Source organism: Goodfellowiella coeruleoviolacea (assembly GCF_024171785.1).
In the GTDB taxonomy this organism is placed as follows: domain Bacteria; phylum Actinomycetota; class Actinomycetes; order Mycobacteriales; family Pseudonocardiaceae; genus Goodfellowiella; species Goodfellowiella coeruleoviolacea.
In genome coordinates this window covers 511,170-566,645 of sequence record NZ_JAMTCK010000004.1, presented here as the reverse complement: position 1 = coordinate 566,645, position 55,476 = coordinate 511,170, and the positions used below count along the sequence as shown (strand labels likewise).

The window sequence follows — 55,476 nt, the reverse complement described above, 5'->3', positions numbered from 1 at the left end:
CCGATGCCCTGCCGCAGCAGCGCGCCGAAGGCCACCGCCGACTTGATGGTGCCCTGGAACGCCGGCCCCGCCTCGGTCACCCCCAGGTGCAGCGGGTAGTCGCAGGACTCGGCCAGTAACTCGTAGGCCCGCACCATGACCACCGGGTCGTTGTGCTTGACCGAGATCTTGATGTCGTGGAAGTCGTGCTCGGCGAACAGCGAGGCCTCCCACAGCGCCGACTCCACCAGCGCCTCGGGCGTGGCCTTGCCGTACTTGGCCAGCAGCCGAGGGTCCAGCGAGCCCGCGTTGACCCCGATCCGGATCGGCGTGCCGTGGTCCTTGGCGGCCTGCGCGATCTCCTTGACCTTGTCGTCGAACTTCTTGATGTTGCCCGGGTTCACCCGCACCGCGGCACACCCGGCCTCGATCGCGGCGAACACGTACTTGGGCTGGAAGTGGATGTCGGCGATCACCGGGATCTGCGACTTGCGCGCGATCGCCGGCAGCGCGTCCGCGTCGTCCTGCGACGGGCAGGCCACCCGCACGATGTCACAGCCGGCCGCGGTCAACTCCGCGATCTGCTGCAGCGTGGCGTTGACATCCGCGGTGACCGTGGTGGTCATCGACTGCACCGAGATGGGGTGGTCGCTGCCCACGCCGACCGAGCCGACCATCAGCTGACGGGTCTTGCGCCGCTCGGCGAGCACCGGAGGCGGCAGCGCGGGCATCCCCAACAGCACACCGTCGGTCATGGCGAACCGCACCTTCCTCACAAGTCTTTCTGGCTGGTCAGCTGGGCTGTAGTCAGCTGGGCAGCCGAATGGGGTTGATGATGTCGGCGGTCACCGTCAGCAGCACCATGGCGCCGCCGAGGAAGACCATCACGTAGGTCAGCGGGAGCAGCTTGGTGTAGTCGACCGGTCCGCCGGCCGGCTTGCCGCGCAGCCGCCGCAGCCAGTCCCGGACCCGCTCGTAGACGTTCACCGCGATGTGCCCGCCGTCCATGGGCAGCAGTGGCAGCAGGTTGAACACACCCATGAAGAAGTTCAGGCTGGCCAGCAGCAGCAGGAACAGCCACCAGATGCCCTGCTCGGCGGCCTCGCCACCGATCCTGGTGGCGCCGACCACGCTCACCGGGCTGTTCGGGTCGCGTTCCTCGCCCATGATGGCACTGACCACGGCCGGCAGCTTCTCCGGCAGGCGCAGCAGGCCCTGCCAGGTGTTCTCGAACATCATGCCGGTGAACCGCACGCTGGCCGGCACGGCGGTGAGCCCGTTGTAGGTGAGCTGGGTGGGGAACTGCACACCCAGCGCGCCGGTCTCGGCCAGCACGATCTTGCCGTCGGCGGCCCTGGTGCGCCGCTCCACGGCGGCCACGTCCACGGTCAGGGTGCGCTGCTCGCCGTCACGCAGCACGGTCACCTCGGTCTGGCCGCGGTGCGTGCTCAGCTCGGCCTGCACGTCCACGTAGGTGGGGGTGGTCTTGCCGGCCACCGCCACGATCTGGTCGCCCTCCTGGATGCCGGCGGCCTTGGCCGGCGCCGGGTCGGTGCCCGGGGTGCAGGGGGCGTACTCGCCGGTGTTGACGTCCTGGGTGCGCGCCACGCAGTCGGCGGCCTGGGACACGATCGCCTTGTCGTTGGGCAGCCCGGTGGTCATCGCGGCCAGGTACAGCACCACGAAACCCAGGATGAACTGGGTGAACGCGCCGGCGGCCAGCACCACCACCCGCTTCCAGACGCGCTGGCGGTAGAACGCCCTGGGCGCGTCCTCGGCGGGCACCTCGTCCAGCCCGGTCATGCCGACGATCTCGCAGAACCCGCCCAGCGGGATGACCTTGAAGCCGTACTCGGTCTCACCCCGCCGGAACGAGAACAGCTTGGGGCCGAAGCCGATGAAGTACCTGGTGACCTTCATGCCGAACGCCTTGGCGGTCAGCAGGTGACCGAACTCGTGCAGTGCGACGGACACCCCGATGCCCAGCGCGAACAGCACGATCCCCAGGATGTACCAGAACAACCTCAGTCCCTTCCTGACCGGACCGCCGCGGCGAGCCGTTCCTGCGCGTGGGCGCGCGCCCACTGCTCGGCGGCCAGCACCTCGTCCACGGACGCGGGCTCGGCGCGCCACTGGTCCGCCTCGGCGAGAACCCCCTGCACGGTCTCCATGATGCTGGTGAAGCCCGTCTGACCGGCCAGGAAGCCCGCCACGGCCTCCTCGTTGGCCGCGTTGTAGACCGCGGGCAGGCACCCACCGCCGATGCCGGCCTGCCTGGCGAGTTGGACCGCGGGAAACGTCTCGTTGTCCAGCGGCTCGAACGTCCACGCGGTCGGCATCTCGAAGGTACACGGCTTGGCCGCGCCGGCGACGCGGTTGGGCCAGTCCAGCCCGAGCGCGATGGGCAGCCGCATGTCCGGCGGGCTGGCCTGGGCCAGGGTGGAGCCGTCGGTGAACGTGACCATGGAGTGCACGATCGACTGCGGGTGCACGACCACGTCGATGCGGTCGTAGGGCACGCCGAACAGCAGGTGCGCCTCGATCAGCTCCAGGCCCTTGTTGACCAGGGTGGCCGAGTTCACGGTCACCACCGGGCCCATCGCCCAGGTGGGGTGGGCCAGTGCCTGCTCCACGGTGACGTCGACCAGTTCCGCGGCGGAACGCCCCCGGAACGGGCCGCCCGAGGCGGTGAGCACCAGCCGGGCCACCTCGTCCTCCCGGCCGCCGCGCAGGCACTGCGCCAGCGCCGAGTGCTCGGAGTCGACCGGCACGATCTGGCCGGGCGCGGCCGCGGCCAGCACCAGCGGCCCGCCCGCGACCAGCGACTCCTTGTTGGCCAGGGCCAGGCTGGCGCCGGTGGCCAGGGCCTGCAGGGTGGGCGCCAGGCCCTGGGAGCCGGTGATGCCGTTGAGCACCACGTCCACCGGGGTGGCCGCGATGAGTTCGGTCACCGCGTCCGGCCCGGCGAAGATCCGGGGCAGCCGGAACTCACCGCGCGGATAGCCCCGCTTCTCCGCCTGCGCGTACAGCGCGAGCTGCAGGTCCTCCACGGCGGTCGCCCTGGTCAACGCCACCGCGTCGACCGCGAAGTCCAGCGCCTGAGCGGCCACGGTGGCGGGATCGGACCCGCCCGCGGCCAGTCCGGCGACCCGGAACCGGTCCCGGTTGGCCGCCACGACATCCAGTGCCTGCGTGCCGATCGAGCCGGTCGAGCCGAGAACGAGGATGGAGCGGCCGGCACCGCGCTCGGTGGTGCTCTGGGCCGGTGTGTTTGTGTTCCGCATCATCGCTCATTGTTCCCGACCGGCTACCGGTTCCGGTTGGTGGCCGTCGGCACACTCCCGCTGACCGGGGTCAGCCGCCGGATGTGCGACGATGAGCCGGAAACCGAACAGCACCACTACAACGAGGGCACTGGAGGGAACGTGGCGACCTCGGAGCTGGACAAGCGTCCCGCCCGGACCGTGGACCCGCATGACGAGCCATCGGCGGAGTGGGGCTGGCACGGCACGTTTCCCCGGGGCATCCAGATCGCCGGCTGGCTGTCGACGATCTTCTGCTTCCTGATGCTGATCGGCAACCACCACGGTCGGACCGAGGACATCTGGCTGATCGGCGTGGGGGTGGCCATGGCCATCGGCCTGATCTACCTCCGGGCACGGCGCCGTACCGCCTGGCGCCGCTGACGCGCGTCGCTCACCGACCCGGCCCGGTGCCCCGCCCCACGCGGTGGCCCCGGGCCGGTCGCGCATCAGCGCCCAGCCGGTCCGCCCCGCTGTCCGCCCCACCACCACTCGTCCAGCCGCCGGTGTCGTGCGACAGCGCCGCGGCATCGACGGCCACGGCCGCGGTCCGCGCCGTGGCCGCCGACCGGATCACCCGCCGCGCGAACGCCGTCGGGCACTCCCTGGACACACCCGCCCGGTCCGACCGACCCCGCACTCCTGCCCCGGGATGCCGATCGACCGTCCCCGGCCGGTGCCCAGCGGATCGTGCCCGGCGGATCGTGCTCAGCCCTCGGCCGCGAGCTGACCGCAGGCAGCGGCGATCTCCTGGCCCCGGGTGTCCCGCACGGTGCAGGCCACGCCCTGCTCGTTGACCCGGCGGACGAACTCGCGTTCCACCGGCTTGGGGCTGGCGTCCCACTTGCTGCCCGGTGTCGGGTTCAACGGGATCACGTTGACGTGCGCGAACTGGCCGAGGTGCCGGTGCAGCAGCTTGCCGAGCAGGTCGGCGCGCCACGGCTGGTCGTTGACGTCCCGGATGAGCGCGTACTCGATGGACACCCGGCGCCCGGTGCGGTCGGCGTACCCCCTGGCCGCCTGGAGCACCTCGGCCACCTTCCACCGGGTGTTGACCGGCACCAGGGTGTCCCGCAGCTCGTCGTCGGGAGTGTGCAGGGACACCGCGAGCCGGACCTGCAGCCCCTCCTCGGTGAGCTTGCGGATCGCCGGCACCAGGCCGACCGTGGACACGGTCACCGACCGCTGGGAGATGCCCAGGCCGTCGGGAGCCGGGTCGCAGATGCGGCGCACCGCGTCGACCACCCGCCGGTAGTTGGCCAGCGGCTCGCCCATGCCCATGAACACGATGTTGGACAGGCGTCCGGGCGCCGGCCGACCGTCCGGTCCGGGCAGCTCACCGTCGCGCATGGCGGCAGCCGCCGACCTGACCTGCTCGACGATCTCGGCGGTGGACAGGTTGCGCTGCAACCCGCCCTGGCCGGTGGCGCAGAACGGGCAGGCCATGCCGCAGCCCGCCTGGCTGGACACGCACAGCGTGGTGCGGTCCGGGTAGCGCATGAGCACGCTCTCCACCAGCGTGCCGTCGTGCGCCCGCCACAGGGTCTTGCGGGTGGTGCCGTCGTCACAGGTGATCTGCCGCACCGGGGTGAGCAGGTCGGGCAGCAGCTCCCCGGCCAGCCGGTCCCTGGTCTGGGCCGGGATGTCGGTCATGGCCTGCGGGTCCGCGGTCAGCCTGGCGAAGTAGTGGTGGGACAGCTGCCGGGCCCGGAACGGCTTCTCCCCCAGGGAGACCACGGCCTCCTTGCGCTGGGCGGCGGACAGGTCGGCGAGGTGTCGGGGCGGCAGGGCGCGCTTGGGCGCGTCGAACACGAGTGGCAGCGAAGTCATGGCACCGTCCAGTGTCTCACGAGCCCGCGACCGCCCGGCCCGGTCAAGGTGTGGCCCCGGCCGGGCCCGGCCCACGCCCGCCGGCCCCGGCTGCCAGCGCGGTCACCGCGCAGATCCCGGCGGCGAGCACGGCGCCCAGGTGGTGACCAGCGGCGGGCCCGCAGAGCGGGTGGCCGGATGGATGGTCGTGCCGACGACCGCAGCCGCGGCGCCTGACAGTTCCGACCCACCCGGGGTGGCCGCCGACACCGCGTTCACCGTTGCATCTCGATACTTCGTCGATATATCGTTGAGCTATCGGCTTGCGGATCCGATCGCGAGCCCGGTTCCCAGGAGGACAAACCCATGCACGAGATGCTCGACGGCCCGCACCGGCCCTTCTCCGGTTCGCGCCGGCACCACCCCCACCGCGGCGGCGGTCGGCACGGCGGCTTCGGCGGGTTCGGCGGCTTCGGTCCCGCCGGTTTCCCGTTCGGCCGCGGCGCGGACGCCGAGCTGCCCTCGGCCCGGTTCACCCCGCCGTTCCCCCCGGTACCACCGGAACCACCCGAGCCCGGTCACCCCGGTGCCTGGCCGGGCGGCCGGTTCCCCGGCTTTCCCGGTGGTCGTCCCGGCCGGGGGGAGCACGGGTTCGGCTTCCCCGGCTTTCCCGGCTTCGGTCCCTGGGGCGGTGGCCACGGCCGGGGTGGCGGCCGGGGCGGCGGTGGCCGCCAGCGACGGGGCAACGTGCGCGCGGCCGTGCTGGCGCTGCTGGCCGAGCGGCCCATGCACGGCTACGAGATGATCCAGCAGATCACCGAGCGCAGTAACGGCCTGTGGCGGCCGAGCCCTGGCTCGGTCTACCCGACCCTGCAACTGCTCGCGGACGAGGGGCTGGTCAGCGCCAGCGAGGAGGCCGGGGGCAAGAAGCTGTTCACGCTGACCGAGGCGGGCCAGGCCGAGGCGGCCAAGCAGCAGGACAACCCGCCCTGGCAGCAGGCCGCCGAGGCGGTTGGCGAGGTGGAGCCGTCCGAGCTGAGCCTGCGCAAGGCACTGGCCCAGCTGGCCGCCGCCGTCTACCAGATGTCCGGCCAGGGCACCGCCGAGCAGAAGGCCCGCGCGGTCGAGGCGGTCAACGAGGCGCGGCGGCGGATCTACGCGATCCTCGGCGAGTCCGACGAGGAGGGCCTCGAACCCGAGCCCGAGTCCTGACCCGTCCCGGCCCCGGCCGCCGGCCCCGGCCCGTGCGGGAGCTAGAGCAGAATCAAGCCGGTCGGTTTGCGGCGGACGTGCAGCCGGTAGCTCACCGGAAAGCTCAGACCGGTGATCTCGGCGATGGCCCGCTCGGCCACGGGTGCGGAGAACTCGATTCGCAACACGGCTTCCAGATCGGCCCGGCGTTCGAACCGCCACAGCGTGGTGACCCGGGTCAGGCTGAATCCGTTGTCCGCGAAAAAGCCCTCCACCTCGTCCGGGTCGTACTGCGGCAGGTCGGCCCGTAACCAGGGGCCGTAGGGCGGGGCGGCAGCGTCCAGATCAACGATCGCCAGGGTTCCGCCGGGCCGCAGCACGCGTTCTGCCTCGGCGAGCCCTGGCTCGCAGCCGGGCCCGAAGAAGTAGGCCGTGCGCGCGTGCACCAGGTCGGCGCTGGAGTCGGGCAGTGGCAGCCGCTGGGCCGGCCCGGCCAGGACCCGCACGTTGGCCAGGTCGCTGACGCGCTGCCGGGCGCGCCGCACCAGCGGGTGATGTGGCTCCACCCCGGTCACGTGGCGCGCGGTGGCGGCGAAGACGGGCAGGTGGAAGCCGTCGCCGCAGCCGACGTCCACCACGTCCCGCCCGGCCCAGTCACAGGCGGCCCGCAACGCCCGCCAGATCGCGCCGTCAACGTCCTGGGCGTGGTTCTCCACCTCGTAGGTGTCGGGCCAGTGCCAGATGTTGGGGCTGGGCACGACATCGACCGGGCGAACGGCTGACAGCGCGGCGCGAACTAGTCCCCTCACGTCCACGACTCTATGTCGGCGGCCGAGCGAAACGGGCAACGATTCTACCGGCGGCTGTCCGCACCGCTCCGAAATGCCCACGATCGTGTCTCGGGTTGTCCACAGGCGCCGCAGCTGTCCACAGCCGGCCGTCACCCCCTCGCCGCCCACCCCCACCGTCAGTAGGCTGGTCCAGGGGACGCCCCCCGGTGAGGGTGGGGGCTGGATGGGGTTGGCGTGGCTGGGGCGCGGGCCCCGGTTTGAGGTCTGCTGTCGCGGCCTGGGTGGCTGCTGCCCCGGCCTGGGGTCTGCTTGTCACGGCCTGGGTGGCTTGTGTCGCCACGGTGCCGGCCGGCTCCGGCACGGTGGCGACGGGCCGGCATCGGCACGGGTGGGCTGGCAGAGAGCAGGCGGCTGGGCGGGCCCGACGAGGGACGCGGCCGCACCGCACGACGCCGGGCGGCACACCAACGGACGAGGCGACACCGGGCTGGGCACGCCACGCACCGCGGTCGGCTCAGGCCGGCACCAGTGCGTGCAGCAGCAGCCAGGACACCACCGCCGAGGGCAGCAGCGAGTCCAGCCGGTCCATCAACCCGCCGTGCCCGGGCAACAGGTTGCCCATGTCCTTGATGCCCAGGTCCCGCTTGATCAGCGACTCGACCAGGTCACCCACGGTCGCCGAGACCACGACGGCCAGGCCGAACAACGCACCCTGCCACCACTGGCCGTCCAGCAGCAGGGTCACCGACAGCGTGCCGCCGAGCACGCCGGCCACCACCGAACCGGCAAAGCCCTCCCAGGACTTCTTCGGGCTGATCGACGGGGCCATGGGGTGTCGCCCGGCCAACACCCCGGCCACATAACCGCCCGTGTCCGAGCAGACCACACCGATCAGGAAGCACAGCACCCGGAACGCGCCGTCCTCGGGAGTGACCAGCATGACCGCGAACGACGCGAACAGCGGCACGTACGCGAGGGTGAACACCGACGCGGTGACGTCCCGCAGGTAACCGTCGACGCCACCGCGGAACCGCCAGATCAGACACACCAGGATGGTCACCACGAACGCGGTGACGAGTCCGGCACGCTCAAACGGCCACGACAGCCAGATCATCGCCTGACCGCCAACCAACACCGGCGGCAACGCGACCTGGATGCCGGCACCGCGCTTCAACGCGCCAGCCAGTTCCACGGTGGCCACGACCACGGCCACAGCCGCGACACCGACGAACACGTACCGCACGGCCAGCAGAGCGACCAGCACGATCGCGCCAAGACCGACACCCACGGCAATGGCGGCCCGGAGATCACGCCCGGCCCGTGACGAGGAGGCACCCGAGCCGTTCGAGGACGGACCGGGCGTGTCGTGCTCACCGCCGGCTGACACCTGGTTCTCCTTAACGCGCTTCCGAGCAGGGATCTGGCCCACTCCGCTGGCCGACCCCTGATCAGACAGGGCCATGTGCCCGCTGGTCGGCTGGTTGCCCTAAACCTCTAGCAGCTCGGATTCCTTGTGCTGCACCAGGTCCTCGACCTGCGCGACGTACTTGTCGGTGAGGTGCTGCAGCTCCTTCTCCGCGCGTGCCCCCTCGTCCTCGCCGGCCTCGCCGTCCTTGACGATGCGGTCCAGCTCGTCCTTGGCCTTGCGGCGGATGTTGCGGATGGAGACCTTGGCGTCCTCGCCCTTGCTCTTGGCGATCTTCACCATGTCCCTGCGGCGTTCCTCGGACAGCTGGGGAATCACCACGCGGATGATCGTGCCGTCGTTGCTCGGGTTCACGCCGAGATCCGAGTCGCGGATCGCCTTCTCGACCGCGCCGAGCTGGCTGAGGTCGTAGGGCTTGATCACGGCCATCCTGGCCTCGGGGATGTTGACGCTCGCCAGCTGGTTCAGCGGGGTTGGCGAACCGTAGTAGTCAACGAGGATGCGAGCGAACATCGACGGGGTAGCTCTGCCGGTGCGCACCGACGCGAGCTCCTCCTTGGCCACGGAGACCGCTTTTTCCATCTTCTCCTCGGCATCGAGGAGTGTTTCGTCGATCACGGCTTCTCCTAGGTGTCGCGGGCCGGGGCCACGGCCGGACGCTGTTGACGATGAGGAAGATCTCAGCAGGTCTAGTGCGTGGGCCGGCTGCCGGGGGTGCTGACCAACGTGCCGATCTTCTCACCATGCACGGCGCGGGCGATGTTCCCCTCGGTCAGCAGGTTGAACACCAGTATGGGCATGTTGTTGTCCATGCAGAGGCTGAACGCGGTCGCGTCGGCCACCTTCAGGCCACGCTCCAGCACCTCACGGTGGGTGATGTGCTCGAACATCCGGGCGTCCGGGTTGGTCCTGGGGTCGTCCGTGTACACGCCGTCCACCGCCTTGGCCATCAGGACGATGTCGCAGCCGATCTCCAGGGCTCGCTGGGCCGCGGCCGTGTCCGTGGAGAAGTACGGCATGCCCACGCCGGCGGCGAAGATGACCACGCGCCCCTTTTCCAGGTGACGTTCGGCGCGTCGCGGGATGTAGGGCTCGGCCACCTGCCCCATGGTGATGGCGGTCTGCACCCTGGTGGGCAGCCCCTCCTTCTCCAGGAAGTCCTGGAGCGCCAGGCAGTTCATGACCGTGCCGAGCATGGCCATGTAGTCCGCGCGGTCCCGGTCCATGCCGCGCTGCTGCAGTTCGGCGCCCCGGAAGAAGTTGCCGCCCCCGATCACCACGGCGACCTGCACACCGGAGCGGACCACCTCAGCGATCTGTCTGGCGATCGTGTAGACCACGTCCGGGTCGACGCCCACCGCGCCGCCGCCGAACATCTCACCGCCGAGCTTGAGCAGTACTCGCCGGTAGCCGCCCATGCGCGCCCTGTCGTCCGTCACCCGTCCTCCTTGCGTGGCTGTGCCCCGCCCTAGATGCCCTAGAGCGGGGCACAACTGTGGAACTTCGGCACTGTCGGCCAACCGGTCAGGCTTGCCCAACCTCGAACCGGGCGAACCGCTTCACGGTGACGCCGGCCTCGTCCAACACGGCCTTCACGGTCTTCTTGGACTCCTGCACGGACGGCTGCTCCAGCAGCACCACGTCCTTGAAGAAGCCGTTGACCCGACCCTCGACGATCTTGGGCAGGGCCTGCTCGGGCTTGCCCTCGGCGCGGGAGGTCTCCTCGGCGATGCGCCGCTCAGCAGCCACCACGTCCTCGGGAACCTCGTCGCGGGTGAGGTAACGCGGCTTGAGCGCCGCGATCTGCATGCCGGCGCCGCGCGCCGCGTCCTCGTTGTCGCCCTCGTACTCGACCAGCACACCCACGGCGGGGGGCAGGTCGGGGGACCGGCGGTGCAGGTAGGTGGCGACCTTGCCGTCGAACACGACCACGCGACGGACCTCGAGCTTCTCGCCGATCTTCGCGGAGAACTCCTGCACGACGTCCAGCACGGTCTTGCCGTCCAGCGGAGCCGCCTTCAGCGCCTCGGCGTCGGCCGGCTTGGCCTCCTTGGCCGCTGCCAGCACCTTGGCCGCCAGCGCCTGGAAGTCGGCGTTCTTGGCGACGAAGTCGGTCTCGCAGTTCAGCTCGACCATCACGCCGTCCTCGGCGAGGACGAGGCCCTCGGCGGTGGTGCGCTCGGCGCGCTTGCCCACGTCCTTGGCGCCCTTGATGCGCAGCAGCTCAACGGCCTTGTCGAAGTCGCCCTCGGCCTCTTCGAGCGCCTTCTTGCAGTCCATCATGCCGGCAGCGGTGACCTCGCGGAGCCGCTTCACGTCGGCCGCGGTGTAGTTCGCCATCGTGCGATTTCCGTTCCTTTATTTCCAGGTTCGCGCTAGTTGCGGTGAGGTGCTGACGGGTCAGGACTGGACCGGCTGCTCGGCCGGCTTGTCGCCCTCCGCGCCCGAGCTGGCCAGCAGCTCCTGCTCCCACTCGGTCAGCGGCTCGCCCGTGGCCACGCCGGGCTCCGGCTTCTCCTCGCCCTCCGGCGCGTTGCCCCGGCCGGAGCGGGCCATCAGGCCGGCCGCGGCCGCCTCGGCGACGACCTTGGTGAGCAGTGCCGCGGAACGGATCGCGTCGTCGTTGCCCGGGATCGGGTAGTCGACCTCGTCCGGGTCGCAGTTGGTGTCCAGGATCGCCACCACCGGGATGCCCAGCTTGCGGGCCTCACCAACGGCGATGTGCTCCTTCTTGGTGTCCACCACCCACACCGCGCTGGGCACCTTCTGCATGTCGCGGATACCGCCGAGGGTGCGCTCCAGCTTGTCCTTCTCGCGGGTGAGCATCAGGATCTCCTTCTTGGTGAGACCCTGGAAGCCACCGGTCTGCTCCATCGACTCCAGCTCCTTGAGCCGCTGGAGACGCTTGTGCACGGTGGAGAAGTTGGTCAGCATGCCGCCGAGCCAGCGCTGGTTGACGAAGGGCATGCCCACGCGCAGGGCCTCGTTGGCGATGGCCTCCTGCGCCTGCTTCTTGGTGCCCACGAACAGGATCGACCCACCGTGCGCCACGGTCTCCTTGACGAACTCGAAGGCGCGGTCGATGTAGGTCAGCGTCTGCTGCAGGTCGATGATGTAGATGCCGTTGCGCTCGGTGAAGATGTAGCGCTTCATCTTCGGGTTCCAGCGGCGGGTCTGGTGCCCGAAGTGCACGCCGCTGTCGAGCAACTGCTTCATGGTGACGACGGCCATGGCCGGGTTCGCACCTCTTCGTCGGGCGCGCCGGTCCGGCCGGCGCGCGGTTCGGTTGTCGCAGCGGACCGGGTGATCCGCCGCCCTGGTGCCGTGCCGCCGCTCGGACCCGTCATGGCTCAACCCACTGCCGGGACCGCCGAACGTCGTACCCATCAAAATTTGGATGCGCACTGGCACGCGAAGTCGTCCCGCACACACGGGACGCGTGTGAAGTGTACGCCGCACCCCCGCCAGTTTCCGAACGGGAGCCCCTCACCGCGCCGGGTTGTCCACAGCCCCCTCAGTTGTCCACAGCTTCGCAACCGCAGCTGGCCCTCGGTGATCGCCCGCGAGACGGTGGTCCCATGGTTTCCCGGTCGTGTCGCACTCCCCCGCACCGCTGGCTGGTCCGCCCGGTCGTGTTGGCCGCCGCCGTGCTCTTCCTGGTCGCCAACGGGGCACTGACCAGTGCCGACGCCGTCCCGCCCGCCAGGGCGGGGCGCTTTTCCTGGCCGCTGGCCGAGCCGCACCCGGTGTTGCGGGCCTTCCAGGCGCCGGCCACCCCGTACTCGGCTGGGCATCGGGGAGTTGACCTGGGTGGGCCAGCCGGCGGCGAGGTGCTGGCCGCCGGCCAGGCCGTGGTGGTCTTCGCCGGCCAGGTGGCCGGCCGTCCCCTGGTCTCCCTCGACCACGGCGGTGGGCTGCGCACCACCTACGAGCCGGTCAGCCCGCGCGTGGTCGCCGGTCAGCCGGTGGGTCGCGGGGAGGTGATCGGGCTGCTGCAGCCGGGCCACCCGGGCTGTGCCGGTCTGACACCCGGGGCGGGTGCCGATGCCGCCGGGGCGACGGGGCCGGTGGTGTGCCTGCACTGGGGTGCTCGCCGGGGGGCCGAGTACGTGGATCCGCTGGGGCTGCTCGGTTCGGGCCGGGTCCGCCTGCTGCCCTGGCGGCCCGAGGACACCGAACGCCTGCGGGCCGGGGGTTGACCAGGCGGTGGCCGCCCGCCACACCGTGCTCACCCGCCTGGGAGATGCCCGTCCGCGGGAGAGCACGCGAGGGCGGGCGTCGTGGCGCCGCGCGGTGGTGTGGCGCCGCGCGGTGGTGTGGCGCCGCGCGGTGCGATCCGGTGACCTGCGGGCCGGCGCCTGGGGCGGGTGCGGGCGAGAACGCGCGGGCCATACAGCTCGCTCTGGTGAGCGGAGGGGCCACCTGCCGGTGGACGACGGACGCCCGCTGGTAGGTGGGCAGGTGTTCACCCGGATCAGCGCGGACTGACGGTGACCTGCCTCGGCCTTGCCGAGACGGTGCCGTGCGCGGGTGCACGTGGCGCGGTGGGCGGGTGGCCCACCGGACTGCGCCCGCTCAGCCCTCGGCCTGCTCGACCAGTTTGCTGCGCAGGCGCAGGACCGCCCTGGTGTGCAGCTGGCACACCCGTGACTCGGTCACGCCCAGCACCCTCCCGATCTCGGCGAGCGTGAGGTTCTCGAAGTAGTAGAGGGTCACCACCACGCGGTCGCGCTCGCTCAGCTGGGCGATGGCCTCGGCGAGCTGGCGTCGGCTGTCCTGGTCGACCAGGGTCGCGATGGGGTCCTCGGCGTGGTCGTCGGGCAGTGTCTCGGCCAGCGATGTCCCGCCCCGGTTCACCCCGATCAGGTCGTCCAGGGCCATCACGCTGGTGAGTTGCAGCTGGGCGTACAGCTCACGCAGTTCACCGAGGCTGATCTTCATCTCGGTGGCGAGTTCCGCGTCGGTCGGGGTGCGCTGCAGACGCGCGTTCAACCGTTCCAGCGCGCGTTCCACGTCGCGGGCGCGACTGCGGACCGAGCGGGGCACCCAGTCCTGGGACCGCAGGTCGTCCAGGATCGCGCCGCGTATTCGCTGCATCGCGTACGTCTCGAACTTCAGGCCACGCTCTGGCTCGAACTTCTCGATCGCGTCCACCAGGCCGAAGATCCCCGACTGCACCAGGTCGGCGACGTCCACGTGCGCGGGCAGCCCGGTGCCCACCCGACCGGCCACGTACTTCACCAGCGGCGCGTAGTGCAGGACGAGCCGGTCCCTCAGGCTGTGGTCCCTGCTCTCGCCGTAGCTGCGCCACAGCGCGACGATGCCCGCCTCGACGTCGTCAGCGCTGCGCCGCTCACTTGCGCGACGGCCCTCGCCGCCGGGGGAAGGTGTCTCCGCGGAGGCCATGATCGCCGTACGGGAACCTCCCCCGGCATCGTCAGGAACGGGGGTGGGTTCGGTCATGGATCGCCTTCAGCCGCTCGACAGTGACGTGGGTGTAGAGCTGAGTTGTTGCGAGCGTAGCGTGACCAAGCAGTTCTTGGACCGTCCGTAGGTCAGCTCCCCCTTCCAGCAGGTGCGTCGCCGCGGAATGCCGCAGCCCGTGCGGTCCGGTGTCGACCGCGTCCGGGACTGCCCCAACAACCTCGTGCACGATCCGCCTGACTGTCCTCGGATCCACTCGTCCACCCCGTACCCCCAGGAACAACGCGGCTGGTGTACCTGCTCTGACCAGCGCAGGTCTGCCGTTGTCCAGCCACCGCCGCACCGCTCGCTCCGCCGGCGCCCCGAACGGAACAGCGCGTTCCCGGCTTCCTTTCCCAAGTACCCGAATCACCCGCCGGGAGTAGTCGATATCGTCAAGATCGAGGCCGCACAACTCCGACACTCGGACCCCTGTCGCATAGAGCAACTCCACCACGGCTTGGTCACGCAGCGCAACCGGATCGCCGTCGGCGGCTCCGGCCGCCGCCGCCAGCATCGCGGCCTCCGCCTGGTCTGCCCGGAGCACGGTCGGCAGGGTGCGGTGCGGTCTGGGCGCGGCGAGCCGAGGCCCGGGATCGGTAGCCAGATACCCCTGGCGGGTGGCCCACGCCGTGAAGGTTCTGGCCGCCGCGGCCCGCCGCGCCAGGGTGGTCCTGCTGGTGCCGGCGGCGTGCTGCGCGGCCAGCCAGGATCGCAGCGAGCCGAGGTCAAGGCCGGCCAGCGCGTCACCCGGCCCGGGTGCGCCAGCCCCGGCACCACCGGGCCCGACACCAGCGGCGGGCTCGGCAGGGGACGACACGGGATCAGGCCGCACGGCACCGATCGGTCCACGCTCGCCGTGCACACCGCTGGATGTCCACGACCTGTCCGACCTGGCGTTGGACCGTCCGACATTCTCCGGTTCAGCATCTTGGGTCGGCCTGGCAGCGGAACCGGGGTCGGCCAGTTCGGCGTCACCGGTCAGCGTGTCGTGAGCAGCGGCATTGTCTGCTCTGCCGGCAGCAGGTACGGCGGAGTCCGACCGGGCCGGACGCCCGGGCCGGGTGTCGGTCCGCGAATCGGCGTTCCGGCTGAGGTGCAGGTGAAGGTGACCGAGCAGCGCGACGGTGTCGGCGAGATAGGCACGGACGGTGTGCGGGGACAGGCCACGCTCCGCCTGAAGGTGGCGCTCGTACCTGGCCAGCACCTCCTTGGTCCGTTCCGGTAGTTGTTCGCGCAACCGGGATAGCTCGACGCGGTGCGGCTGGCGGGGACCTCGTGCGGGCACGGATCAAGACGCTGCGCCGCCGCGATGGGGAGGTCAAGCATCGCCACGCCCCTTTCGGAGCGCGACCGGCCACCAGCCGGACTCGCGCCGCTCGACCAGACCGATCAGTTCGAGTTCGGGCAGCAGCGCCCGCACCCGGCTCAGCGGCACGCCCGACTCGACCGCGGCCGCGTCCGGGCTGCTCCCCTGTTTGCGGTCCAGTGCCTCGTACACCCGCGCGGCCTCGGGGCCCAGCTCATCCGTGCGACTGCTCGGCCGGGTCTCGGGGCGCACCAGGTCGGCGCCGATCCGCCCCACGGTCTCGATGATCTCGTCCACGCTGGCCACCGGCACGGCTTCCGCCGCGCGGAGCAACTCGTGGCAGCCCACCGAGCAGGCCGAGGTGACCGGGCCGGGCACCGCCATCAGCACCCGGCCCAGCGCGCGGGTGATGGCCGCGGTGTTCTTGGCGCCACTGCGCTGACCGGCCTCGACAACGACCGTGCCGCCGCCGAGCGCGGCGATGAGCCGGTTGCGCACCAGGAACCGGTACCTGGCCGGCCGAAGGCCCGGTGGGTACTCGGTGACCACCGCGCCCTGACCGGTGATCCGGTCCAGCAGGGCGGTGTGGCCGGCGGGATAAGCCAGGTCGATGCCACAGGCGAGCACCGCGACGGTGGGACCGGACGCGGCGACCGCGCCCCGGTGGGCGGCCCCGTCGATGCCGTAGGCCGCACCGGACACCACGGTGACGCCCCGGCTGGCCAGGCCGTAGCCGAACTCGGCGGCGACGTGCTCGCCGTAGCCGCTGGCCGCCCGCGAGCCGACCACGGCCACCGCCCGCTCGGTCAGCGCGCCCAGGTCGCGGCCGCGCACCCAGAGCGCCAGCGGAGCCACCCCGCAGGCCATCCGGCGGCTCGCGGCCGTCTGCAGGGCCAGGAAGGGCCAGTCCGGCCACTCCTCGTCCTCGGGGATCACCAGTCTGGCCCCCACGGCCGCCGCCCGGGCCAGATCCTCGTCAACCTGGTCCAGGTGCCGCCTGGCCGCGGTCTCGCCCGCCACCGCACTGGGTGCCTGCCCGGTCCGGACGAGGTCAGCCGCCCGCACCGGGCCCGCCTCGGCCACCAGCCCCGCCAGCGCGAGCGCGGGCGGCTCGGCCACGCGCAGCAGGTAGGCACGGGCTCGACGGGCCTGCTCAGCGCCGCTCATCGGAGGCCTCCCGGCACGACACGCCCCGACCGCACGGGCTGGGGCCCTGGCAGACTGCTGGGATGGCGGACGTGCACGGATCGTGGGACCCGCTCAGCCCACCGGCGGTCGCCACGTTGTTCGCGGAGTTTCCGCCGCGCTGGTGGCTGGCCGGCGGGTACGCGATCGAACTGGCCGTTGGCCGACGGATCCGTGCGCACGCCGACATCGACGCGCTGGTGCTGCGACCCGACCTGCTCTCGGTGCCCGCCGTGCTGCCCGGCTGGCAACTGTGGGCGGCTGACCCGCCAGGTTCCCTGCGCCGCTGGACCGGCCGCGACCCGCTGCCCGCGCACGTCCACGACGTGTGGTGTCGGCCCGCCCCATCCGGACCGTGGCGGCTGCAGATCATGGTGGACGAGACCGAGGGCGACCACTGGGTGTCGCGCCGGGACCGGCGGGTCCGCCGGCCCCTGTCCACGCTGGGCCGCCGAACACCCGACGGGCTGCCCTACCTGGCCCCGGGCGTGCAACTGTTCTACAAGGCCACCAACCCACGCCCCAAGGACGAGCAGGACTTCCGGGCGGTCGTTCCCCATCTCGACCGGGTGGAGCGCGCGTGGCTGCTGGCCGCCCTCGACCTGACCTTCCCGGCGCACCCGTGGCGGCATCGGCTGGCCGACCGCCGGTGACCCCACGCTGTCGAGGCGCAGCCAGCGGGCGGGGCGACCCGAGCCCGCGCTCGACCCGTGCCGGCGGGGCAACCGCCCGGCGGGCGTGGCCGCGGACGGACGCCGGCCCGTCGCGGTGGCCCGCGGCCGCAGACTGACGTCGGACATCACGCGGACCTCCGTTCCCGGAACTCCAGCGCGGCGGCCACGTGGTCGGCGTCGGGCCGCTCCTGGTCGGCCAGGTCGGACAGGGTCCAGGCGACGCGCAGGCACCGGTCGGCACCCCGGCCGGTCACCGCTCCGCTGTCCAGCCCGCGGTCCAGCAGTGCCGTCACCGGCCTGGGCAGGGCGAACTCCTTGCGCAGTGCCGGCCCGGGCACCTCGGCGTTGGTGCGCCAGCCGTGGTCGGCCCACCGCAGCGCCGCCCGTTCCCTGGCCCGCAGCACCCGCTGGCGCACCTGCGCACTGGGCTCGGCACTGCCCGCCTCGGCGGTGGTCATGGCGGTGACCGGGCGCATCCGCACCCGCAGGTCGACCCGGTCCAGCAGCGGACCGGACAGCCGGCTGAAGTACCGGCGCCTGGTGTTGGGCGGACAGCAGCAGTCCACCTCCCGGGGCGGCGCGCACGGGCAGGGGTTGGTGGCCAGCACGAGCTGGAACCGGGCCGGGTAGCAGGTGACACCGTCCCGCCTGGCCAACCGCACCTCGCCCTCCTCCAGCGCCGTGCGCAGCGCCTCCAGCCGCCGTGGGCCGAACTCGCACGCCTCGTCCAGGAACAGCACCCCGCGGTGGGCGCGGCTCACCGCGCCCGGTCTGGCCAGTCCAGCGCCGCCGCCCAGCAGGGCGGCACCCGAGATGGAGTGGTGCGGCGCGACAAAGGGCGGCGTGGTGATCAGCGGGGTCCGCGCGGAGAGCAGGCCGGCCACCGAGTGGATGGCGGTGACCTCCAGAGACTCCTGGGGCGAGAGCGCGGGAAGCAGACCGATCATGCGTTGCGCCAGCATGGTCTTGCCGGTGCCGGGCGGACCGACCAGCAGCAGGTGGTGTCCGCCGGCGGCGGCGACCTCCAGCGCCCAGCGCGCCTCGGGTTGGCCGAGCACGTCCGCGAGGTCACCCTGCGGCGGAGCTTCGGGCGGAAGGGGGTCGAAAGCCGGCTCGGTCAACCGCCCTGGCTCACCCCGCAGCCAGCCGACCAGCTCCCGCAGGTGGGCCACGCCGAACACGGTGATGCCATCGACCAGGGCGGCCTCGGCGAGCGTCGCCACCGGCACCACCGCCTGGCGCAGGCCGGCCTTGCGGGCGGCCAGCAGACCGGGCAGCACACCCCGCACCGGACGCACCCGGCCGTCCAGCGCCAACTCCCCGATCAGCGCGGTGCAGCCGAGCAGGCCACGCGGCGCCAGGCCGGCCGCGGCCAGCACCGCGGCGGCCAGGGCGAGGTCGTAGCCGGAACCGCCCTTGGGCAGGGTGGCCGGGGACAGCCCCAGGGTGACGCGCTGCTGGGGCCACTGCTCGCCGCTGTTGCGCACGGCGGCCCGCACCCGGTCCTTCGCCTCGTGCAGTGCGGCGTCAGGCAGCCCGAGCAGCTGCACGCCGGGCATGCCGGACCCGACGTCCGCCTCGATCTCCACGGTCAGCCCGTCCACCCCGAACAACGCCACCGACCACGCTGACGCGAGCGCCATCAGGACACACCTCGCCGGTGCCGCAACCGGATCGGGCCGCTCGGCGGCCAGTGCACGGCGATCACGTCGAACCGGATCTCGCACCACCCCACCCGGAAGGTGGTCAACCACCTGCCCGCCAGCCGACGCAGCCGGCGCAGCTTCGCCCGGTCGACGGCCTGGGCCGGGTCGCCCTGCCAGTCCGAGGACCGGGTCTTCACCTCGCACACGACCAGCCGGACACCGTCCGTGGCGACCAGGTCCAACTCGCCCTCGCGGCACCGCCAGTTGCGTGAGAGCACGACCAGGCCCTGGCTTTCCAGGTACTGGGCAGCCAGCGCCTCACCACGCCGGCCAAGCGCCGCCGACGCGGCACTGCCCCGCGCGCGACGCTCCGACGACTGTCCGACCGCCGGATGCGGCGGCAGGACAGGAACAGCCACACTCACAGCTCTCGCCTCCCCCGTGAACTCCCCCGTGGAATTCGTGTGCCTCACACGGTGCCGGGAGTTGACCGGTCACGGAACGACGTTGTCGCTGGTTGTGGACAGCTGCGGGGGTTGTGGACAACTAGGACCACGAACGGGTGAAATTGCCGGATGGTCCACGAAACGGTGGTATAGCGCCGCCAGACGGGCGGACCAGTGCGCCACCCGGTGGTCGAAGTCAGCCACGCGCAGGCCCGGCAAGGACAGCGGGGAGGACACGGACAGGCGCCACGCCAGCGGGCCAGGGCAGGGCAGCACGCCCTGCCAGCAGACCTACCCGGCGGCCCCGGCCGTCACGGGTGGTGGTCCCGTCCGGCTCCGGTCAGTCAGGCACCCGAACCGGACCACAGCAACAGTCAGCGGCACCACGCCGCCGGCACCCCGTCGGCGGCACCGCACTCGCGCGCGGGCGCGACAGCACGGGGCGGCGGCGCCCGCCGCCCCGCCGGAAGCTGCGCCGGTCAGCCGTTGAAGGAGTCGCTGTCCGGCAACCGGAGGTCTGGCTTGTCCAGCTCCTCCACGTTGACGTCCTTGAACGTGATGACCCGGACGTTCTTGACGAACCGCGCCGGCCGGTACATGTCCCACACCCAGGCGTCGGACATCCGCACCTCGAAGTAGACCTCACCGTCGGCGTTGCGCGCCTGCACGTCCACCGCGTTGGCCAGGTAGAACCGCCGCTCGGTCTCCACCACGAAGGAGAACTGGCCGACGATGTCGCGGTACTCCCTGTAGAGCTGCAGCTCCATCTCGGTCTCGTACTTTTCGAGATCCTCTGCGCTCATTGGATCCGCGCCCCTCCCGATCGTGCGCCCGACGCCGTTGATTGTGAAGGCTCACCATTGTGAACCACGTTGAGCGCCGCCGTACTCCGCGCCACCCGGCGTGGCGGACGCATTCCGTGCGCCCGCGCCGCCGCGGCCACGTTCGCATACGACCAGCGGTGCTCGTCACTGGGGCCGTGTTCGGCCAACGCGGCGCTGTGGTCGGCCGTGCAGTAGCCCTTGTGCACGTCGAACCCGTACACCGGCAGCTCCTGGTGCAGTTCGGCCATGATCCGGTCCCTGGTGACCTTGGCCAGCACCGACGCCGCCGCCACGCAGGCAGCCGCCTTGTCGCCCTTGACCACCGGCAGGCTCGGCGCGGTCAGCCCGGGCACGCGGAAGCCGTCCACCAGGACGTATCCCGGGTGGGTGGTCAACCGGGCCACGGCTCGGCGCATGCCCTCGATGTTGGCCACGTGCACCCCGATCAGGTCGATCTCGCTGGCCGGCACCACGACCACGGCGTAGTCCAGTGCCCTGGCCACCACCGCGTCGAACATCCGGTCCCGGGCCGCGGGGGTGAGCAGCTTGGAGTCGGTGAGCCCGTCCAGCCGGCTGGCGTCCCCGGGCCGCAGCACGCACGAGGCGATCACCAGTGGGCCGGCGCAGGCTCCCCGGCCGGCCTCGTCCACCCCGGCGACCGGGCCGAGGCCGCGGCGGTCGAGCGCGGACTGCAGTGCCCAGTTGCCGGCCGTGCGCCTGATCACCGCCCTGGGCGGGCGCGGCAGGGTGCTGGGTTGTGTGCTCATGGTGCTACCGCCGCCTGTCCGGTCGAACCACCAGCCCGCGCAGTCGCCGGCCGACCAGCACGGCGGGCCAGGCCGCGACCGCACCGACGCCCAGCGGCAGGCCGGTCTGCCACGCGGGCGCGCTCAGTGCCACCGCCTGCGGGTCGTGGTCGCTCACGCCCTGCCAGCGCGACGGCGGCAGCACGATGAACCGGGCCTTGCCGATCACGTTGTCCACCGGGACCAGACCGTTGACTCCGCCGCCGCCCTGGTAACGCGAGTCCTTGGAGTCATTGCGATTGTCACCCATCACGAACAGGTAGTTCTCCGGAACCCTGATGGGCTCGAAGGAGTCCTGGGTGGTTCCTCTCCCAGGCTCCCAGTAGATGTAGGTCTCGTCCAGCGGCTTTCCGTCGACCAGCACGCGGTTGGCGGCGTCGCAGCACTGCACGGTCTGCCCGCTCACGGCGATCACCCGCTTGACGAAGTCGTCCTCGCTCGGGTCGGCCAGCCCGATCAGCGAGCCGGCTTCCTGCAGCCAGCGCACCACCACGTTGTCCGACCGGTTGGTGCTGAACTCGCCGCGGTCCCAGGTGTCGGGCCGGCTGAAGACCACCACGTCGCCCGGGCCCGGGTCGGTGAAGTTGTAGGTGAGCTTGTCCACCAGCACCCGGTCACCGGTGCAGGTGTCACAGCCGTGCAGGGTCTGCTCCATCGACTGCGAGGGGATGGAGTACACCCTGGCCAGGAAGGTCTGGATCAGCACGGCCAGCACGACCGCGGTCACCACCAGGATCGGCAGCTCACGCCAGAACGAGCCCTTCTTGCGGGCTTTGTCCGACTTGCCCGGCCCGCCGGTCGCGGCGGCTTCGTCGTCTGGGTTCAGACGCTGGGGATCGCCGTCCTCGGGATCCCATGACGGTGCGACATCGGCCACCTGATCAGCCTACCGATGCGGGATCAGAGCACGGTGACGCAGCCGGCGTCAGCTGTCCCGGCCGAGTGCCCGCCGGCGGAACTGGGCCCGCCACGGCGCCAGCAGTCGCCGGCCCAGCCACAGGGTGGGCCAGGCCGCCACCGCGCCAGCACCCAGCGGCAGGCCGGCCTGCCACGCGGGCGCGCCGAGGGCCACTGCCTGGGGGTTGTGGTCGCTGATGCCCTGCCAGCGCGACGGCGGCAGCACGATGAACCGGGCCTTGCCGATCACGTTGTCCACCGGCACGGTGCCGTTCTCGCCACCGCCGCCCTGCACCCGGGAGTCGGCCGAGTCCATCCGGTTGTCGCCCATCACCCACAGCCGGCCCTCGGGCACGGTGAACGGCCCGAACGGGCGCATGTCCTCGGGGCCGGTGCCCGGCTCCCAGTAGATGTAGGGCTCGTCCAGCGGCTTGCCGTCCACCACCACGCGGTGCTGCTCGTCGCAGCACTGCACGGTCTGCCCGCCCACGGCGATGATGCGCTTGACGAAGTCGCGCTCGTCCGGCGGTGCCAGCCCGACCAGGGACGCCACTTCCTGGATGCCCCGCACGACCGGGTTGTCCGACCGGTTGCTGTAGAACTCGTTCTGTCCCCAGCTGTCCGGCCCGCGGAAGACGACCACGTCGCCCGGGCCGGGGTCGGTGAAGTCGTAGGTGAGCTTGTCCACCAGCACCCGGTCGTTGGTGCAGCCCGGGCACCCGTGCAGGGTCTGCTCCATCGACTGGGACGGGATCACGTAGACGCGCGCGAGGAAGGTCTGGATCAAGAACGCCAGGACCAGCGCGGTCAACACCAGGATGGGCAGCTCGCGCCAGAACGAGCCCTTCTTCTTGGGCTTCGCGCTCCTCGCCTGCTCACCGGCGCCGGCGCGAGCGTCATCCAGCCCTCCCGAATCCGGTGTGGATTCGGGAGGCTGGGCTGCTCGGTCCGGGCGCTCCGGCTCGTCATCCTGACCTGCGGTAGGTCGTACGGGGTCGGCCACGGGGGAAGGCTACGGCACCCGGGCGCGATCGGCTCAGGAAGCCGACGGCGTTTCGCGCTTCTCCTTGATCTTGGCGGCCTTGCCGCGCAGCTCACGCAGGTAGTAGAGCTTGGCCCGACGCACGTCGCCGCGCGTGGCCACCTCGATCTTGGCGATGTTCGGGGTGTGCACCGGGAAGGTGCGCTCCACGCCCACGCCGAACGACACCTTGCGCACGGTGAAGGTCTCGCGGATGCCGCCACCCTGGCGACGGATCACCACGCCCTGGAACACCTGGACTCGCTCGCGAGAGCCCTCGATGACGCGGACGTGGACCTTCAGGGTGTCGCCCGGACGAAAGTCCGGGATGTCGGAACGCAGCGACTGGGCGTCCAGAGCGTCCAGGGTGTTCATCGGATGGTCCGTCCTCGTCACTATCGGGTGTTCTTGCTGTGGCCCCTTCGGGCGCGTTCCACCACCACTGACATGGTGACAGGCGGCGGTCGCGACCAAACCTGGGGATGGTTTGCGGTGTACGCCGGAGACCTACCCGGCTGTATCAACCTGTCCAGTGTGCCAGACCGATTTCCGATACCAAAAATCGGGGGCTATCCGTGCTCGGCGCGCAACCGGTCGAGCACGGCCCGGTCATGCCGGTCCAACGCCTGGTCAGGCAGGGTCGCCAGGAGGTCGGGCCGGCGGTGGAAGGTGCGTTCCAGTGCCCGGTCCCGACGCCAGCGGGCGATGGCGGCGTGGTTGCCGGAGCGCAGCACCTCGGGCACGGCCAGCTCGCGCCAGACCTCGGGCCTGGTGTAGCTGGGCCCCTCCAGCAGCCCGTCGGAGAAGGAGTCCTGCTCGGCCGAGGCGGGGTTGCCCAGCACCCCGGGCAGCAGCCTGGCCACCGCCTCCACCATCACCATGACCGCGACCTCGCCGCCGACCAGCACGTAGTCGCCGATGGACACCTCGTCCACCGGCATCCGCCTGGCCGCGTCGTCGATGACCCGCTGGTCGATGCCCTCGTACCGGCCGCAGGCGAACACCAGCCGCGACTCGGTCGCGTACTGCCTGGCGGTCTCCTGGGTGAACGGCCGGCCGGCCGGGCTGGGCACCACCAGTCTAGGCGGCACCTCGCCGGCGCAGACCTCGTCCAGGGCCTCCCCCCAGACCTGGGGCTTCATCACCATGCCCGGGCCGCCCCCGTACGGGCTGTCGTCCACCGACCGGTGCACGTCGTGCGTCCAGTCGCGCAGGTCGTGCACGGTGAGGTCGAGCAGGCCGCGCTCGATGGCCTTGCCGAGCAGCGCGGCGCGCAGCGGCGCCAGGTACTCGGGGAAGATGGTCAGGACGTCGATGCGCACTAGTCCAGCAGGCCCTCCGGCGGGGTCAGCACGACCCGGCCCTCCGTGATGTTGACCTCGGGCACGATGTCCCGAACGAACGGCACCAGCACCTCGCGCTCGGCCGGCTCGGCCTGGGCCGCGCCCGGGTCGGCCGGCTCGGGCCGCTCCACCACCAGCAGGTCGCTGCCGGCGACGTGCAGCACCTCGCGCACGGTGCCGACCGGGGTGCCGTCCGCCAGCACCGCGGTCAGCCCCTCCAGGTCGTGGTCGTAGAACTCGTCCGGGTCCTCGGGCGGCGGCAGGCTGTCCGCGTCCACCACCAGCAGGGTGCCCCGGAGGGTCTCGGCGACGTCCCTGGTCAGCACCTCGTCGAAGCGCACCAGCAGCCGCCCGGCGTGGGGCCGGGCGGCTGCGACGGTGAGGGCGCGGACGGTGCCGTCGCGCAGGCGCGCGGACAGCACCGATCCCACGGCGAACCGTTCCTCGGGCGAGTCCGTGCGCACGTCCACGGCGAGTTCACCGGTGACGCCGTGCGCCTTGGCCACCCGGCCGACAACCACGTCCATGTCGCTCAGACGCTCAACGATCGGTGTCGACCACGTCCACCCGCACACCGCGACCACCGATACCGGTCATCACGGTGCGCAGGGCGGTGGCGGTCCGACCGCCCCGGCCGATCACCTTGCCGAGGTCGTCCGGGTGCACGTGCACTTCGAGCGTGCGCCCCCGGCGCGTGGTCACCAGGCTGACCCGCACGTCGTCCGGGTGGTCGACAATGCCGCGGACGAGGTGCTCCAGTGCGTCCGCGAGCACACTCACGCTTGGCCGTCCTCAGCCTTCTCGGCCTTGGCCTCGGCCTTGTCGCCGCCCTCGTCCTTGGCCTCGGCCTTCTTGCCACCCTTCTTCTTGGGGGTGGTGGCCTCGGCCATCGGCTCCTCGTTCGCCGCCGCCAGCGCGGCCTCGAACAGGGCCTTCTTGTCCGGCTTGGGCTCGGCGTGCCGCACGGTGCCCTCGGTGCCCGGCAGGCCCTTGAACTTCTGCCAGTCGCCGGTCACCTCGAACAGGTGCTGGACCGCGTCGGTGGGCTGGGCGCCGACCCCGAGCCAGTACTGGGCGCGGTCGGAGTCGACCTCGATCAGGCTCGGCTCGGTCATCGGGTTGTACTTGCCGATGGTCTCGATGGCCTTGCCGCTACGGCGGGTGCGGGAGTCGGCGACGACGATGCGGTAGAACGGCTGACGAATCTTGCCAAGCCGCTGCAGCTTGATCTTGACGGCCACGGGTGGGAATGCTCCTCAGGCTCTCGTTGCTCAGAGTCGAGCGCACGAAACCCGAGTGGGGACGGGTCACGGCGCCCAAAGGTCATTGCTGCCACGGCACGGTGAGAGGGTCCGGCCAAGGCGGACAGCCACCCATTTTGCCAGATGCCGGGAACCAGCACGAACCGCCCGGGGCGAAACCACCCGTGCCGGGGGCCTGACCAGGGTGTTCACCCGATCGGGAGGCTCCTCACATGGGCATGGCGCCCAGCGCGGTGAGCAGGATGCCGAGCGCGCCCATCAGGTTGTTCAGCTGGTGCACGACGATGCTGGCGAGCAGCCGGCCGGACAGCAGCCTGGCCAGCCCGATCGGGATCGCGATCACCAGCAGCAGCGGGGTGCGGTCCGGTTCGAGGTGGGCGGCGGCGAAGATCGCGGTGCTCAGCACGAACGCCGTCCACCTGCTCCAGCGCAGCCGCTCCATCGCGCCCCACAGCAGCCCCCGGTAGATGATCTCCTCGCACAGCGGCGCGACCAGCCACAGGTGCAGGAAGATCAGCACGGCCAGCAGCGGGGACAGCTCCAGCCCGTCCAGCAGCGAGCCGACCGCGGAGTTGGCGTTGTCCCCGCCGACCCACCTCGACCAGAGGTTCGACGCGATCACGGTGACCACCAGGCCGATCGCGCCGATGCCGATGCCCAGCCGGACGTCGGTCCAGTTCCACGCCAGCTTCAGGTCCTTGAGCGGGCCGTTGCCGCGCACCACCGTGGCCAGCAGCGCCACCAGCGTGGCCAGCAGGGTGGGCGCGGCCACGCTGACCAGCACGCCGACCGGGGGCAGCCGGCCCGTCGCGGTCCGGTCGAAGGGCATCACCACCAGTACCGACGAGATCAGGAACACCAGCTCGACCAGCAGGAACGCCCCGAATCCCCAGCGGTGTGCCGGGGTGTCACCGGTGGCGGGCACGCCCGAGGGACGCGCCGGCGGCGGTGGCGGGGCCGAGGCGACGCCGTCGGTGCTCTGCCTGGCAGCCCCCAGGCTGGGTGTCTCCCCGGCGGGCTCCGGTGCGTGGCTGGGGTTCACGGGTGCCTCCGTTGCGCCGATCGTGCGTGGCCTTCGGTGCCACGGGCTGGGGTCGTGGGTCCGGATGGGACACCACCATCGCGGGATCGTCGTCATCTGTGGCCGGGCCCGCCCGGTGCGACAGCCGCGGGGCCGAGACTAGCCGGCGGTCCGCGGCCAGGACCCATCCACGTGGAATCGTCCGGTGGCGGGTCGGCCAGCCGCTCCCAGCACCCGGCTGTCCCGCCGCCGCCCCGCCGGTCCGGTCCCGGCTGGCCCGGTGCCCGACGGCGCCGACTCGCTGGTCGCTTACCCTCCTGGAGGTATCGCCAACCCCGAGCCGGTCCCCCGGAACGCCGGCCGCCGGAACGGGTGGCGGCCGCTCATCCGCCGGACAGGTACACATCCAGTGCCGGCACCAGGTTGTTGGCCGCGTGCGCGACGATGCTCGCGCCGATCCGCCCGGTGACCATCCTGGCCCACCCGATGGCGATGCCCTGTGCGAACAGACTCAGCGTGCGCCATGACTCCTCATGCAGGAACGCGAAGATCAGGGACGTGAGCGCGAGGACGACCGAGCGCGGTATCCGGTAGTGCTCCAGCGCCCCCCACAGCGCGCCGCGCACCAGCAGCTCCTCGGTCAGCGGCGCACCCAGCAGCAGGAACAGCGCGGCGGCGGCGAGCCAGACGGTCTGCTCGTCGGCCAGTGCGCTCAGGCTGTCCAGCGGGGTGCTCTCCCTGGTCGAACCGCCGTGGACCTGGAACAGCACCACGCCCAGTGCCCACGCGGCCAGCAGGGAGAACCCACCGCTGGCCAGGCCGACCCGGATGTCCCGCCAGTTCGGCAGCACGCCGAAGTCGCGGCGCGGCCCCCGGCCCCGCCACCAGGACAGCACCGCGGGTCCCAGGCCGAGCAGCACGTTGGGCAGGAAGGCCAGCAGCAGCAGCGGGCCGAGCGCGGGCGGCTCGGCCGCGTCGAAGCCGCTGAGCCGGCCGGACAGCACCGCGGTGAGCACCAGGGTGAGCAGGTGGTAGCCGCCGAGTCCGACGAAGAAGCCGAGAAAACCCCAGTGCGCGGCCTGGGCCGACCCAGTGACCAGGCCCGGTGACGGGCTGGGCTGGGCCGGCTCGCCCGGTCGCGGCTCGTGGTCCACCCGCACTCCTCTTCCCTCTGCTGCGACGCTAGCGCCCCCCGGGCGCGTTGGCCACGACGAGTGCACGCCGCATCACTGCGGGTTCCCGCGCGCGGGCCCGCCCGGGCCGGTCGCGGCCAGGGCGGTGCGGCGGTTGAGCGGCCGGGGCGCGCTACGACCTGGGGATGATCCGGCCGCGCAGCATGATCAACTCGGGTGCGTTGAGGATAGCGAGGTCGGTGCGCGGGTCCGCCGCGTACACCACCACGTCGGCGGGGGCGCCGTCGCGCAGCCCCGGGTAGCCGAGCCAGTCGCGGGCGGCCCAGGAGGCGGCGCCGATGGCCTGCTCGGTGCTCATGCCCACCCGGTGCAGCGCGGCCACCTCGTCGGGCAGCCGGCCGTGGGCGACGCCACCGCCCGCGTCGGTGCCCGCGTAGACCGGCACGCCGGCCTCGATGGCCGCGCCGATCCGGGCCGGCGCCTGCTCGTAGAGCGCGCGCATGTGCGCGGCGTACGTGGGATACCTGGTGGCCGCGGCCACGAAGGACGGGAAGTTCTCGATGTTGATCAGGGTGGGCACCAGCGCGGTGCCGGCCGCGGCCATGGCGTTGATGGTGTCGTCGGTCAGGCCGGTGCCGTGCTCGATGCAGTCGATGCCCGCGGCGAGCAGCCCGGGGATGGCGTCCTCGCCGAACACGTGCGCGGTGACCCTGGCGTTGTTCTCGTGGGCCACGGCGATGGCCTTGGCCAGCACCTCGTCCGGCCACAGCGGCGCCAGGTCGCCGACGGACCGGTCGATCCAGTCGCCGACGAGCTTGACCCAGCCGTCGCCGTTGGCGGCCTGTTCGGCCACGGCCTGCGGCAGCAGCTCCGGGTCGTCCAGCTCGACGCCCAGGTGCGGCAGGTACCGCTTGGGGCGGGTCAGGTGCTGGCCGGCCCGGATGATCCGGGGCAGGTCCAGGCGCTCCTGCAGGGGCCGGTTGTCGATGGGCACGCCGCAGTCGCGGATCAGCAGCGTGCCCGCGTCGCGGTCGGTCCGCGCCTGCACGGCCGCCTCGTCGAGGTCGACCGGGCCGTTCGGGCCGATGCCGAGGTGGCAGTGCGCGTCGACCAGGCCGGGGACCAGGAAGCCCCCGTCGACCACGGTCTGCGCGCCGGGCACCGGCTCGGTGCGGATCCGCCCGTTGACCACCCACAGGTCGCGCGGGGCCTGCTCGGGCAGGACGACCCCACGCAGGTGCATTCCGGTCATGGCTGGCGGGTCACTTCTTCTTGCCGAACTTCAGCTTGGACGGGTCGAACCCGGGGGGCAGCTGGTCCAGCCCGGCCAGGCCGGGCGGGAGTTCGTTCAGGCCGGGCGGCATGCCGGACAGGTCGGGCAGGCCACCGGGCATGCCGGCGGGCAGCCCGGGGAAGCCGCCGCGCACCTTGGGCGGGGTGGGGCCGCGCCCCTTGCTGCCCTTCTTGCCCTTCTTGCCCTTGCGGCTCTTGCTGCCCCCGCGGCCCGCGCCTGGCAGCCCGAACCGGCCGGCCATCTGCGACATCATCTTGCGGGCCTCGAAGAACCGGTTGACCAGGTCGTTGACCTCACTGACCTGCACGCCGGAGCCCTTGGCGATGCGCAGCCGCCGGGAGGCGTTGATCATCTTGGGGTCGGCCCGCTCGGCCGGGGTCATGCCTCGGATGATCGCCTGCAGCCGGTCCAGGTGCTTCTCGTCGACCTGGGCCATGGCCTCCTTCATCTGGCCGGCGCCCGGCAGCATGCCCAGCAGGTTGGCGATCGGGCCCATCTTGCGGATGGCCAGCATCTGTTCGAGGAAGTCCTCCAGGGTGAGCTGGCCCGAGCCGATCTTCTGCGCGGCCTGCTCGGCCTGCTCGGCGTCGAAGGCCTGCTCGGCCTGCTCGATCAGGGTGAGCACGTCGCCCATGCCCAGGATCCGGCTGGCCATCCGGTCGGGGTGGAAGACGTCGAAGTCCTCCAGCTTCTCCCCGTTGGAGGCGAACATGATCGGTTGGCCGGTGACCTGGCGCACGCTCAGCGCGGCACCACCGCGGGCGTCACCGTCGAGCTTGGTCAGCACCACGCCGGTGAAGCCGACGCCGTCGCGGAACGCCTCGGCCGTGGTGACCGCGTCCTGGCCGATCATCGCGTCGACCACGAACAGCACCTCGTCGGGCTGCACGGCCTGCCGGATGTCCGCGGCCTGGCGCATCATCTCCTCGTCGATGCCCAGCCGGCCGGCGGTGTCCACCACGACCACGTCGTGCTGGGCGCGCCTGGCCTCGTCGATGCCGCGCCTGGCCACGTCGACCGGGTCGCCGACGCCGTTGCCCGGCTCGGGCGCGAACACCGCGACGCCGGCCCGCTGGCCGACCACCTGCAGCTGGGTCACCGCGTTGGGGCGCTGCAGGTCGCAGGCGACCAGCAGGGGCGCGTGCCCCTGGCCGCGCAGCCACTTGGCCAGCTTGCCGGCCAGCGTGGTCTTACCGGCACCCTGCAGACCGGCCAGCATGATCACGGTGGGCGGGTTCTTGGCCAGGTTCAGCCGCCTGGTCTCGCCGCCGAGGATGCCGATCAGCTCCTCGTTGACGATCTTCACGACCTGTTGGGCCGGGTTGAGCGCCTGGGAGACCTCGGCGCCCTTGGCTCGCTGCTTGACGCCCGCGATGAAGGCCCTGACCACGGGCAGGGCGACGTCGGCCTCCAGCAACGCGATCCGGATCTCGCGGCAGGTCGCGTCGATGTCGGCGTCGGAGAGCCGGCCCTTGCCCCGCAGGTTCTGCAGAACCGAGGTGAGCCGGTCGGAAAGGGTGTCGAACACGGTGCCGCCAGACCTCGCATGTCGTTGGTGGAACAACGGCCGCGCGGGTGGACTGCGCGGCCACACCTGACGAGGGTAGCCGGACATTCAGCGGAAGGTGACCGACAGCCTGACACCGGCGGCCGTGGCCGCGCGGTCGAGCAGGCGGAACCCGGTCCAGCCGCGGGGTGGCCGGCCGGCAAGGCACCGCTCGCGCACGGCCCGCGCCCGCCGGACGTGCCGGAGGAACGCGCCGGGGCGGATCAGCCGGCCCCGGTCGCGCTGCCCGGCCAGCGCCTCGGCCGGACTGGCGTGCAGCCACAGCAGGTGCCGGGACCGGCCGGTGAGCAGGCCCACCGCGACCAGCGCGCCCCTGGTGGTGGACCGGGTGGACGGCTCGTGCACCACCAGCAGGCCGGGCGCGGTCAGGGCGTGGCCCAGGATGCGCGCCCGGTGGGCCAGGTGCACCAGCGGCCGGTACCAGCGGTAGGGCACCCACGCCGGCAGGGCCGCGCGCAGCACGGTGCGCACCTGGTCGGAGTCGAGGACGGTGGCCGGGGCGCCGGCCACGTGCAGCCGGGCGAGCAGGGTGCTCTTGCCCGCGCCAGGTAACCCGGCCAGCACCACGAGCGAGCGCGGCTGGACCGGGATGGTGAGCGGCTCGGGCTGCCCGCCGCGCGTCTCCTGGCCAACCCGCCTGGCCGGCTGGCCGTCGGGGCTGGTCGCGCCGGCGTCGGGGCCGGTCACCGGGCTGGCGGAGCCGGTCACCGGGGTGGCGGGGCCGGTGTCGCGGCCGGCCGCGTCGGCGGCGCCGGTGTCGTGGCCGGCCGGGCCAGTGCTGGGCGGCGAATACCTGGGCGGGTCCATATCCCCACCACCGTACGTGATCTTCCGGGCGTTTCGGGCGGTCGCACTGGGAAAACCCGGGGTGAGCGCGGTCCTGGCCGGCTGGCCGATGCGCCGCCTGAGGCGGCCCAACCCCTCACTGGGCCGCCCCGGACAGCTCGCGCGGTAACAAGGCCCCCGTCACCTCGGCCCCACACCGCCCGGCCCCCAGTGCCCCGGCGGCCCCCTGGCCGTGGTCCCACTGCCTTGTTACGGGTGCAAGCCTGCCGGGTGACGAGGTGAACGTGGAGCGTGAACACCCCCCATGTGACGTGCGTAGTGCTACCCATGCCCGGGTGCGCCAGTGCGGGCCCGGCACTCACCCACCTGGACGCAGTGCCCGGCTTGTCACCCACATGGCCCTGCGTGAACGTGCAACTCGCGGGGTTTGCAAAGTCAGCTCGCGCTGTCGGAGGTGTCAACTCGCGGGGTTTGCAAAGTCGACTCGCGGGAGGGGACGGGTGACCGGCCGGGCTGGGGGAGGGGCCAGCCCGGCCGGAACACTCACGTGGCCGCGAGCACGACCGCCTGTTCGATCCGACCACGCAGGTCGGCGTCCAGGCCGCCGCTTCCCGGCCGGGCGGCGACGGCACCGGCCGCCGGTGCGGGAGCCGCGCTCCCGTCGCCCGGCACGGTGTCGTTGTCGCCGCCTCCATCCTTACCTGTCGAGCCCTCCGTGGCCAGACAGAACGAGTCGATCGCGGTGGCACCGAGGGTGGCCACCCTGGCCCAGCGGATCGACACCCCGCACCCCTCCAGGGCCGCGGCGGCCCGGTGCAGCAGGCCGATCCGGTCGGCGGCGCGCAGTTCCAGCACGACCGCGCCGGTGGCCTCGTCGTCGAACCAGCGGACCCGGACCGGCGGGGGCTCCACCGCGGACCGCGCGTAGTCGCGCTCCTTCTCGGCCAGCTTCTCGGCCAGCGGCAGGCTGCCCTCCAGGGCCCGCACCAGCTGTTCCCGCAGCAGCGCCAGGTCGGGCAGGGACCCGAAGCGCGGCGACACCTGGAACACGTCCACCGCCGCGCCCGCGACCGTGCGCAGGGTGGCCGAGTGCACCTCCAGGGAGTTCAGCGCGAGCACCCCGGCCGCCCTGGACAGCAGACCGGGCCGGTCCGGGGCCAGCACGGTGATGGTGGCCAGGTGCCCGTCCGCGCTCATCAGCACGTCCGGCCGGCCGGTCCGCACGGCCGCGGCGGCCAGCGCGCGCGACTCGGCGTCCAGCGGCTCGGGCTCGGGCAGCGTGTCGCCGGCCAGCACGGCGCGGCAGCGCCGCACCAGGTCGGCGACGAGCGCGGCCTTCCAGTCCGTCCACACCCCGGGCCCGGTGGCCAGCGCGTCCGCCTCGGTGAGCGCGTGCAGCAGCTCCAGCAGCACGGCGTCGCCGCCGATGGTGTCCACCACCCGGCGCACCGTGGCCTCGTCGGCCACGTCCCGGCGGGTCGCGGTGTGGATGAGCAGCAGGTGGTGGCGGACCAGCGCGGTCACCGCGGCCACGTCCGAGGGCCACAGCCCGATCCTGGTGGCCACCTGGGTGGCCAGGGCCGCGCCGACCTCGGAGTGGTCGGCCTGGCGGCCCTTGCCCAGGTCGTGCAGGAGCGCGCCGAGCAGCAGCAGGTCCGGCCGGGACACGGTGGTGGTGAGCCGGGCGGCGTGCGCGGTGGTCTGCACCAGGTGGCGGTCCACGGTCCAGGTGTGCGCGGCGTTGCGCGGCGGCAGGTCCCGCACCGCGCCCCACTCCGGGAACAGCCGCCCCCACAGCCCGGTGCGGTCCAGTGCCTCGACCACGTCCACCAGCCCGGTTCCCGTGCCGAGCAGGGCGAACAGCTCGTCACGGGCCTCGCGCGGCCACGGCCCGCGCAGTTCGGGCGCGAAGTCGGCCAGCCGGGACAGGGTGCCGGCGGCGATGGGGTGCCGGCCGCGGGCCGCGGCGGTGGCCACCCGCAGCAGCAGCGCCGGGTCCTTGGTGGGTGAGGCGTCCCTGGCCAGTGCCACCTCGGTGCCGTGCAGCACCACGCCCTCGTCCAGGGGTCGGCGGACCGGTCCCCGGCGCAGCGCGCCGAACACGCCGAGGCCGCGCCTGGCGGTGGCCGCCCGCGCCGCGCGCAGGGCCACGTCCAGCGCGTAGCTGATCGTGCGGGCTGCCGAGGACACCGCCCTGGCCAGCGAGAACCTGTCGATCAGCCCGAGAGCGGCGGCGACCTCGTCGCCGTCCTGGGCGCGCAGCACGTCCCGGGGGCGGCGGGTGGACCGGCGCAGCTCGGTGCGCACGTCGAGCAGCAGCCGCCTGGCCTCCAGCACCTCGGTGGTGGGCCGGTCGGCGAGTTGGGCGGCGGCCAGCGCGTCGAGCAGGTGGGCGTCGCGCAGGCCACCCCGGCCGTGTTTGAGGTCGGGCTCGGCGCGGTGGGCGATCTCACCGCTGCGCGCCCAGCGACGCTGGCTGGACTCCAGCAGTTCGTCCAGCCGGGTGCGGGCGCGGGCGCGCCACTCCTGCCTGGCCCGGTCGGCCAGCCGCTGGCTCACCTCGGCGTCGCCGGCCAGGTGCCTGGCGTCGAGCAGGCCCATGGCGGTGCGCAGATCACCAGCGGCCACCCGCAGCGCCTGCCCGACCGTGCGGACCGAGTGGTCCAGGCCGATGCCCGAGTTCCACAGCGGGTACCACAGCTTGTCCGCGATCGTCTCGATGTCGTCGCCGCCGGCACCGCCGCCCCGCGGGTTGCCGTCGTGGACCAGGGCGAGGTCCAGGTCGGCGAAAGGCACCAGTTCCCGCCGGCCGAGGCCGCCGACCGCGATCAGGGCGATGCCCGATCCGGTGACACCGGCCTCGGCCGCGTGCGCGGTCAGCCAGAACTCGTGCAGGTCGACCAGGGCGTCCCGCAGCGCGCCCGCCGCCAGCCTCGGGCGGCCCGGTGCGAGCAGGCTGTCGCGTGCCCGCACCAGGTCGTTCGCGTCCCTGGCGTCCCCGGCGTTCCTGGCGTCCCCGGTGTCGAAAGCGCTCGGCCCGGTCACGGCGTTGCCCGCCTCCCCGCCCCGTCGGCTCGTCCGCCCACGGCTCGTCCGCCCACGGCTCGTCCGCCCACGGCTCGCCCGGCCACAGCTTGCCCGCTCACAGCTTGCGCGGTCACGTCTTCCCTGGTCACAGGGCGTCTGTGCCGCGTTCCCCGGTGCGCACCCGGACCACGGTGTCCACCGGTGTGACCCAGACCTTGCCGTCGCCGATCTTGCCGGTGCGGGCCGCCTCGACCAGCGCCTCGACCACCTTCTCGGTGGCGCTGTCGTCGATGAGCACCTCCACGCGCAGCTTGGGCACGAAGTCCACGGCGTACTCGGCGCCCCGGTAGACCTCGGTGTGGCCCTTCTGGCGGCCGTAGCCCTGCACCTCGCTGACGGTCATGCCGTGCACGCCGAGCTGCTCAAGGCCGGCCTTGACGTCATCCAGGGTGAACGGCTTGATGATCGCGGTGACCAGCTTCACTGGTTGCTCCCCTCGAGGACGGGGGCCTTGCCCCCGGTGTGGACGGTGCCCGAGCCGCGCAGGCCGCCGCCGAACCCGCCGAAGTCGTAGCCGCGCTCGGCGTGCTCGGCCTCGTCGATGCCGCCGGTCTCGGCCTCGGCGGAGGCCCGGAAGCCGACGGTCTTCTGCACGATCCAGCCCAGCGCCAGGCTGAGCACGAAGGAGTACACCAGCACCGACAGCGCGCCCACCACCTGTCGCCACAGCTGGTCCACGCCACCGCCGTAGAACAGGCCGTTCACCCCGGCCGGCGCGGCGTCGCTGGCGAAGAAGCCGATCAGCACGGTGCCGGCCAGGCCGCCGACCAGGTGCACGCCGACCACGTCGAGCGAGTCGTCGTAGCCCAGCTTGTACTTCAGGCTGATCGCCAGGGCGCACAGCGCGCCGGTGATCGCGCCGATCAGGATCGCGCCGACCGGGGTGACCGACGAGCAGGCCGGGGTGATCGCGACCAGGCCGGCGACCACGCCGGAGGCCGCGCCCAGGGTGGTGGCGTGGCCGTCGCGGACGCGCTCGACCAGCAGCCAGGCCAGCATGGCCGCGCTGGTGGCGACCAGGGTGTTGACGAAGGTGACCCCGGCGGTGGTGCCGGCGGTCAGCGCCGAGCCGGCGTTGAACCCGAACCAGCCGAACCACAGCAGCCCGGCGCCCAGCGTCACCAGCGGCAGGTTGTGCGGCTTCATCGGCTCCTTGGGCCAGCCGATCCGCTTGCCCAGCACCAGGACCAGGGCCAGGCCGGCGGCGCCGGCGTTGATGTGCACCGCGGTGCCGCCGGCGAAGTCGATGGCCTTGAGCTGGTTGGCGATCCAGCCGCCGACCGTGCTGCCGTCACCGGCGTCGAAGGCGAACACCCAGTGGGCGACCGGGAAGTACACGACGGTCGCCCACAGTCCGGCGAACAGCAGCCACGGCCCGAACCGGGCGCGGTCGGCGATCGCGCCGGAGATCAGCGCGACGGTGATGATGGCGAACATCGCCTGGAACGCCACGAACACCGTGCTGGGGATGGTTCCGGCCAGCGAGTCCGCGCCGAGCAGGCCGTTGAGGCCGAGGAACTCGAACGGCGCGCCGAGCAGGCCGCCACCCACGTCGTTGCCGAAGGCCATGGAGTACCCGTAGAGCACCCACAGCACACCGACCAGGCCCAGTGCCCCCATGCTCATCATCAGCATGTTGAGCACGCTCTTGCTGCGGACCATGCCCCCGTAGAAGAAGGCCAGCCCCGGTGTCATCAGAAGCACCAGGGCGGCGCTGGTCAGCATCCACGCCGTGTCCCCTGCGTTCACGTCGACCTCCAGTGCGCTTCGGTTGCCCGGGAGCATCGGCAGGCCCTGTTTCACGAGGTCTCGTCTCAGGTTTCCGTGGCGTGAACTGTCCAGCCGGCGGCGTTACGGGCGTGTTTCCCCCGCCACCCGATCGCGCTAACAACGCAGTCCATCACCGTGCGTGACCGCTGGCCTGGAATCCCGCTGCGCAGAGAAGCGCGGTGGGGACGCGGGCGAACCGGGGCGGCGCCGACCACCTCGGCCGCGTTCCCCACCGCGCGCCGGCCGGTTCAGGCCGGCAACTCCAGCACGGCCTTGCCGTGCAGCCGGCGCTCCAGCAGCGCCCGGGTGGCCTCGACGGCCTGGTCCCAGCTGCCGCGCCAGGTGATCTGCGGGTCCAGCCGTCCCCCGGCGACCTCGCGCGCGAGCCAGCCGAGGTCCCGGTCCAGCCCCACCGTGTCATCCAGCAGGTAGTAGGTGGTCAGCGACTTGTCGTGCCGGCCGTCCGTGGCGAGCAGCGCCCCGAACTCGAACACCTCGGGCTCACCGGTGGTGTGGCCGATGTTGACCAGGGTGCCGCCGCCCTCCAGCACGGCGAACGCCTTGACCAGCACCGGGCCGCCGACCATGTCCAGCACGCCGAACACCCGCTCGGTCAGCTCCTCCGGGTCGCGCACGACCTCGTGCGCGCCGAGCGCGCGCAGGCCGTCGGCGTGGTCGGGGTTGGTGGCCGTGGCGACGACGTGCGCGCCGCCGCGCGCGGCGAGCTGCACGGCGTACCGGCCGGCCCCGCCGGTGGCGCCGGTGACCAGCACCCGCCGGCCGATGACCGGGCCGAGTCGCCGCAGGGCGCGCAGCGCGGTCCCGGCGGCCACCGGGAGCGTGCTGATCGCACCGAGGTCGGCGGTGGCCGGCACCGCGCTGAGCATGGTGGTGTCCACGGCCCGCAGCTCCGCCCAGGCCCCGCCGTCGGCGAGGGTGACCACGGGCGTGCCCACCGCCGGCCCGGAGCCGTCGGCGGCGGCCTGGACCACCACGCCAGCCGCGTCCCAGCCCAGCACGGTGCCGTCGGGCGCGTTCTCCAGCCCGAACTTCACCTCGCCGTAGTTCAGCGAGATCGCCCGCACCCGCACCAGGGCCTGGTTGGGCGCGGGGGTCGGGTCGGCGGCCTCGCCGAGGACGAGGTTCCCGGGTGCCGCGTGGTCGACGACCAAGGCTCGCACAGCTGTTCCTCCACAGATCGGTTCGCCGGCCGGTGGGTTCTTCGGCCGGTGGTTCTCCAGCCGGCGGTTCTCCCGCCGGTGGTGCTCCGGCCGGCCGTGACCGGACAGCCGGATGCTGCCACTCAGTGGCACAAGTTATCAAGTGGCACTTGCCCCTCGGGAGCGTAAGCGTCTGAGGCGCGTCCCGGCGTTACACTCGCCGCATGTCCACCTCCGCGGGTTCCCCGGCCGACACCGTCAACCGGGGCGATCTGGCACCGGTCCCGGGCGTGCCGCGGGGCGGCGACCTCCCGCTGCGGGAGCGCAAGAAGCTGCGCACCCGGCGCGCGCTGGCCGACGCGGCGCTGCGCCTGTTCACCGAGCGGGGATTCGAGGCGACCACGCTGGACCAGGTGGTGGGCGCGGTGGAGGTGTCCAAGCGCACGTTCTTCCGCAACTTCAGCTGCAAGGAAGAAGCCGTGCTGACCGGGGAGACGGAACTCTGGGGCGAGTTCGTCACCGCGCTGGCCGACCGCGACCTGTGCGGCATGCTGCTCACCGCGGTAGGCGACACCCTGCTGGACACGGTGCGCTCGATCGTCGAGATCAGCGGGGACGACCAGTGGTGGGACCGCTACCTGCGGGAGCGCCGGCTGCTCGCGGACACGCCCACCCTGCGCGCCTACGGGATGGTGTTCTGCGCGAACGTCCAGCGCGAGATCGTCAGTCAGGTGGGCGCGCGGCTGGGCCTGGGGCCAGCCGGCGACCTGCGGCTGCGCCTGCTGGTCGACCAGGTGGTCGTGGCCTGGCGGTGCGCCACCGAGGACTGGATCACCGCGGGCGGCGCGGACGGCGCCGAGGGCGTGCACGCCCGGTTGGCGCAGGCACTGGCGGCACTACCGACCAGCCTCGCGCTGACGGCCGCGGAGTGTACCGCCGGAGTGCCCTGACCAGCCCAAATACCCCCATTCGTGGTACGGGTTGTGCACAGGCTCCGCAGTTGTCCACAGCCGCTCGCGCCGCCCTGGTTTTCCGGGCTGCCGCCGATAGGCTGGTGCAGGGCTCGCCCCCCGAGGTGGGTGGGGGGTGTACACCCGGGGCCGGTCGAGCGCACAGCGGAGCATGCCGGGTAGCGGAGCGTGGCGGGTAGCGGAGCGTGCCGGGTCAGGGCGGGAGCGGGTTGGCTCGGCGCGCCGCACCTGGCCTGCCGGACCTGTCGAGTCCACTGTGGATAGTCCGGCTCGACGCGGTCCGGCTCGTGCTGGTGTCCGCGGTTGGCGGAGCCGGTGGTTGGCGGAGTCGGTGGTTGGCGAAGTCTGTGGCTGGCGGCGTCGGTGGCCGGTGGTCCGGCCGAGCGTCCCCGGAGGGCGAACCGGGTCGGCTCAGCCCGGGTTCCGCCCCGGTGGGTTCCGGTCCAGCGCCCGGCCGAGCAGCGGGGCCAGTTCGGCGGGCAGGTCGGCCCGGTCCCCCAGGGGGCGGGCGGCGACCAGGTCGGCCGCGCGCCCGGCCGGGACGCCGCACCCGGCGGCCAGCACCGCCGTGGCCTGGGCCGCCGGCAGGTGGTTGAACCAGCGGCGCACCAGTTCGGCCTGGCCGGCCCGGGTGAGGTCGCCGAACAGCCGCAGCCTGGCCATGCCGCCGTCGGGGTGGATGTCCAGTCGCACCTGGGTCACCGGCCGGTCGCCGGCCAACCGGAACCGGTGCCGGGTGTCGGGTTGCAGCCGGGTGCGGGGCAGCAGGTCGAACCACTCCTCCTCCGCCGCCGCGTCCGCGCCGACCGGCGCGGCGCACCCGCGAAGTGCCGCCCAGCCGGGGGCGTTGCCGATGAAGTGGCTGGTGTCCAGCTCCGCCAGCCGCGGCACGCCCGGCGCGGCCAGGCGCACGCTCACCCAGTCGTTGCCGCCGTCGCGGCGGCGCGCGGTCTCCCAGCCCTCCCCCATCACCCGGGCCGGTCCGGGGGCCAGCAGGTTGGTCGGGGAGGAGTAGAACATGTCGCTGCACGCGGTGACCCGGCCGCCGGTCTCCAGCGCGGCCAGGTCCACCGGACCGGGCAGCAGCAGGTCGCGGGGGTCGGCGATGGGCTCGCCGAACACCCGCAGCCTGGCCACCCCACCATCGGGGTAGATGGTCAACCGCAGGTGCGTGTAGCGGCGGTCGCTGGTGGCCGGGTAGTGGTTGCGGTGGTCGCCCACGGTCGGTGACTTCGGCACCACCGGCTCCCAGTCCGCCTCGGCCAGCTCCTCCGGGCTCGGGTAGCCCTCCACCCCGCAGCCCGCCACGGACACGAACGGCGGGTGGTTGCCGGTGAAGAACGCGGTGTCCACCACCACGCCGCGCACCCGGCCGGGCAGGCCGAGCCGGACCACCGCGTGGTCCTGGCCGGGACCGCGGCGCCGGCGGGTCTCCCAGCCGTCGTAGACCTGCCCCCGGTGGCCGAAGGTGTGCGGCCGGTGCTCGGGCTCGGCCGGCACGATCAGGTTCTCCCGGTCGGCGAACAGCTCGTCACTGGCCCACACCGCGCTGCCGCCCACGGCGCGGGAGGCCAGGTCGGGCAGCCCGGTCCACGCGGGCGGGTCGGCGTGCTCGGTGCTGCCGGTCATCGCTCCTCCTCCACCTGGTGCCCTCGGCTGAGCAGACGGCCGCGCGGGACGTCACCGGTCACCTCGCGGCCGCGCAGCCACGTCTGGCGCACCACGCCGGTCAGCGTCCGGCCGTGGTACGGGGTCACCGGGTGGCGGTGGTGCAGCCGGGCCGCGTCCACCACGAACGCCGCGTCCGGGGCGAACACGCAGAAGTCCGCGTCGTGGCCGACCGCGATGCGGCCCTTGCCGGTCACGCCCGCGATCGCGGCCGGCCGGTCGGCCAGCCAGCGGACCACGTCGGTCAGGGCGAAACCGCGCCGCCGCGCCTGCGTCCACACCGAGGGCAGCCCCAGTTGCAGGCTGGCCACCCCGCCCCAGGCGAGGTCGAAGTCACCGACGTCCAGCCGCTTGAGTTCGGCCGGGCACGGGGAGTGGTCGCTGGCCACGTAGTCGATCACGCCGTCGGCCAGGCCCCGCCACAGCCGCTCCCGGTTGGCCGCCTCCCGGATCGGCGGGCAGCACTTGAACTGGGTCGCCCCGTCCGGGATCTCCTCGGCGGCGAAGCTCAGGTAGTGCGGGCAGGTCTCCACGCTCACCCGCACCCCGTCGCGGCGGGCCGCCGCGAGCATCGGCAGGGCGTCGGCGCTGGACAGGTGCAGGATGTGCACGCGGGCCCCGGTCCGGGCCGCGGCGGCGAGCACCGCGGCGATGGCGGTGTGCTCGGCCAGTGCTGGGCGGGAGGCCAGGAAGCGCGCGTAGCTGGCGGCCTGGCCGCCGGTGGCGGGGCCGGGCGCGGCCCGCGCGACGAGGTGCGCGTCCTCGGCGTGCACGATGGCCAACGCGTCCAGGTCGGCCAGCACCCGCAGGCCCGCGACCAGGTCGGCCGGGGAGACCGGCGGGAACTCGGCCACCCCGGAGTGCAGCAGGAAGCACTTGAACCCGAACACGCCGGCCGCGTGCAGGGCCGGCAGCTCACCGCGGTTGCCCGGCACCAGCCCGCCCCACAGGCCCACGTCCACGTGCACCCGGCCGGTGGCGGCGGCGCGCTTGGCGGCCAGGCCGGCCCGGTCGACCGTGGGCGGCACGCTGTTCAGCGGCATGTCGATGACGGTGGTGACGCCGCCGGCCGCGGCCGCGCGCGTGGCCGAGGGAAAGCCCTCCCACTCGGCCCGGCCGGGGTCGTTGACGTGCACGTGCGCGTCGACCAGGCCGGGCAGCAGCACCTCGTCGTCGGCCAGCTCGACCACCCGGTCGGCCGGCCAGGCCGTGGCCTCGACTCCGGTCAGCGGCTCGACAGCGGCGACGCGGCCGTGGCGGACCCCGACCCGGCACGGTGTCTCGCCCTCGGGGGTGATCACCCGACGGGCCCGGAACACCAGGTCGAACGCGGCCACGGGAACTCCTCCCGGTGTCCGCTGAGTTCACCTGTTCCGCGAATGCCAGCGAAACACCGTTCAGTTGTCGTGCTGTGACGCTAGCGAATCACCCGGGGACGCGAAACACGTGTCACAGCCAGTCCCGCGCCAGCCGGCCGGCCAGCCGCTCCAGCAGCGCGTCGGCCTCGGCCATGCACCGCGCCGGGTCGGGTTCGAGGTCGGTGAGCGCGTAGGCCGCGCGGATGTCGGCCGCGGCCAGGGCGTCGGCGTCCAGCAGGCACCGCCCGGCAACCGCCACCACGGGCACGCCGGCCGCCCTGGCGGCCTCGGCCACCCCGGCCGGTGCCTTGCCGCGCAGGGTCTGCTCGTCCAGGGAGCCCTCGCCGGTGACCACGAGCCGCGCCTCGCGCAGCGCCTCGGCGAACCCGGCCAGCTCCAGCAGCATGTCGATGCCGGGTCGGCGGCGGGCGCCGAGCACGGCCAGCGCGGCGAACCCGATACCGCCGGCCGCGCCCGCGCCCGGCGCCCCGGCCAGGTCCCGGCCGGTGGTGGCGGCCACGGCCGAGGCCCACCGGCTCAGCCCGGCCGCCAGGATGGCGACCTCGGCCGGGCCGGCGCCCTTCTGCGGCGCGTAGACCTCGGCGGCGCCGTGCTCGCCCAGCAGCGGGTTGTCCACGTCGCTGGCCAGCACCAGGTCCACCTCGGCCAGCCTGGGGTCCAGTCCGCTCAGGTCCACCTCGGCGAGGTCGCGCAGGGCGGCCCCGCCCGGGGCCAGCTCGGCTCCGGTGGCGTCGGTCAGCCGGCCGCCCAGCGCGCGCACCAGGCCGGCGCCCCCGTCGGTGCAGGCGCTGCCGCCCACCCCGAGCACTAGCCGGCGGCAGCCGGCGTCCAGCGCGGCGCGCAGCAGCTCACCCGTGCCGGTGCTGGTGGCGCTGAGCGGGGCGAGCCGGCCGCCGGGCAGCGCGCTCAGCCCGGACGCGGCGGCCACCTCCACCACCGCGGTGTCACCCGACACGGCGAAGCCGGCGGCGATCGGCTCCCCGGTGGGGCCGGTGACCGTGCGGGTGATCCGCTGGTAGCCGGCGGCCACGGCCGCGTCGACCGTGCCGTCGCCGCCGTCGGCCACCGGCAGGCACCGCACCGGCACCTCGGGACGGACCGCGGCCAGCCCCCTGGCCAGCGCGGACGCCGCCTGCGCCGCGGTGAGCGAGCCCTTGAACTTGTCCGGGGCCAGCAGCACGTGCGCGGGCATCGCACCTCCACGGTCGGGGGACCCCTGATGGCCGCCCGACCGCACGGGAAACCCGGGGCTCACCTGGTGTCAACGTCAGCGGCAGCCTACTTCGCCCCCCGATCGGACCAGTGCTGTTGGCCCGGTGCGGGCGTCTTCCGCGCTGCCCGGTGGTGCCCGGGCCACACTTGTTGACAGTGTCCGGGACCACTCGTAACGTCCGAGAAATTGGAATTTCTGTTCCGATGGGGAGAGAGGTCGGTGATGTTCCCGGTCGCCGTCCCGGTCCGGCCGCGAACGTCATCCGACGGACAGGACACGGCATGCCGGAGCGCCCGCCCACCACTGGCCTGGCCTGGTTCAACTCCGCTCCGCCGGCGGAACTGTCCCCGCTGCTCACCGCGTGCCTGGCCGTGCCGAGCTGGGTGACCGCGCTGCTGGCCGGCCGCCCGTACTCCACTGTGGACGCACTGCTGGCCGCGGCGGACCGGGCCGCGCGGTCGCTGACCGCGGCGGAGATCCGCGCCGCCCTGGCCGGCCATCCCCGGCTGGGCGAGCCGCCCGCCTCGGCTGGGGCCTCGGCGCGCTGGGCCCGGGCCGAGCAGGCCGGGGTGCCCGGGCGCGACCCCGACCTGGCCGAACGGCTGCGGCTGGCGAACCTGCGCTACGAGGAGCGGTTCGGCCACGTCTACCTGGTGTCCGCCAGCGGGCGCGGCGGTGAGGAGCTGCTGGCCGACCTGTGGCGGCGGCTCGACAACGACCCGCGCACCGAGCTGCGCGTGGTCAACCGGGAGCTGCGCGCGATCGCGGCACTGCGGCTGCGGCGCGTGTTGGCCGAGGACGCCGGGCCGGGGCGGGTGACCGGGTGAGCGAGCCGGCCAGCGCGGTGACCACCCACGTGCTCGACGCGGCCCGGGGCCGGCCAGCCGCCGGTGTGCCCGTGGTGTTGCAGGCCCGGACCGGCACCGGCTGGCGGGTGCTGGCCGAGGCGCGCACCGACGCGGACGGGCGGGTTCGCCAGCTCGGTCCGGCCCGGCTGGCCGCCGGGGTGTACCGGCTGGTGTTCGACACCGACGCCTACTTCACGGCCACCGCCACCACCGGCTTCTACCCGGAGGTCAGCGTGACCTTCCGGATCGGTGACCCGGGAGGTCACCACCACGTGCCGGTGCTGCTCAGCCCGTTCGCCTTCTCCACCTACCGAGGGAGCTGACCGATCCGTGCTGACCTCTCCCGATCCCGTCCCCACCGAACTCACCGCGCCTGGCGCCATCCGGCTGGGCGCCAACCAGTACGGCAAGGCCGAGGTCCGGCTGGTGACGGTCAGCCGGGAGCCCGACGCCCACCACCTGCGCGACCTCACGATCAGCACGGCACTGCGCGGCGATTTGGCCGACACCCACCTGACCGGTGACAACACCAAGGTGCTGACCACGGACACGCAGAAGAACACGGTGTACGCGCTGGCCGGGCAGCAGCCGGTGGGCGAGATCGAGGAGTTCGCGCTGCGGCTGGGCCGGCACTTCGTGGCCACCCAGGCAGCCATCGACCAGGCCCGCGTCCTCGTCGACGAGCACCACTGGCGGCGCGTGGCCGTGGCCGGCCAGCCGCACCCGCACGCGTTCGCGCGGGGTGGTGGGGAAACGCGGACCACGGCGGTGACCGTGGCCGCCGGCCAGGCGTGGGTGGTGTCCGGGCTGCGGGACCTGGTGCTGCTCAAGACGGCCGGCTCGGAGTTCCACGGCTTCCCCAGGGACCGGTACACCACGCTGCCCGAGACCACCGACCGCGTGCTGGCCACCTCGGTGACCGCGCGCTGGCGCTACCAGCACCTGGACGTGGCCTGGCGGGCGGCGTTCGAGGAGGTCCGCGCCTGCCTGGTGGGTGTGTTCGCCGACCAGCACAGCCGGTCGCTGCAGCAGACCCTGTACGCGATGGGCGAGGCCGTGCTGGCCGCCCGGCCCGACGTGGGGGAGATCCGGCTGTCCCTGCCCAACCGCCACCACGTCCCGGTGGACCTGACCCCGTTCGGGCTGACCAACGACAACGAGGTGTTCGTCGCGACGGACCGGCCCTACGGCCTGATCGAGGGCGAGGTGCGGCGCGAGGGCGCCAGCGACCCCGGGCTGGCCTGGCACACCCTGCCGGCGTTCTGACCGGACGCCCCGGTTCCGCCCCCGGTTCCGCCCCCCTTTCCGGCACCCAGGTTTCCGGCACCCGGCAGCCGGGCACGGTCGGCGGGCACGGTCAGTCGGGGCCACCCGTCGGGGCCCACCCGCCGGGCCGCTCAGTCGGGCCGGTCAGTCGGGCCGCTCAGTCTGGCCAGGCCACGTCGAGCAGGTAGGGCAGTTCGGTCCAGGCCACGCCCAGTCGTGCCGGCCCCGGCCCGTCCGGCAGGGTGAGGGTGTCGTGCGGGGCGAAGCGCGACCACCGGTGGAGGCGTTTGACCAGCCAGCGCAGCAGGGCCGGGCCGTGTTCGTGGTAGCGCTGGTAGTCCAGCAGCCGCAGGTGGCCCCTGGCGATGACGAAGCCGTCCACCACCATGATCACCTGGGTGCCTGGACTCTGCTCCGGGGTGGCACGCACCTCCACGATCCGGCCGACCCGCCGGCCCTCGGGGTCGACCACCGGCCGGTCCAGCACCTCACTCGCGCGCACGGCCGGCTCCCGGGACGCGGCTGATCACGCGTTCGCGCAGCCACCGCTCGCTGGGGCTGCGCACCGCGTCGGCCACCTCGGCGGGCACGCGCACGGCCGGGCCGATGGCGGTGACCCTGCTCAGCGGGATGCCCCGGGGCTGGTCGCTGCCGTGCAGGCGGCGGGTCAGCCAGCCGACCAACCGGCCCACCCGGCCACCGAGGCGACCGGCCAGCGCCCGGCCACCGAGCAGCAGCTCGGTGACCTCCCACCGGCCATCGGCCCGGCGGACCAGCTCCAGGTCGTCGACCTTGCCCACGCCCCGACCGTCGTCGTCCTCGATCTGCCGGTCGAGCAGCTCGCTGACCAGGTCTACCGTGCGCTGGCCCTGCCACCACATCACGCACCCGCTCCCGTCGCGATCATCAGCGGAATGGCGGCGGCCGCGGCCAGGACCACGACCACCAGGGTGAGCAGGCCGAGCGTGTTGCTGATCCGGCCGTTGACGTGCTCACCGAGGTAGTCGGTGTCGTTAGCGACGATCAGCACCGGCAGGTAGGTCAGCGGCAACGCCACCGCCGAGAACACCAGGGAGTACTCGGTGAGCGCCACCGGGTCGACGCCGGTCTGCACCACCAGTGCGCCCGCCAGCAGGCTCAGCGCCACCGCGAGGTGGAACCGCGCCGCACCGGCCGGCCGGACCCGCTTGCCCCACTCCCAGCCGAAGAACTGCGCCACCGCGTACCCGGCGGACAGCCCGGTCTCCAGGGCCGCGCCGACCGTGGTCGCCGCGAACCCGAACAACCCGATCACCAGGCCCACCCCACCGAGGGACAACGCCACCGGCAGCAGCACCTGGCTGATGTTGTCCACCTGGACGCCGGCCGGCAGCAGCACGGCGGCGGTGGCCGCGGCGATGCCCAGCCCGAGCAGCCCACCCAGCGGGAAGCCGACGAAGCTGTTCATCTTCACCACGGCCAGGTCCGCCCGGGACCACTTCTCCTCGACCCCACCCGAGGAGAAGAAGAACACCTCGTAGGGGGTCATGGCGGAGCCGAACAGCGCGATCGCGTGGTACAGGTAGGTCGGCAGCGGCTCCCCCTCGGGCGGGGTCACCCGCACCACCTGGCTGCCCAGCGTGCCCCAGTCCGGGTCCAGGCAGAACACGGCCACCACGAACACGGCCACGGCCAGTCCGGCGAACCCGAGGGTCTGCTCCATGGTCTGGAACCGCACCCGCCACACCACCAGCCACAGGCCCACTCCGACCAGCAGCACCCAGACCAGGTGGTCCACGCCGGTGGCCAGTTCGATCACCAGCGCCACTCCGCCGATCTCGGCGGCCAGGGTGAGCAGGGTGATCAGCAGCGAGCCCACCAGGTTGGCCAGTGCCGCCTTGGCCCCGAGCCGTTCCCGGACCAGGTCGTACACGGGCCGACCGGACACCGCCACGATCCGGCCGGACATGTGCGCGTAGGTGGCGATGCCGATCACCCCGAGCACGATCACCCAGGTGAGGCTCATCCCGTAGCGGGCGCCGACCAGCCCGTTCTCCACGATGTCACCGATGTCGACGAACCCGCCGACCGCGGAGAGCACGCCCAGCGTCAGGCCCAGCCACTTCTTCATCGGCTGACACCCAGCGCGTCCAGTTGGCCGGCCAGCGCACCGAGGGTGTGCTCGACCTGGTCGACGCCGCTGGTGTCGCGGTGCTGGATCGCCCCACGCAGCTGGCCGACCGCGGCGCGGGCCCGGCCGATCACGGCCAGCAGCTCGGCGCGGCGGGCCGTGCCGGCCGGCAGGTCGCGGGCCTGCCGCTCGGCGTCGGCGAGGCCCTCGCCGGCCTCGGTGACGGCCACGTCCAGCGGGGTGGTGATCCCGTCGACCCGGCGGTCGGCGCGCACCACCAGTTGCAGGGTGCGCACCTGGGACCACACGTCCTGGCCGACGGTGTCGACCTGCTGTTCCGGCGCGGCGCAGCCGGTCAGCGCGGTCAACACGGCCAGCAGCGCCAGCGCTGCCCAGCCGCTGGCTCCGGCTTCCCGCGTCGCCCAGCCCACGCGCCCCCGTGTACCGCTTCCCACCCGGGTCAAACCTGGGTCGGGCCAGGCGGGTGGCCCGGCTGGCGGACCGGTCGAGGTGCTGGTGGGCGGCCAGCGGGCGGGTTACCCGCTCAGAAGTGTTCGCGCAGCTCGGGGAACGCCCGCAGGTGCAGCACCCGCTGGTCGGTGGGGTCGAGTTCGCCGTGTTCCAGCACCCAGGTGCTCTCGTTCGGGATGAACACCGCGTTCATCCCGGCCTGGCGTGCCGGCAGGATGTCCGACTTCGGCGAGTTGCCGATCATCCAGGTCTGCTCCAGCGACAGCGACCGCTCCTCGGCGAGCTGGCGGTAGGTGTCCACGCCCTTCTCGGCCACGATGTGCACGCCGCGGAAGTGGTGCACGAGGTTGGACGCGTCCAGCTTGCGCTGCTGCTCCTCGGCGTCGCCCTTGGTGAGCAGCAGCAGTTCGTGCCGGCCGCCCAACTCGTCCAGCGTCTCGGCGACCCCGGGGATCAACTCCACCTCGTGGTTGAGCAGCGCGCTGGCCAGCGTGGCGATGTGCTCCCGCTCCGCCTCGGTGACCGGCCGCTCCCGCAGCCGCGCCACGCACTCGCCCAGACTGCGCAGAAAGACCTTGCTGCCGTAGCCGTGCGCCGCCGAGTTGGCCCGCTCGATGTCGTCCAGGATCGCCCGCAGCTCGGCCCGGTCCAGGGTGGGGTGGTCCAGCCAGTCCAGGAAGTCCTCGATGACCCGTTCGAACAGGTAGTTGTTCTCCCACAGCGTGTCGTCGGCGTCGAAGATGAGCACCTGACCAGCCAGCCTCGGCACAGCGCCTCCCCCATGATGGTGACCCGTTGGCGCCGGGCAGCGTACAAGCGCGGTCGTGCCACTCACACGCGAATAACCAGGCTCACGGCCAGCCCGGTGACCAGCAGGCTGGCCGCCACCGCGGTCGCCAGCCGTCCCTTCGGCCCGGTCAGCACCGCGCCGAGTAGGGCACCCCCACCGGCCAGCAGCACCTGCCAACTGGCTGAGGCGGCCGTGGCCGCGCACACGAACACCACGCCGTCGCCCGCGCTGTCGACCACCGTGTGCTGACCGCCCACGACCAGCGCGGCGAAGTACCCGACCGTGGCGGGGTTGAGCAGGGTGATCCCGAACAGGCTGGCGTAGGCGCGTGCCCCGCTCAGCGCTGTCCCGGCACGGCTGGCCCCGGTTTCGCCCCGCCGGTACCGGCCGATCGCGGTGGCAGCGCCCCACCCGGCCATCCCCACCAGCACCGCGGCCGACACCCAGCGCAGGGGCACCGCGACCGGTGCGACCCAGTCGGCCAGTGCCGCTCCACCGGCGACCGCGACCAGGGCGTAGCACCCGTCGGCACTGGCCACGCCGAGCGCGGCGCACAAGCCGGTGCGCAGCGAGGTGCGCGCGGTCAACGCCACCAGGTAGGCACCCACCGCGCCCACCGGCAGGGCGATGCCGTACCCGGCCAGCAGCCCCGCCACCAGCGCCGTGGTCACCGCGCCGCCCGGTTCGTCCTCTCCGCGCGGGCGGACCGCTGCCGCTGACGAGCTGACCCGGCGGTCGCGACGGTCGTCGGCAGCGGGGTGGAACCGGTGGCGGTCATCACCACAGCGTGCTGGCGGGCCCCGCCAGCGGCAACCGGTTTTCCCGCCTCGGGGACCGCACCGGGATCGCTACCCTGCGGGCATGGCAGCCGAACACGTGATCGTTTCCTCCACCACGGACAGCGAGGCGGCCGCACGCACCCTGGCCGGCGCGGTCGTCGAGGCCCGGCTGGGCGCGTGCGCCCAGATCGTCGGCCCGATCACCAGCGTGTACCGCTGGGCGGGCGAGGTGCGGGTCGACCAGGAGTGGCGCGTGGAGATCAAGACCGCCGCCGACCGCGTGGCCGCCCTGACCGAGCACATCAGGGCCAACCACGGCTACGACGTCCCGGAGGTCATCGTCACCCCGATCACCGGCGGCAACCCCGACTACCTGGCCTGGCTCACCACCGAAACCCGCGACTAGGCCGCGACACCCGTTCCGGCCACCCGAACGGCGCTGCGCGGCCGGGCGGCTTACGGGGTGCGAACGGTCTGCTCGCGGCGGCGGGTGCCTCGGTCAGTCCCAGGTGGCCTGGTCCAGTTCGTCGGCCTGCTCGCCGGCCAGGCGCAGTTCGTCGCGCACCACCCGGTAGGCCAGGCCCTCGCCGTACCCCTTGCGGGCCAGGGTGCCCACCAGGCGGCGAATCTTGGTGGCCTCGTCCGCCGCGCCCATGGCGCGCAGGCGCTTGCGCACCAACTGCCGAGCCCGGTGTTCCTCGGCTTCCTCGTCCACGGCGGCCACGGCCTCGGCCACCAGTTCGTCGTCCACCCCCTTGCGGTGCAGCTCCGCCGCCAGCGCCCGCCGGCCCAGGCCCTGGTAGGTGTGCCTGGAGCGCACCCACACCTCGGCGAAGGCGGCGTCGTCGATCAGGCCGACCTCGTCCAGCCTGGCCAGCACCTGGTCGGCCACGTCCGCGCTGATGCCCTTGCGCAGCAGCGCCTGGTGCAGTTGCGCCCGGGTGCGCGGCCGGGCGGTGAGCAGGTTCAGGCAGATCTCCTTGGCCCTGGCCGCCTCGTCCACCGGCCTGGCGCGGCCGGCGCCGTCCTGACCGGCCGGCCCGGTGGTGGCGGCGGAACGGGTGTTCCGGCCACCACCACGCGCTCGGGTGCCCCGCCCAGGTCCGTCCGACCCGGGCACAGCCTGACCAGACACGGGCCGGTCAGAAGTCGACCGGGGCCGGCGCGCTGTCATCGCCGTCCGAGATCACACCGATGCCCAGCTTCTCCTTGATCCGCTTCTCGATGTCGTTGGCCACGTCGGGGTTCTCCCGCAGGAACCGCCGCGCGTTCTCCTTGCCCTGGCCCAACTGGTCGCCCTCGTAGGTGTACCAGGCGCCGGACTTGCGCAGGATGCCCTGGTCAACACCCATGTCGATGAGCGAGCCCTCCCGGCTGATGCCCTGGCCGTAGAGGATGTCGAACTCGGCCTGCTTGAACGGCGGGCTCACCTTGTTCTTGACGACCTTGACCCGGGTGCGGTTGCCGACCGCGTCCCCGCTGTCCTTGAGCGTCTCGATGCGCCGCACGTCCAGCCGGACCGACGCGTAGAACTTCAGCGCCTTGCCACCGGTGGTGGTCTCGGGGCTGCCGAACATCACGCCGACCTTCTCGCGCAGCTGGTTGATGAAGATCGCCGTCGTGCCCGAGTTGTTCAGCGCACCGGTGATCTTGCGCAGCGCCTGGCTCATCAGCCGGGCCTGCAGGCCGACGTGGCTGTCGCCCATCTCGCCCTCGATCTCGGCGCGGGGAACCAGCGCGGCCACCGAGTCGATGACGATGATGTCCAGCGCGCCGGAGCGGATGAGCATGTCGGCGATTTCCAGCGCCTGCTCACCGGTGTCCGGCTGGGACACCAGCAGGGCGTCGGTGTCCACCCCGAGCGCCTTGGCGTACTCGGGGTCGAGCGCGTGCTCGGCGTCGATGAAGGCGGCGATACCGCCGGCGCGCTGGGCGTTGGCCACCGCGTGCAGGGCGACCGTGGTCTTACCGCTGCTCTCCGGGCCGTAGATCTCCACGATCCGGCCGCGGGGCAGGCCCCCGATGCCGAGGGCCACGTCCAGGGCGATGGAGCCGGTGGGGATCACCGAGATCGGCGGGCGGTCCTCGTCACCGAGCCGCATGACCGATCCCTTGCCGAACTGCTTGTCGATCTGAGCCAGGGCCAGCTCAAGCGCCTTGTCCCGATCGGGTGCTGGTGCCATCGGAGTGTCCACCTCAAGTTGCGTGCTTGCTCGGTTGGCGAGCGGTTGTTGTTGTCGCCGTCGACGCTACGGCCAAGGACTGACGTTTTTGCGACGGAGTGCTCGTCCTGTGGATAACCGGCCCTCCTGTGCACAACAGCGTACCCGAACAGGTGTTCGACGCCAGTGCGGGCGCTGCCGCCGCTAGTATGGGCGGTTTTGGGCCAGCCGCTGCGCAGGTGGCCACCTGGGCGGACACTGGGGAGTGGCGATCGGGGGCACCGTCAGTCGGGGGCACCGTCAGTCGGGGGCACCGTCAGTCGGGGGCACCGTCAGTCGGGGGCACCGTCAGTCGGGGGCACCGTCAGTCGGGAACACCGCGGCCGCCCGCGAACCGCGGCCGGTGTGGACGGCCGGTGCGGGCCCCGACCGCCGCGCGCGGACCGCGACACGGACCTCGGAACACCGGAGGTGCCGCCATGAGGATGGACCGTTACCTGACCCAACACCCGCTGAACCGGGTGTACCGGCTGGGCGCGGCGCTGTTCGGGGTCGGTCTGACGATCTTCGGGGTGCTGGGCCTGACCAACCGGCTCGCCTACACCTCCACCCAGGGGCAGCTCGTGCTCGGCCTGTCCAGCAACGGCCTGCTGGCCACCATCTCGGTGCTGGTCGGCGTGGTGCTGGTGGCGGCGGCCGTCGTCGGCGGGGCGGTCGCGTCCACCACCATGATCGTCATCGGGCTGCTGTTCCTGCTGTCCGGGCTGGTGAACCTGTTCGTGCTGAACTCCCCCGCGCTGAACCTGCTCGCCTTCCAGATGCAGAACGTGGTGTTCAGCGTGGTGTCCGGGATGCTGCTGCTGTTCCTGGGCCTGTACGGGCGGCTGAGCGGCGGCCTGACCCGGGACAACCCCTACGTGCGGGCCCGGCTGCACGAGCCGGTGGACACCGATCGCAGCACCGAGCTGGCCGACGCGCGACGGCGGCTGGCCGAACTGGAGGAGCTGTCCAACGCCGAGTTCGCCACCATCCAGGGCACGGCCACCCGGGAGCAGGAGCGGATGGTGCTGGCCGACGCCCTGCGCCGGGCCCAGCAGCGGCGCAGGGAGATCTACCGCCGCACCGCCGGGGTGCCCGAGCAACGCGTCCCGGAGCAGCAGCCGCCGGCCGGGGCCCGGCGGGCGGAGCCGGCCCAGCCGGACGCGTCAGCACAGCCGGCCGGGCACGAGCACGAACCCGCCGCTGGCGCGCCCACGGGCAGGGGCGGCCGGCTGCACCGCCGGGGCGGCGCCAGGTCCCGCTGACCCCAGCCGGTCGGCTACCGCCGCTCCCTGGGCACGTCGAACGCGTCGCACACCGCCAACCAGATCTCCTTGGGCGGCAGGCCCGCGTCCAGCGCCTGGTCGGCGGTGCGCCCACCCAGCGCGGAGAACACGTGGTCACGGGCCATCATCTCGGCGCGAACCTCGCCGAACTCCTCGGCCATCATCCTTCGGAAAACCGTAATGCGCATCGCTGTCCAGGCTAGCCCGCCCGGTAGGCTCGGTTCGTGCTGATGTCCCAGGCCGCGCACCTGACCGCGGTCCCGCCGCTGGCCCAGGTCGCCGACCCGACCGGCCTGTCCACCCCGCTCGGCCAGGTGGTGGTGCTGGCCGCCCTGGTCTCCTCGGTGGTCGTCGGCCTGTGGGCGCTGTGGTCGCGGCGCAAGCGGTGACCTGAGCCACCGGTCGGCAGGCGGGTGTTCCCTCAGCCCGCGGGGCGGGGGTTCGCCGCCATGCACATCACCAGCAGCGGCAGCGCGCTGAACCCGACGACCAGGCCGAGCGCGCCGTAGGACCACACCGTGACGACCGCGCCGGCCAGCACGCCGCCGAGCACGCCGCCGATGTTCATGCACAGGTCGGCCAGGCCCTGGGCGGCCGGCCGGAGCTGGGCCGGCACGGACTCGGTGAGCAGCGCCGACCCCGCCACCAACGCGGCTGACCAGCCGAAACCCAGCACGGTGAGGCCGGCGGCCAACTGCGGGGCGTCGGTGGCCGGGGCCATGCCCGAGATGCTCGCGCCCGCCACCACCAGGGCCGCGCCCACCGCCAGCACGGGCACCCGGCCCAACCGGTCGGCCATCCAGCCGAACAGCGGGCTGGCCGCGTACATGGCGGCCACGTGGACGCTGACCACCACGCCGACCACGGTCAGCGACGCGCTGCCGTGCCCCATGTGCACCGGGGTCATCGACATCAGGCCGACCATGGCCAGGTGGCTGGTGGCCACGCCGGCCAGGGCCAGCCGGCCGGTCGCGTCCAGCCGCCGCCACACCCCGGCGCGGCGCACCCGGACCGGCGGCCCGGGCTGGAGGTGGTCGTGTGCGGCGGGCGGAACCGGGTGGTGAACGGGCTGGTCCGCGTGCCCGGCGGTGCTGGCCAGGTCCAGCGGGTCGGGCCGCAGGCCGGCGAGAACGCCGACGGCCGCCGCCGCGAACACCACCGCGGCGGCCAGGAACGGCCCGGTGCCCTCGGTAAGGCCCAGGGCGGCGGCCAGCGCGTCGGCCGGGCCGGCGAGGTTGGGACCGGCCACCGCGCCCACGGTCACCACCCAGAGCAGGGTGGCCACGGCTCGCGCGCGCTGGGCGGGCGGGGCCAGGTCGGCCGCTGCGTAGCGGGCGGCGAGGTTGGCCGCCAGCCCGCCGCCGAACAGCACCATCGCGCCCACCAGCCCGGGCCAGGAACCGGTGGTGACGGCCGCCACCGCCAGCGCCGCGCCCACCGCGCCGGCGCCGTAGCCGAACAGCAGGGCGGGGCGGCGGCCCCGGCGCGCCGCGAGCGCCGCCACGGGCAGCGCGAACACCGCGGCGCCGACCACCGTGCCGGTCTGCGCCAGCCCGGCGACCACGGGTGAGTCCGTCATGGCCGCGGCGACCAGGGGGGTGACCGCGGCCAGCCCCACCCCGGTCGCGCCGAGCACCTGCGTGCCGACCAGCACGCCGAGCACCTTGTGCCGCGCTCGACGCGGCTCTCCTGCCAACCCCTGCCCCACCGCCCCCACGGTGAGTGAGCGTGACACACCGTGACCGCCCGCAACTAGGGCCGGACGTGGGACCCGCAGCGGATCAGGTGCCGGGCTGGACGTTCTTCTCGAAGTAGTCGGCCAGGGCGCCGGCGGTCAGCTCCCGCCCGCGCGACCCGCTGTCGATCTTGCTCATGATGCCGAGCACCGGCCGGTCCTTGACGGTGAACACCAGGATGCCGGCACCGCTGTCGGCCGACGCCTGGTAGCGGCCGTCCAGGCCGTTGCCCCGCCAGTCGGCCTGGACCACCTCGCTCTTGTTCAGCGCCACCGCGGCGGTCGCGCTCTGTTCGGCGGTGCGCACCGAGTCGGTGTGCACGTACTCGACCGAGTAGCCGTCACCGAGCCGGCAGCTGACCGCGACCCCCTTCAGGTCCGACAGCCCGGACACCCCGGCCGAGTCGCCGGGCTGGCAGGAGTTCTTGTCCGGCACGGCACCGGCGAGCTGGCGCAGGCAGCTGGTGAAGCCCCGGTCGTCCTTGTCGCCCGCCTGCTGACACTCGGCCACGCTGGGCACCTGCGACGACGGGCGGAACAGGAAGATCCCGCCGACCACGGCCAGCACCACCACCGCGGCCGTGGCCACGCTGATCAGCAGCAGCCGGCGCTGCGCGGCGCCGTCCGAGGCGGGCGCGGCGGGCGCCGAGGTGGGCCGCACCGAGGTGGGGAAGTTGTACTGGGGCAGTCCGGCCGTCATGGCCGGCTGCGGCCCGCTGGTCGGGAACGCCGGGTTGGCCGGCAGCGGCGAGGTGGCGGCGAAGCCGCCGAGCTGCCCGGCACTGGGAAAGCCGCCGGTGGACGGGCCGGTGGCCACCGGGTTCGGTCCCGTGGCCACCGGGGTGGGCCCGGTGCCCACCGCCGGGCCGGTGATCACGGTGGGCGCGTCCGCCACCGCCGGGGCGGACTGCGCGGCCAGGTCCTGGGTGCGCTGGCTGACACCGTCCTGCGGCACGTGGTGCGCGCCCAGCGCGACCGCGGTCTCCGGCTGGTCGAGGCTGGTCGGGACCACCCCGAGCTGTTCGCCGATGAGCGTGGCCACCAGCGGGATCCGGCTGGACCCGCCGACCAGGTAGATGCCGGCCAGGTGCTCGGGCGCCATGCCGGTGGAGCGCACGGTGTCGGTGAGCAGTTCGACGCTGCGCAGCAGGCTCGGCCGGATCAGCGCCTCCAGCTCGGTCCTGGTGACCAGCACGTCCTCGAACGGCTCCGGCATGGGCACCTCCGTCTGCGGGTGCCGGGACAGCGCCTCCTTGGCCGCTTTGACGTCCTCCCACAGCGCCCGCCTGGCCCGCCGGTCCGCGGTCGACTCCGGTCGCAGCAGCCGCTGCCACTGGCCGGGGTCGCGCTGCGACACGTACCGGCCGACGTGTTCGAGCAGCGCCTGGTCCACGTCCAGGCCGCCGAGGTCGGGCAGGCCGTTCTCGGCGAGCACGGTGAACCCGGTGGGCGTCGCGCCGACCACGGCCACGTCGAAGGTGCCCGCGCCCAGGTCGTAGACGGCCAGCGCCTGGCCGGGCGCCAGGGTCTGGTCGGGGAACGAGGCGAAGTGCGCGGCGGCCGCGAC

Annotated in this window: 57 protein-coding genes and 2 pseudogenes (1 of these 59 cut by a window edge); 11 read left to right on the top strand and 48 right to left on the bottom strand. The window is 73.0% G+C overall.

The features are described from left to right. The 3 genes from ispG to dxr all read right to left on the bottom strand — a co-directional run. Nucleotides 1-734: flavodoxin-dependent (E)-4-hydroxy-3-methylbut-2-enyl-diphosphate synthase (gene ispG / locus LX83_RS11435; protein WP_253770126.1), on the bottom strand; the 734-nt coding region annotated here is incomplete at its 3' end. Nucleotides 735-786: 52 nt separating this feature from the next. Then, entirely contained in the window at nucleotides 787-2,001 is a 1,215-nt protein-coding gene (locus LX83_RS11430) for a M50 family metallopeptidase (RefSeq protein ID WP_253770125.1), read from the bottom strand. A gap of 2 nt (nucleotides 2,002-2,003) precedes the next feature. Then, nucleotides 2,004-3,263, bottom strand: a complete 1,260-nt coding sequence (gene dxr, locus LX83_RS11425) for a 1-deoxy-D-xylulose-5-phosphate reductoisomerase (protein ID WP_253770124.1) — start codon at nucleotides 3,261-3,263, stop codon at nucleotides 2,004-2,006. A gap of 9 nt (nucleotides 3,264-3,272) precedes the next feature. Between dxr and LX83_RS11420 the strand changes: the two genes are divergently transcribed. Then, nucleotides 3,273-3,665, top strand: coding sequence for a DUF2631 domain-containing protein (locus LX83_RS11420; protein ID WP_308203953.1), 393 nt, complete (start codon nucleotides 3,273-3,275; stop codon nucleotides 3,663-3,665). Between the two features lie 324 nt (nucleotides 3,666-3,989). Here LX83_RS11420 and rlmN read toward each other — a convergent pair whose 3' ends face one another. Further along, entirely contained in the window at nucleotides 3,990-5,111 is a 1,122-nt protein-coding gene (rlmN, locus tag LX83_RS11415; RefSeq protein ID WP_253770123.1) for a 23S rRNA (adenine(2503)-C(2))-methyltransferase RlmN, read from the bottom strand. Between the two features lie 345 nt (nucleotides 5,112-5,456). Between rlmN and LX83_RS11410 the strand changes: the two genes are divergently transcribed. After that, nucleotides 5,457-6,302, top strand: a complete 846-nt coding sequence (locus LX83_RS11410) for a PadR family transcriptional regulator (protein WP_253770122.1) — start codon at nucleotides 5,457-5,459, stop codon at nucleotides 6,300-6,302. Between the two features lie 41 nt (nucleotides 6,303-6,343). Here the strand turns inward: LX83_RS11410 and LX83_RS11405 are convergent, their stop codons facing one another. The 6 genes from LX83_RS11405 to rpsB form a co-directional block, all read right to left on the bottom strand. Continuing rightward, nucleotides 6,344-7,090, bottom strand: coding sequence for a class I SAM-dependent methyltransferase (locus tag LX83_RS11405; protein WP_253770121.1), 747 nt, complete (start codon nucleotides 7,088-7,090; stop codon nucleotides 6,344-6,346). Nucleotides 7,091-7,586: 496 nt separating this feature from the next. Continuing rightward, nucleotides 7,587-8,459: a phosphatidate cytidylyltransferase gene (locus LX83_RS11400; protein WP_407649524.1), complete on the bottom strand. Its 873-nt coding sequence runs from the start codon at nucleotides 8,457-8,459 to the stop codon at nucleotides 7,587-7,589. 99 nt (nucleotides 8,460-8,558) lie between these two features. Beyond that, nucleotides 8,559-9,116, bottom strand: a complete 558-nt coding sequence (frr, locus tag LX83_RS11395; RefSeq protein ID WP_253770119.1) for a ribosome recycling factor — start codon at nucleotides 9,114-9,116, stop codon at nucleotides 8,559-8,561. Nucleotides 9,117-9,187: 71 nt separating this feature from the next. Next, nucleotides 9,188-9,916, bottom strand: coding sequence for a UMP kinase (gene pyrH, locus LX83_RS11390; protein WP_253770206.1), 729 nt, complete (start codon nucleotides 9,914-9,916; stop codon nucleotides 9,188-9,190). A 106-nt stretch (nucleotides 9,917-10,022) separates the two neighbouring features. Further along, nucleotides 10,023-10,838, bottom strand: coding sequence for a translation elongation factor Ts (gene tsf, locus LX83_RS11385; RefSeq protein WP_253770117.1), 816 nt, complete (start codon nucleotides 10,836-10,838; stop codon nucleotides 10,023-10,025). Between the two features lie 60 nt (nucleotides 10,839-10,898). After that, nucleotides 10,899-11,729 carry a 30S ribosomal protein S2 gene (rpsB, locus tag LX83_RS11380; RefSeq protein WP_253770115.1) on the bottom strand — a complete coding sequence of 277 codons (831 nt, stop codon included), beginning with the start codon at nucleotides 11,727-11,729 and terminating at the stop codon, nucleotides 10,899-10,901. A gap of 347 nt (nucleotides 11,730-12,076) precedes the next feature. Here rpsB and LX83_RS11375 point away from each other — a divergent pair, with 347 nt between their 5' ends. After that, the gene (locus tag LX83_RS11375) at nucleotides 12,077-12,697 is read left to right on the top strand and encodes a M23 family metallopeptidase (RefSeq protein ID WP_253770113.1); all 621 of its coding nucleotides are present in this window, start codon (nucleotides 12,077-12,079) and stop codon (nucleotides 12,695-12,697) included. A 376-nt stretch (nucleotides 12,698-13,073) separates the two neighbouring features. Here the strand turns inward: LX83_RS11375 and whiG are convergent, their stop codons facing one another. From whiG to dprA, 4 genes and pseudogenes are all read right to left on the bottom strand, one after another. Further along, complete coding sequence (gene whiG, locus LX83_RS11370; RefSeq protein WP_253770111.1) at nucleotides 13,074-13,904, bottom strand: RNA polymerase sigma factor WhiG; 831 nt, start codon at nucleotides 13,902-13,904, stop codon at nucleotides 13,074-13,076. Between the two features lie 31 nt (nucleotides 13,905-13,935). Continuing rightward, the gene (locus LX83_RS37790; RefSeq protein WP_407649528.1) at nucleotides 13,936-14,781 is read right to left on the bottom strand and encodes a tyrosine-type recombinase/integrase; all 846 of its coding nucleotides are present in this window, start codon (nucleotides 14,779-14,781) and stop codon (nucleotides 13,936-13,938) included. 294 nt (nucleotides 14,782-15,075) lie between these two features. After that, nucleotides 15,076-15,168, bottom strand: a pseudogene (locus LX83_RS38660) (site-specific integrase); the annotation flags it as partial. A gap of 114 nt (nucleotides 15,169-15,282) precedes the next feature. Continuing rightward, nucleotides 15,283-16,437: a DNA-processing protein DprA gene (gene dprA / locus LX83_RS11360; RefSeq protein ID WP_253770109.1), complete on the bottom strand. Its 1,155-nt coding sequence runs from the start codon at nucleotides 16,435-16,437 to the stop codon at nucleotides 15,283-15,285. Nucleotides 16,438-16,499: 62 nt separating this feature from the next. Here dprA and LX83_RS11355 point away from each other — a divergent pair, with 62 nt between their 5' ends. Beyond that, entirely contained in the window at nucleotides 16,500-17,108 is a 609-nt protein-coding gene (locus LX83_RS11355) for a nucleotidyltransferase domain-containing protein (RefSeq protein WP_253770107.1), read from the top strand. A 146-nt stretch (nucleotides 17,109-17,254) separates the two neighbouring features. Here LX83_RS11355 and LX83_RS11350 read toward each other — a convergent pair whose 3' ends face one another. The 20 genes from LX83_RS11350 to LX83_RS11255 all read right to left on the bottom strand — a co-directional run bounded on the left by LX83_RS11350 (nucleotide 17,255) and on the right by LX83_RS11255 (nucleotide 37,213). After that, the gene (locus tag LX83_RS11350) at nucleotides 17,255-18,772 is read right to left on the bottom strand and encodes a YifB family Mg chelatase-like AAA ATPase (RefSeq protein ID WP_253770105.1); all 1,518 of its coding nucleotides are present in this window, start codon (nucleotides 18,770-18,772) and stop codon (nucleotides 17,255-17,257) included. Continuing rightward, nucleotides 18,772-19,194, bottom strand: coding sequence for a YraN family protein (locus LX83_RS11345; protein WP_308203952.1), 423 nt, complete (start codon nucleotides 19,192-19,194; stop codon nucleotides 18,772-18,774). Before LX83_RS11345 ends, LX83_RS11350 begins: the two co-directional genes overlap by 1 nt. A gap of 506 nt (nucleotides 19,195-19,700) precedes the next feature. After that, nucleotides 19,701-20,024 carry a DUF2469 domain-containing protein gene (locus LX83_RS11340; protein ID WP_253770103.1) on the bottom strand — a complete coding sequence of 108 codons (324 nt, stop codon included), beginning with the start codon at nucleotides 20,022-20,024 and terminating at the stop codon, nucleotides 19,701-19,703. Beyond that, nucleotides 20,021-20,812, bottom strand: a complete 792-nt coding sequence (locus LX83_RS11335; protein WP_253770101.1) for a ribonuclease HII — start codon at nucleotides 20,810-20,812, stop codon at nucleotides 20,021-20,023. Before LX83_RS11335 ends, LX83_RS11340 begins: the two co-directional genes overlap by 4 nt. Before the next feature lie 4 nt (nucleotides 20,813-20,816). Further along, a complete protein-coding gene (gene lepB, locus LX83_RS11330) occupies nucleotides 20,817-21,728 on the bottom strand; it encodes a signal peptidase I (protein WP_407649523.1) in 912 nt (303 codons plus the stop codon). A gap of 48 nt (nucleotides 21,729-21,776) precedes the next feature. Beyond that, nucleotides 21,777-22,751, bottom strand: a complete 975-nt coding sequence (gene lepB / locus LX83_RS11325) for a signal peptidase I (RefSeq protein WP_253770099.1) — start codon at nucleotides 22,749-22,751, stop codon at nucleotides 21,777-21,779. Nucleotides 22,752-22,784: 33 nt separating this feature from the next. Beyond that, a complete protein-coding gene (gene rplS, locus LX83_RS11320) occupies nucleotides 22,785-23,144 on the bottom strand; it encodes a 50S ribosomal protein L19 (RefSeq protein WP_253770097.1) in 360 nt (119 codons plus the stop codon). 194 nt (nucleotides 23,145-23,338) lie between these two features. Next, nucleotides 23,339-24,091, bottom strand: coding sequence for a tRNA (guanosine(37)-N1)-methyltransferase TrmD (gene trmD, locus LX83_RS11315; RefSeq protein ID WP_253770095.1), 753 nt, complete (start codon nucleotides 24,089-24,091; stop codon nucleotides 23,339-23,341). After that, nucleotides 24,091-24,639 (bottom strand): ribosome maturation factor RimM, encoded by a 549-nt coding sequence (rimM, locus tag LX83_RS11310; RefSeq protein ID WP_253770093.1) that lies wholly within the window; start codon nucleotides 24,637-24,639, stop codon nucleotides 24,091-24,093. Before rimM ends, trmD begins: the two co-directional genes overlap by 1 nt. Nucleotides 24,640-24,652: 13 nt before the next feature. Beyond that, nucleotides 24,653-24,892, bottom strand: coding sequence for an RNA-binding protein (locus LX83_RS11305; RefSeq protein ID WP_253770091.1), 240 nt, complete (start codon nucleotides 24,890-24,892; stop codon nucleotides 24,653-24,655). Then, complete coding sequence (gene rpsP / locus LX83_RS11300) at nucleotides 24,889-25,353, bottom strand: 30S ribosomal protein S16 (RefSeq protein ID WP_253770089.1); 465 nt, start codon at nucleotides 25,351-25,353, stop codon at nucleotides 24,889-24,891. Before rpsP ends, LX83_RS11305 begins: the two co-directional genes overlap by 4 nt. 229 nt (nucleotides 25,354-25,582) lie before the next feature. Then, nucleotides 25,583-26,416 (bottom strand): CPBP family intramembrane glutamic endopeptidase, encoded by an 834-nt coding sequence (locus tag LX83_RS11295; protein ID WP_253770087.1) that lies wholly within the window; start codon nucleotides 26,414-26,416, stop codon nucleotides 25,583-25,585. A gap of 362 nt (nucleotides 26,417-26,778) precedes the next feature. Further along, on the bottom strand, nucleotides 26,779-27,495 hold the full coding sequence (locus tag LX83_RS11290; RefSeq protein WP_253770199.1) for a CPBP family intramembrane glutamic endopeptidase: 717 nt from the start codon (nucleotides 27,493-27,495) through the stop codon (nucleotides 26,779-26,781). A gap of 205 nt (nucleotides 27,496-27,700) precedes the next feature. After that, a complete protein-coding gene (locus tag LX83_RS11285; RefSeq protein ID WP_253770085.1) occupies nucleotides 27,701-28,780 on the bottom strand; it encodes an amidohydrolase family protein in 1,080 nt (359 codons plus the stop codon). Between the two features lie 10 nt (nucleotides 28,781-28,790). Beyond that, nucleotides 28,791-30,350 (bottom strand): signal recognition particle protein, encoded by a 1,560-nt coding sequence (ffh, locus tag LX83_RS11280; RefSeq protein WP_253770083.1) that lies wholly within the window; start codon nucleotides 30,348-30,350, stop codon nucleotides 28,791-28,793. 87 nt (nucleotides 30,351-30,437) lie between these two features. Continuing rightward, complete coding sequence (locus LX83_RS11275; protein ID WP_308203950.1) at nucleotides 30,438-31,196, bottom strand: AAA family ATPase; 759 nt, start codon at nucleotides 31,194-31,196, stop codon at nucleotides 30,438-30,440. A gap of 522 nt (nucleotides 31,197-31,718) precedes the next feature. Beyond that, nucleotides 31,719-34,220: a [protein-PII] uridylyltransferase gene (locus LX83_RS11270; protein ID WP_407649522.1), complete on the bottom strand. Its 2,502-nt coding sequence runs from the start codon at nucleotides 34,218-34,220 to the stop codon at nucleotides 31,719-31,721. Between the two features lie 127 nt (nucleotides 34,221-34,347). Beyond that, nucleotides 34,348-34,686, bottom strand: coding sequence for a P-II family nitrogen regulator (locus LX83_RS11265; protein WP_253770081.1), 339 nt, complete (start codon nucleotides 34,684-34,686; stop codon nucleotides 34,348-34,350). After that, entirely contained in the window at nucleotides 34,683-36,011 is a 1,329-nt protein-coding gene (locus LX83_RS11260) for an ammonium transporter (protein WP_253770079.1), read from the bottom strand. Before LX83_RS11260 ends, LX83_RS11265 begins: the two co-directional genes overlap by 4 nt. 269 nt (nucleotides 36,012-36,280) lie before the next feature. Then, nucleotides 36,281-37,213: a zinc-binding dehydrogenase gene (locus tag LX83_RS11255; protein WP_253770077.1), complete on the bottom strand. Its 933-nt coding sequence runs from the start codon at nucleotides 37,211-37,213 to the stop codon at nucleotides 36,281-36,283. Between the two features lie 203 nt (nucleotides 37,214-37,416). Between LX83_RS11255 and LX83_RS11250 the strand changes: the two genes are divergently transcribed. Beyond that, nucleotides 37,417-38,142, top strand: coding sequence for a TetR family transcriptional regulator (locus LX83_RS11250; protein ID WP_253770075.1), 726 nt, complete (start codon nucleotides 37,417-37,419; stop codon nucleotides 38,140-38,142). A 618-nt stretch (nucleotides 38,143-38,760) separates the two neighbouring features. Here the strand turns inward: LX83_RS11250 and alc are convergent. From alc to LX83_RS11235, 3 genes and pseudogenes are all read right to left on the bottom strand, one after another. After that, a pseudogene (gene alc, locus LX83_RS11245) lies at nucleotides 38,761-39,792 on the bottom strand (allantoicase); the annotation flags it as partial. After that, entirely contained in the window at nucleotides 39,789-41,168 is a 1,380-nt protein-coding gene (allB, locus tag LX83_RS11240) for an allantoinase AllB (RefSeq protein WP_253770073.1), read from the bottom strand. The gene allB and the pseudogene alc, both read right to left, overlap by 4 nt. Before the next feature lie 112 nt (nucleotides 41,169-41,280). Then, entirely contained in the window at nucleotides 41,281-42,402 is a 1,122-nt protein-coding gene (locus LX83_RS11235) for a glycerate kinase (RefSeq protein ID WP_253770071.1), read from the bottom strand. Between the two features lie 302 nt (nucleotides 42,403-42,704). Between LX83_RS11235 and uraD the strand changes: the two genes are divergently transcribed. Genes uraD through pucL form a run of 3 tightly spaced genes read left to right on the top strand, consistent with a single transcriptional unit; the run spans nucleotide 42,705 to nucleotide 44,537 of the window. After that, on the top strand, nucleotides 42,705-43,250 hold the full coding sequence (gene uraD / locus LX83_RS11230) for a 2-oxo-4-hydroxy-4-carboxy-5-ureidoimidazoline decarboxylase (RefSeq protein WP_253770069.1): 546 nt from the start codon (nucleotides 42,705-42,707) through the stop codon (nucleotides 43,248-43,250). Beyond that, nucleotides 43,247-43,594, top strand: a complete 348-nt coding sequence (gene uraH, locus LX83_RS11225) for a hydroxyisourate hydrolase (RefSeq protein WP_253770067.1) — start codon at nucleotides 43,247-43,249, stop codon at nucleotides 43,592-43,594. Before uraD ends, uraH begins: the two co-directional genes overlap by 4 nt. Before the next feature lie 7 nt (nucleotides 43,595-43,601). Then, complete coding sequence (gene pucL, locus LX83_RS11220; protein ID WP_253770065.1) at nucleotides 43,602-44,537, top strand: factor-independent urate hydroxylase; 936 nt, start codon at nucleotides 43,602-43,604, stop codon at nucleotides 44,535-44,537. Between the two features lie 157 nt (nucleotides 44,538-44,694). Here the strand turns inward: pucL and LX83_RS11215 are convergent, their stop codons facing one another. From LX83_RS11215 to LX83_RS11190, 6 genes are all read right to left on the bottom strand, one after another. Then, complete coding sequence (locus LX83_RS11215) at nucleotides 44,695-45,039, bottom strand: hypothetical protein (protein ID WP_253770063.1); 345 nt, start codon at nucleotides 45,037-45,039, stop codon at nucleotides 44,695-44,697. Further along, on the bottom strand, nucleotides 45,026-45,418 hold the full coding sequence (locus tag LX83_RS11210) for a PRC-barrel domain-containing protein (RefSeq protein ID WP_253770193.1): 393 nt from the start codon (nucleotides 45,416-45,418) through the stop codon (nucleotides 45,026-45,028). Before LX83_RS11210 ends, LX83_RS11215 begins: the two co-directional genes overlap by 14 nt. Then, nucleotides 45,418-46,647: an NRAMP family divalent metal transporter gene (locus LX83_RS11205; RefSeq protein ID WP_253770060.1), complete on the bottom strand. Its 1,230-nt coding sequence runs from the start codon at nucleotides 46,645-46,647 to the stop codon at nucleotides 45,418-45,420. The genes LX83_RS11210 and LX83_RS11205 overlap by 1 nt, the downstream gene beginning before the upstream one ends. Continuing rightward, the gene (locus LX83_RS11200; RefSeq protein WP_253770058.1) at nucleotides 46,644-47,078 is read right to left on the bottom strand and encodes a hypothetical protein; all 435 of its coding nucleotides are present in this window, start codon (nucleotides 47,076-47,078) and stop codon (nucleotides 46,644-46,646) included. The genes LX83_RS11205 and LX83_RS11200 overlap by 4 nt, the downstream gene beginning before the upstream one ends. A 113-nt stretch (nucleotides 47,079-47,191) precedes the next feature. Continuing rightward, entirely contained in the window at nucleotides 47,192-47,878 is a 687-nt protein-coding gene (locus LX83_RS11195; protein WP_253770191.1) for an HAD family hydrolase, read from the bottom strand. A 71-nt stretch (nucleotides 47,879-47,949) separates the two neighbouring features. Continuing rightward, nucleotides 47,950-48,579 carry a LysE family transporter gene (locus LX83_RS11190; RefSeq protein ID WP_253770056.1) on the bottom strand — a complete coding sequence of 210 codons (630 nt, stop codon included), beginning with the start codon at nucleotides 48,577-48,579 and terminating at the stop codon, nucleotides 47,950-47,952. Between the two features lie 190 nt (nucleotides 48,580-48,769). On the opposite strand from LX83_RS11190, the gene cutA reads away from it, so the two are divergent. After that, nucleotides 48,770-49,093: a divalent-cation tolerance protein CutA gene (gene cutA / locus LX83_RS11185; RefSeq protein ID WP_253770054.1), complete on the top strand. Its 324-nt coding sequence runs from the start codon at nucleotides 48,770-48,772 to the stop codon at nucleotides 49,091-49,093. 93 nt (nucleotides 49,094-49,186) lie between these two features. Here the strand turns inward: cutA and LX83_RS11180 are convergent, their stop codons facing one another. Both LX83_RS11180 and recA read right to left on the bottom strand, forming a co-directional pair. Continuing rightward, nucleotides 49,187-49,690, bottom strand: coding sequence for a regulatory protein RecX (locus LX83_RS11180; RefSeq protein ID WP_253770189.1), 504 nt, complete (start codon nucleotides 49,688-49,690; stop codon nucleotides 49,187-49,189). A gap of 139 nt (nucleotides 49,691-49,829) precedes the next feature. Then, nucleotides 49,830-50,870, bottom strand: a complete 1,041-nt coding sequence (recA, locus tag LX83_RS11175; RefSeq protein ID WP_253770052.1) for a recombinase RecA — start codon at nucleotides 50,868-50,870, stop codon at nucleotides 49,830-49,832. Nucleotides 50,871-51,328: 458 nt separating this feature from the next. Here recA and LX83_RS11170 point away from each other — a divergent pair, with 458 nt between their 5' ends. Beyond that, nucleotides 51,329-52,153, top strand: a complete 825-nt coding sequence (locus LX83_RS11170) for a DUF4383 domain-containing protein (protein ID WP_253770050.1) — start codon at nucleotides 51,329-51,331, stop codon at nucleotides 52,151-52,153. A gap of 14 nt (nucleotides 52,154-52,167) precedes the next feature. Here LX83_RS11170 and LX83_RS11165 read toward each other — a convergent pair whose 3' ends face one another. Further along, a complete protein-coding gene (locus LX83_RS11165) occupies nucleotides 52,168-52,362 on the bottom strand; it encodes a DUF3046 domain-containing protein (RefSeq protein WP_253770048.1) in 195 nt (64 codons plus the stop codon). A gap of 36 nt (nucleotides 52,363-52,398) precedes the next feature. Between LX83_RS11165 and LX83_RS11160 the strand changes: the two genes are divergently transcribed. Then, nucleotides 52,399-52,563, top strand: a complete 165-nt coding sequence (locus tag LX83_RS11160; protein ID WP_253770212.1) for a hypothetical protein — start codon at nucleotides 52,399-52,401, stop codon at nucleotides 52,561-52,563. A gap of 32 nt (nucleotides 52,564-52,595) precedes the next feature. On the opposite strand, the gene LX83_RS11155 is transcribed toward LX83_RS11160, so the two are convergent. Continuing rightward, nucleotides 52,596-53,882: an MFS transporter gene (locus tag LX83_RS11155; RefSeq protein WP_253770046.1), complete on the bottom strand. Its 1,287-nt coding sequence runs from the start codon at nucleotides 53,880-53,882 to the stop codon at nucleotides 52,596-52,598. Between the two features lie 73 nt (nucleotides 53,883-53,955). Continuing rightward, nucleotides 53,956-55,476, bottom strand: partial view of an Hsp70 family protein gene (locus LX83_RS11150; RefSeq protein WP_253770044.1) — the 3' portion only. It continues 444 nt past the right edge of the window; the window shows 1,521 of its 1,965 coding nt (coding positions 445-1,965); its start codon lies beyond the right edge, outside the window; it ends in the stop codon at nucleotides 53,956-53,958.

Coding starts and splice junctions, on each gene's coding strand:
- rpsB (WP_253770115.1), bottom strand. CDS start 11,729: ATGGCCGTCGTCACCATGAAGCAGTTGCTCGACAGCGGCGTGCACTTC.
- LX83_RS11350 (WP_253770105.1), bottom strand. CDS start 18,772: ATGGCGCTCGCGTCAGCGTGGTCGGTGGCGTTGTTCGGGGTGGACGGG.
- pyrH (WP_253770206.1), bottom strand. CDS start 9,916: ATGGGCGGCTACCGGCGAGTACTGCTCAAGCTCGGCGGTGAGATGTTC.
- dxr (WP_253770124.1), bottom strand. CDS start 3,263: ATGCGGAACACAAACACACCGGCCCAGAGCACCACCGAGCGCGGTGCC.
- LX83_RS11285 (WP_253770085.1), bottom strand. CDS start 28,780: ATGACCGGAATGCACCTGCGTGGGGTCGTCCTGCCCGAGCAGGCCCCG.
- LX83_RS11250 (WP_253770075.1), top strand. CDS start 37,417: ATGTCCACCTCCGCGGGTTCCCCGGCCGACACCGTCAACCGGGGCGAT.
- LX83_RS11355 (WP_253770107.1), top strand. CDS start 16,500: ATGGCGGACGTGCACGGATCGTGGGACCCGCTCAGCCCACCGGCGGTC.
- LX83_RS11340 (WP_253770103.1), bottom strand. CDS start 20,024: ATGAGCGCAGAGGATCTCGAAAAGTACGAGACCGAGATGGAGCTGCAG.
- rimM (WP_253770093.1), bottom strand. CDS start 24,639: ATGGACGTGGTTGTCGGCCGGGTGGCCAAGGCGCACGGCGTCACCGGT.
- LX83_RS11210 (WP_253770193.1), bottom strand. CDS start 45,418: ATGTGGTGGCAGGGCCAGCGCACGGTAGACCTGGTCAGCGAGCTGCTC.
- LX83_RS11165 (WP_253770048.1), bottom strand. CDS start 52,362: ATGCGCATTACGGTTTTCCGAAGGATGATGGCCGAGGAGTTCGGCGAG.
- rlmN (WP_253770123.1), bottom strand. CDS start 5,111: ATGACTTCGCTGCCACTCGTGTTCGACGCGCCCAAGCGCGCCCTGCCG.
- tsf (WP_253770117.1), bottom strand. CDS start 10,838: ATGGCGAACTACACCGCGGCCGACGTGAAGCGGCTCCGCGAGGTCACC.
- LX83_RS11335 (WP_253770101.1), bottom strand. CDS start 20,812: ATGAGCACACAACCCAGCACCCTGCCGCGCCCGCCCAGGGCGGTGATC.
- LX83_RS11170 (WP_253770050.1), top strand. CDS start 51,329: ATGAGGATGGACCGTTACCTGACCCAACACCCGCTGAACCGGGTGTAC.
- whiG (WP_253770111.1), bottom strand. CDS start 13,904: ATGGCCTCCGCGGAGACACCTTCCCCCGGCGGCGAGGGCCGTCGCGCA.
- LX83_RS11275 (WP_308203950.1), bottom strand. CDS start 31,196: ATGGACCCGCCCAGGTATTCGCCGCCCAGCACTGGCCCGGCCGGCCAC.
- LX83_RS11410 (WP_253770122.1), top strand. CDS start 5,457: ATGCACGAGATGCTCGACGGCCCGCACCGGCCCTTCTCCGGTTCGCGC.
- LX83_RS11375 (WP_253770113.1), top strand. CDS start 12,077: ATGGTTTCCCGGTCGTGTCGCACTCCCCCGCACCGCTGGCTGGTCCGC.
- cutA (WP_253770054.1), top strand. CDS start 48,770: ATGGCAGCCGAACACGTGATCGTTTCCTCCACCACGGACAGCGAGGCG.
- dprA (WP_253770109.1), bottom strand. CDS start 16,437: ATGAGCGGCGCTGAGCAGGCCCGTCGAGCCCGTGCCTACCTGCTGCGC.
- uraD (WP_253770069.1), top strand. CDS start 42,705: ATGCCGGAGCGCCCGCCCACCACTGGCCTGGCCTGGTTCAACTCCGCT.
- recA (WP_253770052.1), bottom strand. CDS start 50,870: ATGGCACCAGCACCCGATCGGGACAAGGCGCTTGAGCTGGCCCTGGCT.
- LX83_RS11235 (WP_253770071.1), bottom strand. CDS start 42,402: ATGCCCGCGCACGTGCTGCTGGCCCCGGACAAGTTCAAGGGCTCGCTC.
- rplS (WP_253770097.1), bottom strand. CDS start 23,144: ATGAACACCCTGGACGCTCTGGACGCCCAGTCGCTGCGTTCCGACATC.
- LX83_RS11205 (WP_253770060.1), bottom strand. CDS start 46,647: ATGAAGAAGTGGCTGGGCCTGACGCTGGGCGTGCTCTCCGCGGTCGGC.